Annotated in this window: 52 protein-coding genes, 1 pseudogene and 1 riboswitch (1 of these 54 running past the window's edge); of the genes and pseudogenes, 47 read left to right on the top strand and 6 right to left on the bottom strand. The window is 32.8% G+C overall.

Annotated elements, in window-relative coordinates; all coding sequences use genetic code 11:
* The 3 genes from T537_RS0106425 to T537_RS0106415 form a co-directional block, all read left to right on the top strand.
* Window positions 1-414: the final stretch of a glutamate synthase subunit beta gene (locus T537_RS0106425; protein WP_031556753.1), read on the top strand. It extends 1,071 nt beyond the left edge of the window; the window shows 414 of its 1,485 coding nt (coding positions 1,072-1,485); its start codon lies off the left edge, out of view; its stop codon occupies window positions 412-414.
* 92 nt (window positions 415-506) lie between these two features.
* Window positions 507-1,499: an Hpt domain-containing response regulator gene (locus T537_RS0106420; protein WP_197018735.1), complete on the top strand. Its 993-nt coding sequence runs from the start codon at window positions 507-509 to the stop codon at window positions 1,497-1,499.
* Between the two features lie 143 nt (window positions 1,500-1,642).
* A complete protein-coding gene (locus tag T537_RS0106415; RefSeq protein ID WP_031556751.1) occupies window positions 1,643-2,452 on the top strand; it encodes a response regulator in 810 nt (269 codons plus the stop codon).
* Between the two features lie 132 nt (window positions 2,453-2,584).
* On the opposite strand, the gene T537_RS0106410 is transcribed toward T537_RS0106415, so the two are convergent.
* The 4 genes from T537_RS0106410 to T537_RS0106395 all read right to left on the bottom strand — a co-directional run bounded on the left by T537_RS0106410 (window position 2,585) and on the right by T537_RS0106395 (window position 6,627).
* Window positions 2,585-2,848 (bottom strand): HPr family phosphocarrier protein, encoded by a 264-nt coding sequence (locus T537_RS0106410; protein WP_027437745.1) that lies wholly within the window; start codon window positions 2,846-2,848, stop codon window positions 2,585-2,587.
* A 103-nt stretch (window positions 2,849-2,951) separates the two neighbouring features.
* Entirely contained in the window at window positions 2,952-4,856 is a 1,905-nt protein-coding gene (locus T537_RS0106405) for a PTS fructose transporter subunit IIABC (RefSeq protein ID WP_031556750.1), read from the bottom strand.
* Between the two features lie 50 nt (window positions 4,857-4,906).
* Window positions 4,907-5,833 carry a 1-phosphofructokinase gene (gene pfkB / locus T537_RS0106400; protein WP_031556749.1) on the bottom strand — a complete coding sequence of 309 codons (927 nt, stop codon included), beginning with the start codon at window positions 5,831-5,833 and terminating at the stop codon, window positions 4,907-4,909.
* Between the two features lie 23 nt (window positions 5,834-5,856).
* Window positions 5,857-6,627, bottom strand: coding sequence for a DeoR/GlpR family DNA-binding transcription regulator (locus T537_RS0106395; protein ID WP_027437748.1), 771 nt, complete (start codon window positions 6,625-6,627; stop codon window positions 5,857-5,859).
* Between the two features lie 321 nt (window positions 6,628-6,948).
* Here T537_RS0106395 and T537_RS0106390 point away from each other — a divergent pair, with 321 nt between their 5' ends.
* From T537_RS0106390 to T537_RS0106245, 29 genes are all read left to right on the top strand, one after another.
* Complete coding sequence (locus T537_RS0106390; RefSeq protein ID WP_027437749.1) at window positions 6,949-7,809, top strand: AIM24 family protein; 861 nt, start codon at window positions 6,949-6,951, stop codon at window positions 7,807-7,809.
* A 231-nt stretch (window positions 7,810-8,040) separates the two neighbouring features.
* Window positions 8,041-9,453 carry a uracil-xanthine permease family protein gene (locus T537_RS0106385; RefSeq protein ID WP_027437750.1) on the top strand — a complete coding sequence of 471 codons (1,413 nt, stop codon included), beginning with the start codon at window positions 8,041-8,043 and terminating at the stop codon, window positions 9,451-9,453.
* Between the two features lie 11 nt (window positions 9,454-9,464).
* Window positions 9,465-10,109 (top strand): uracil phosphoribosyltransferase, encoded by a 645-nt coding sequence (gene upp / locus T537_RS0106380; protein ID WP_027437751.1) that lies wholly within the window; start codon window positions 9,465-9,467, stop codon window positions 10,107-10,109.
* Window positions 10,109-10,930 carry a formate/nitrite transporter family protein gene (locus T537_RS0106375; protein ID WP_031556748.1) on the top strand — a complete coding sequence of 274 codons (822 nt, stop codon included), beginning with the start codon at window positions 10,109-10,111 and terminating at the stop codon, window positions 10,928-10,930. Before upp ends, T537_RS0106375 begins: the two co-directional genes overlap by 1 nt.
* A 250-nt stretch (window positions 10,931-11,180) precedes the next feature.
* Window positions 11,181-12,260: an ABC transporter ATP-binding protein gene (locus tag T537_RS0106370; protein ID WP_051554943.1), complete on the top strand. Its 1,080-nt coding sequence runs from the start codon at window positions 11,181-11,183 to the stop codon at window positions 12,258-12,260.
* On the top strand, window positions 12,260-13,690 hold the full coding sequence (locus T537_RS0106365; protein ID WP_027437753.1) for an ABC transporter permease: 1,431 nt from the start codon (window positions 12,260-12,262) through the stop codon (window positions 13,688-13,690). The genes T537_RS0106370 and T537_RS0106365 overlap by 1 nt, the downstream gene beginning before the upstream one ends.
* Window positions 13,683-15,074 (top strand): ABC transporter permease, encoded by a 1,392-nt coding sequence (locus T537_RS0106360; protein ID WP_031556746.1) that lies wholly within the window; start codon window positions 13,683-13,685, stop codon window positions 15,072-15,074. The genes T537_RS0106365 and T537_RS0106360 overlap by 8 nt, the downstream gene beginning before the upstream one ends.
* 68 nt (window positions 15,075-15,142) lie before the next feature.
* Window positions 15,143-16,312: an FprA family A-type flavoprotein gene (locus T537_RS0106355; RefSeq protein WP_027437755.1), complete on the top strand. Its 1,170-nt coding sequence runs from the start codon at window positions 15,143-15,145 to the stop codon at window positions 16,310-16,312.
* 210 nt (window positions 16,313-16,522) lie between these two features.
* The gene (locus T537_RS0106350) at window positions 16,523-17,065 is read left to right on the top strand and encodes a glutathione peroxidase (protein ID WP_027437756.1); all 543 of its coding nucleotides are present in this window, start codon (window positions 16,523-16,525) and stop codon (window positions 17,063-17,065) included.
* A gap of 63 nt (window positions 17,066-17,128) precedes the next feature.
* Complete coding sequence (locus tag T537_RS0106345; protein WP_027437757.1) at window positions 17,129-17,980, top strand: NAD(P)/FAD-dependent oxidoreductase; 852 nt, start codon at window positions 17,129-17,131, stop codon at window positions 17,978-17,980.
* A 170-nt stretch (window positions 17,981-18,150) separates the two neighbouring features.
* Entirely contained in the window at window positions 18,151-19,059 is a 909-nt protein-coding gene (locus T537_RS0106340; RefSeq protein ID WP_031556745.1) for an SPFH domain-containing protein, read from the top strand.
* Between the two features lie 2 nt (window positions 19,060-19,061).
* Window positions 19,062-19,430, top strand: coding sequence for a hypothetical protein (locus T537_RS0106335; protein ID WP_027437759.1), 369 nt, complete (start codon window positions 19,062-19,064; stop codon window positions 19,428-19,430).
* A gap of 93 nt (window positions 19,431-19,523) precedes the next feature.
* Window positions 19,524-19,638: riboswitch (FMN riboswitch) on the top strand.
* A 162-nt stretch (window positions 19,639-19,800) separates the two neighbouring features.
* Window positions 19,801-20,937, top strand: coding sequence for a bifunctional diaminohydroxyphosphoribosylaminopyrimidine deaminase/5-amino-6-(5-phosphoribosylamino)uracil reductase RibD (ribD, locus tag T537_RS0106325; protein WP_031556744.1), 1,137 nt, complete (start codon window positions 19,801-19,803; stop codon window positions 20,935-20,937).
* 70 nt (window positions 20,938-21,007) lie between these two features.
* Window positions 21,008-21,655 (top strand): riboflavin synthase, encoded by a 648-nt coding sequence (locus T537_RS0106320; RefSeq protein WP_031556743.1) that lies wholly within the window; start codon window positions 21,008-21,010, stop codon window positions 21,653-21,655.
* 66 nt (window positions 21,656-21,721) lie between these two features.
* The gene (locus tag T537_RS0106315) at window positions 21,722-22,927 is read left to right on the top strand and encodes a bifunctional 3,4-dihydroxy-2-butanone-4-phosphate synthase/GTP cyclohydrolase II (RefSeq protein WP_031556742.1); all 1,206 of its coding nucleotides are present in this window, start codon (window positions 21,722-21,724) and stop codon (window positions 22,925-22,927) included.
* Window positions 22,928-22,959: 32 nt separating this feature from the next.
* Window positions 22,960-23,442 (top strand): 6,7-dimethyl-8-ribityllumazine synthase, encoded by a 483-nt coding sequence (gene ribE / locus T537_RS0106310; RefSeq protein WP_031556741.1) that lies wholly within the window; start codon window positions 22,960-22,962, stop codon window positions 23,440-23,442.
* A 220-nt stretch (window positions 23,443-23,662) separates the two neighbouring features.
* The gene (locus T537_RS0106305) at window positions 23,663-25,048 is read left to right on the top strand and encodes a hypothetical protein (protein ID WP_031556740.1); all 1,386 of its coding nucleotides are present in this window, start codon (window positions 23,663-23,665) and stop codon (window positions 25,046-25,048) included.
* Between the two features lie 353 nt (window positions 25,049-25,401).
* The gene (locus tag T537_RS12400; RefSeq protein ID WP_051637177.1) at window positions 25,402-26,769 is read left to right on the top strand and encodes a sugar transferase; all 1,368 of its coding nucleotides are present in this window, start codon (window positions 25,402-25,404) and stop codon (window positions 26,767-26,769) included.
* A 20-nt stretch (window positions 26,770-26,789) separates the two neighbouring features.
* Entirely contained in the window at window positions 26,790-27,977 is a 1,188-nt protein-coding gene (locus tag T537_RS0106295) for a glycosyltransferase family 4 protein (RefSeq protein WP_031556738.1), read from the top strand.
* A 12-nt stretch (window positions 27,978-27,989) separates the two neighbouring features.
* On the top strand, window positions 27,990-28,979 hold the full coding sequence (locus tag T537_RS0106290) for a glycosyltransferase family 2 protein (RefSeq protein ID WP_031556737.1): 990 nt from the start codon (window positions 27,990-27,992) through the stop codon (window positions 28,977-28,979).
* 15 nt (window positions 28,980-28,994) lie between these two features.
* Window positions 28,995-30,077, top strand: coding sequence for a glycosyltransferase family 1 protein (locus T537_RS0106285; RefSeq protein ID WP_031556736.1), 1,083 nt, complete (start codon window positions 28,995-28,997; stop codon window positions 30,075-30,077).
* A gap of 37 nt (window positions 30,078-30,114) precedes the next feature.
* Window positions 30,115-31,215, top strand: a complete 1,101-nt coding sequence (locus T537_RS0106280) for an EpsG family protein (protein ID WP_031556735.1) — start codon at window positions 30,115-30,117, stop codon at window positions 31,213-31,215.
* Between the two features lie 24 nt (window positions 31,216-31,239).
* Window positions 31,240-32,634 (top strand): oligosaccharide flippase family protein, encoded by a 1,395-nt coding sequence (locus T537_RS0106275; protein WP_031556734.1) that lies wholly within the window; start codon window positions 31,240-31,242, stop codon window positions 32,632-32,634.
* Window positions 32,635-32,638: 4 nt separating this feature from the next.
* Window positions 32,639-33,484: a LicD family protein gene (locus T537_RS0106270; protein WP_031556733.1), complete on the top strand. Its 846-nt coding sequence runs from the start codon at window positions 32,639-32,641 to the stop codon at window positions 33,482-33,484.
* A 55-nt stretch (window positions 33,485-33,539) separates the two neighbouring features.
* A complete protein-coding gene (tagD, locus tag T537_RS0106265) occupies window positions 33,540-33,956 on the top strand; it encodes a glycerol-3-phosphate cytidylyltransferase (RefSeq protein WP_031556732.1) in 417 nt (138 codons plus the stop codon).
* 104 nt (window positions 33,957-34,060) lie between these two features.
* Entirely contained in the window at window positions 34,061-37,078 is a 3,018-nt protein-coding gene (locus T537_RS0106260) for an AAA domain-containing protein (protein WP_031556731.1), read from the top strand.
* A gap of 87 nt (window positions 37,079-37,165) precedes the next feature.
* Window positions 37,166-37,495, top strand: coding sequence for a hypothetical protein (locus T537_RS0106255; RefSeq protein ID WP_031556730.1), 330 nt, complete (start codon window positions 37,166-37,168; stop codon window positions 37,493-37,495).
* Between the two features lie 76 nt (window positions 37,496-37,571).
* A complete protein-coding gene (locus T537_RS0106250) occupies window positions 37,572-38,057 on the top strand; it encodes a DUF6548 family protein (protein WP_027438524.1) in 486 nt (161 codons plus the stop codon).
* A gap of 285 nt (window positions 38,058-38,342) precedes the next feature.
* Window positions 38,343-39,656 (top strand): ATP-binding protein, encoded by a 1,314-nt coding sequence (locus T537_RS0106245; RefSeq protein ID WP_031556729.1) that lies wholly within the window; start codon window positions 38,343-38,345, stop codon window positions 39,654-39,656.
* Between the two features lie 96 nt (window positions 39,657-39,752).
* On the opposite strand, the gene T537_RS0106240 is transcribed toward T537_RS0106245, so the two are convergent.
* A complete protein-coding gene (locus T537_RS0106240; protein WP_027438525.1) occupies window positions 39,753-40,289 on the bottom strand; it encodes a PadR family transcriptional regulator in 537 nt (178 codons plus the stop codon).
* A gap of 132 nt (window positions 40,290-40,421) precedes the next feature.
* Between T537_RS0106240 and T537_RS0106235 the strand changes: the two genes are divergently transcribed.
* The 10 genes and pseudogenes from T537_RS0106235 to trpB all read left to right on the top strand — a co-directional run bounded on the left by T537_RS0106235 (window position 40,422) and on the right by trpB (window position 49,584).
* Window positions 40,422-40,967, top strand: a complete 546-nt coding sequence (locus T537_RS0106235; protein ID WP_027431241.1) for a phenolic acid decarboxylase — start codon at window positions 40,422-40,424, stop codon at window positions 40,965-40,967.
* 582 nt (window positions 40,968-41,549) lie between these two features.
* A pseudogene (gene ltrA, locus T537_RS12015) lies at window positions 41,550-42,834 on the top strand (group II intron reverse transcriptase/maturase).
* A 309-nt stretch (window positions 42,835-43,143) separates the two neighbouring features.
* Window positions 43,144-43,353 carry a hypothetical protein gene (locus tag T537_RS0106220; RefSeq protein WP_031556728.1) on the top strand — a complete coding sequence of 70 codons (210 nt, stop codon included), beginning with the start codon at window positions 43,144-43,146 and terminating at the stop codon, window positions 43,351-43,353.
* A gap of 39 nt (window positions 43,354-43,392) precedes the next feature.
* Window positions 43,393-43,941, top strand: a complete 549-nt coding sequence (locus T537_RS0106215; RefSeq protein WP_031556727.1) for a site-2 protease family protein — start codon at window positions 43,393-43,395, stop codon at window positions 43,939-43,941.
* A gap of 203 nt (window positions 43,942-44,144) precedes the next feature.
* Window positions 44,145-44,552, top strand: a complete 408-nt coding sequence (locus T537_RS0106210) for a hypothetical protein (protein WP_031556726.1) — start codon at window positions 44,145-44,147, stop codon at window positions 44,550-44,552.
* Window positions 44,553-44,629: 77 nt separating this feature from the next.
* Window positions 44,630-45,595, top strand: a complete 966-nt coding sequence (locus T537_RS0106205; protein ID WP_031556725.1) for a D-2-hydroxyacid dehydrogenase — start codon at window positions 44,630-44,632, stop codon at window positions 45,593-45,595.
* A 1-nt stretch (window position 45,596) separates the two neighbouring features.
* Window positions 45,597-45,809 (top strand): hypothetical protein, encoded by a 213-nt coding sequence (locus T537_RS0106200; protein ID WP_027438529.1) that lies wholly within the window; start codon window positions 45,597-45,599, stop codon window positions 45,807-45,809.
* Window positions 45,810-45,824: 15 nt separating this feature from the next.
* Window positions 45,825-47,126, top strand: a complete 1,302-nt coding sequence (locus T537_RS0106195) for a hypothetical protein (protein ID WP_031556724.1) — start codon at window positions 45,825-45,827, stop codon at window positions 47,124-47,126.
* Between the two features lie 212 nt (window positions 47,127-47,338).
* A complete protein-coding gene (locus T537_RS0106190; protein ID WP_031556723.1) occupies window positions 47,339-48,187 on the top strand; it encodes a zinc ribbon domain-containing protein in 849 nt (282 codons plus the stop codon).
* Window positions 48,188-48,354: 167 nt separating this feature from the next.
* The gene (gene trpB, locus T537_RS0106185; protein WP_330372594.1) at window positions 48,355-49,584 is read left to right on the top strand and encodes a tryptophan synthase subunit beta; all 1,230 of its coding nucleotides are present in this window, start codon (window positions 48,355-48,357) and stop codon (window positions 49,582-49,584) included.
* A 95-nt stretch (window positions 49,585-49,679) separates the two neighbouring features.
* Here the strand turns inward: trpB and T537_RS0106180 are convergent, their stop codons facing one another.
* Window positions 49,680-50,693 (bottom strand): sugar kinase, encoded by a 1,014-nt coding sequence (locus T537_RS0106180; RefSeq protein ID WP_027438532.1) that lies wholly within the window; start codon window positions 50,691-50,693, stop codon window positions 49,680-49,682.
* A gap of 168 nt (window positions 50,694-50,861) precedes the next feature.
* Here T537_RS0106180 and T537_RS0106175 point away from each other — a divergent pair, with 168 nt between their 5' ends.
* From T537_RS0106175 to T537_RS0106155, 5 genes are read left to right on the top strand one after another with little or no spacing between them, the layout of a single operon-like run.
* Entirely contained in the window at window positions 50,862-51,581 is a 720-nt protein-coding gene (locus T537_RS0106175) for a YkgJ family cysteine cluster protein (protein WP_031556721.1), read from the top strand.
* An 18-nt stretch (window positions 51,582-51,599) separates the two neighbouring features.
* Window positions 51,600-52,433, top strand: a complete 834-nt coding sequence (locus tag T537_RS0106170; protein WP_031556720.1) for a prolipoprotein diacylglyceryl transferase — start codon at window positions 51,600-51,602, stop codon at window positions 52,431-52,433.
* A complete protein-coding gene (locus T537_RS0106165) occupies window positions 52,405-53,562 on the top strand; it encodes a C39 family peptidase (protein WP_031556719.1) in 1,158 nt (385 codons plus the stop codon). Before T537_RS0106170 ends, T537_RS0106165 begins: the two co-directional genes overlap by 29 nt.
* A gap of 16 nt (window positions 53,563-53,578) precedes the next feature.
* On the top strand, window positions 53,579-55,750 hold the full coding sequence (locus T537_RS0106160; protein ID WP_031556718.1) for an ABC transporter ATP-binding protein: 2,172 nt from the start codon (window positions 53,579-53,581) through the stop codon (window positions 55,748-55,750).
* Window positions 55,737-57,563: an ABC transporter ATP-binding protein gene (locus T537_RS0106155; RefSeq protein WP_031556717.1), complete on the top strand. Its 1,827-nt coding sequence runs from the start codon at window positions 55,737-55,739 to the stop codon at window positions 57,561-57,563. Before T537_RS0106160 ends, T537_RS0106155 begins: the two co-directional genes overlap by 14 nt.
* Window positions 57,564-57,671: the final 108 nt, after the last annotated feature.

Below are 57,671 nucleotides of genomic sequence, written 5' to 3'. Positions count from 1 at the left end.
TTTGGTAAGGATCCAAGAGTTTATCAGGTAACAGTTAAGGAATTTATTAAGGATAAGAAGGGCAGCTTAAAAGAAGTTGTTCTTATTAGCCTTGAAGCTAAAAAAGAGCCAAAGACTGGAAGAATATCAATGCTTCCAATAGAGGGAACAGAGAAGAAAATTCCAGCTGATATTGTTCTTATTGCAGCGGGTTTTCTTGGAACAGAATCATATATTGTTGATGATGCTAAGGTTGAAGTTGATGCAAGAACTAATGTAAAAACTGCTATTGACGGTCATAAAACAAGCGTAGATGGGGTATTTACTGCAGGAGATATGCATCTTGGTCAGTCTTTAGTAGTTCGTGCTATAGCTGAAGGAAGGGCATGTGCAAAAGAAGTTGATGAATATTTAATGGGATATTCAAATCTATAATGGTTTATAAGCATTGTAAACAGCCTTTTTTGTTGCTATAATTTACATAGTTGTAAAAAGAACGTGATTATAAAGTAGAGGGGATGATTTATTTGACAGATACTAACCAAACTAAGGCAAGAATTCTTGCAGTAGATGATACAGAAATAAATCTTATTGCATTAAAAGGTCTTTTAAAAAATTCAGATATTATTATAGACGCTGTAACTAGCGGGGATGAGGCATTAAATCTTATTACAAAAGTTAGATATGATTGTATGTTAATTGATCATAAAATGCCTAATATGAGTGGAATAGAGTTTTTGCATAATATGAATGACAATATAAATAATAAAAATAAGGGTGTTCCAGCAATTGTATTATCAGCTAATGATGCAGCTGATGCTAAGGATATGTATTTAAGGGAAGGATTTACAGATTTTATTAATAAGCCCGTGGATGGAGTAAAGCTAGAAGAATTGCTATTAAAGTATATACCTTCTTACAAGCTAAAGAGTCTAGAAGTAAAGAAAATTGATTATGATATGGCATTAACTAATTGCGGCGATGAGGATATGTTAAAGGAAATAATGGAAAACTTCTTGATTTCTATAGATGCTAGATATGAGGCCTTGAAACAATACTATGAGGAAGAAGACATTAAAAATTATGTTATTCTAGTTCATTCAATTAAGAGTTCTGCAAGACTTATAGGTGCCATGGATATATCTAATAGAGCAGCTTACCTAGAAGAGATGGGTAATAAGGGTGAAAAAGAAACAATAAAGAATTTGACGCCAGATTTTTTAAATGATTTATTAGAGCTAAAGGTGAGGATAAGCAGTATCTTAGGAGAAGATAAGGATAGTGACAATGCTAAAAAGAAAATAGATGTGGAGAGTCTAAAAGAGGCTTTTAGAAGTTTACATGAATTAGTGGAAGCTTTTGATTTTGACGGTGTAGATTCAATCATGGACATGCTAGAAAAATATGCTATTCCGTCTGAATATGAAGATATTTATAATAGTCTAATTCCACTAGTAGCGGCTGTTGATATTGATGGAATTAATAAGCTATTAGATAGTGTAAAGGATAAATTAAATTAATGTATTATTAATAATATACGCTTGTCTATCAAAGCTTTAATAACAAGACTAAATGTAAATTTTTCCTTGCAAATATGGCTATTTTTAGTAAAATTAATATTAGGAGAGAGTTAGGGAATTTAATAAAAGTGAGGTTATAATTTATGGATAAAAGGGTCCTGTTATTGGGAGATAACAATTCTTTTATGGTTGGTGCAATTGAGAAGGAACTTGTAAACGCACACTTTAATGTGGTTAGAGCAGAAACTTCACAGGAATCAATCGAGCAAATACGGGAATTGCCAGAATTATTTATAATGTTTCTAGAACGTGAATATGATAAAGATGATGAAAATGACGAGACGAACCTTCGTTTTTTAAATAGCCTTATTAAGGATGACATGAATAGATTGTTATATTTAATTGGTAATAGTAAAGAGGTGGAAAGTCTTAAATTTGCCATTAATGAGGATAATATATCAGGAGTCTTTAAAAGACCTATAAATATTAAGAATCTTACTATTGTTCTTGAAGAAGTTATGGATAAACGTAATAAACTTGAAGAGAAGAAAAGAATTCTTGTATGTGATGATGACGGTACAATGCTTAGGACTATGAAAGGCTGGCTAGAAGAGAAATATCAGGTGTTTATGGTTAATTCGGGGATGAACGCCATAACATTTCTTGCTACAAATAAGGTGGATTTAATATTACTTGATTATGAAATGCCAGTAATATCAGGTGCTAAGGTTTATGAAATGATTAAGAGTGAAAAAGATACGGCTAATATTCCAGTTATGTTTTTAACTTCAAAATCAGATAAAGAGAGTGTAATGGAGGTTTTATCCTTAAAACCTAAGCCAGAGGCTTATTTACTTAAGTCACAGTCAAAGGAAACTGTAATAGAAAATATCGATAAATTCTTTGCTAAGCACGATAAAGAGATAGCCGATAAAATTAATAAAGCATTATAAAAAACCCAAAGAATATACTTTTTAAAGTAATATTCTTTGGGTTTTTATAAAGGAAATTAAATGAAAAAAGAATATAAATATTTGTGTAAATTATTATTAAATAGCTAAGTACTGAATTAGCTATTTTTTTGTTTAGTCACCAAGGCCAGCGTTGATAATTTCAACAGCTGCAGCCATTGCTTCTTCTTCATCTGGTCCGCTTACTTCAAGAGTAAATTCTGAACCATACTTTAAACAAGCGCTCATAAGAGCCATAACGCTCTTAGCGTTGTATGTGTTGTTGTTGAAGTGAATTGTAACAGTACTTGCAAATGGAGTCATCTTCTGACTTAAAACACTTGCTGGTCTCATATGCATGCCTTGTTCATTCACAATCTTAAGTGTCTGTGATACCATAATCAAATCCTCCTAGTATAAACTAATATGTAAAGTTGCATTGACTTGCATTGTCTAAAATTATTATAACAAATAACTTTAAAATTGTTAAGAAATTTGACTATTAATTAGCTTTTTTCTTAAGTAAACCAAGTAATAAGCAACCTACTACTGAACCGATAGCAAGGGCTAATAAATACATTGCCCAATGTCCAACTACAGGGAATACGAAGATTCCACCGTGTGGAGCCATAAGTGTACACTTAAATGCCATAGAAAGAGCACCTGCTGTTGCAGAACCAATAATACATGATGGAATTACACGGATTGGATCAGCTGCTGCGTAAGGAATTGCACCTTCTGTAATGAAGCAAAGACCCATTACGTAGTTAACAGGACCGTTCTTTCTTTCTGTTTCTGTAAATTTATTTCTGAAGAATGTAGTAGCAAGAGCAATTGCGAGTGGAGGAACCATACCACCAATCATAACTGCAGCCATTACATCATAGTTACCGTTTGAAATTGCTGCTAAACCAAATGCGTAAGATGCTTTATTGAATGGACCACCCATATCAATAGCCATCATACCAGCTACGATAATACCAACTAAAATACTACTTGCACCATTTAGTGAACTTAAACCATCTGAGATACCATTGTTAATAATAGCTACAATAGGGTTAAATGCACACATAACAACAGCCATTAATAATGTACCAATTAATGGATAAATAAGTACTGGTTTAATACCATCAATTGCTTTTGGTAAATGGTCACATAATTTTTCTAAGCAAAGAACAATATAACCACCAACAAAACCTGCAAGTAAAGCACCAAGGAAACCAGCGATAGCTGTCTGATCACCACCAGGAGCAGCAAATGTAGAACCAACTGAAGCCATATAACCACCGACAAAACCAACTACAAGGCCTGGTCTATCAGCAATACTCATTGCAATATAACCTGCAAGAATTGGGAGCATGAATGAAAATGCGAAACCACCCACATTCTTAAACCATGCAGCAACAGGTGTGTTAACACCAAAGTTTTTTGGATCAATTGAGTAATCATCAAGTAAGAAGGCAATGGCAATTAAAATACCGCCACCAACTACGAATGGTAACATGTGTGATACACCATTCATAAGATGTCTATAAGCAGAATTGCCTGATTTTGTTTCACTAGATGAGCTTCCACCCTTATGAGAGTATACGCTTGCATTACCGGCAATAGCTTTCTTTAGTAATTCTTCTGGTTTATGGATTCCATCTGATACAGGAACCTTTATAACTTTCTTACCATCGAAACGAGCCATTTCTACGTTACGATCTGCAGCTACAATAATGCATTCTGCATTTGCGATTTCTTCATCTGTAAGTACATTCTTAGCACCACCAGAGCCGTCTGTTTCGACTTTAAGAGAGATGCCAAGTTCTTTAGCTTTAAGTTCGAGAGCTTCTGCAGCCATGTATGTATGAGCGATACCAGTTGGACAAGCTGTTACAGCAAGAACCTGATATCCAGCGCTAGCGTTATTATTAGCTGGCTTATCTGAAACTTCATCAGGATATTTTTCTGTTTCTTTCTTATCGATTGCCTGTAAGAATTCTTCTGTAGTCTTAGCTTCTACTAAAATTTTATCAAATTCAGGATCCATAAGCATTGTCATTAGTCGTGATAATACTTCTAAGTGAGTATCAGCTGCTGAGTCTGGAGCAGCAATCATAAATAAAAGGTTAGATGGTTGTCCATCAAGTGCTTCATAGTCTACGCCGCTTGGAGCAGTAATAGCTACTAAACCAACTTTCTTAACTGCACTCGACTTACCATGAGGAATAGCAATTCCCTGGCCTACTGCTGTAGTACCTTTTGCTTCACGAGTTTTGATAGCTTGTGTAAAAGCTTCGGAATCATTAAGATTTCCAACTGAGTTGTGCAATGCAATTAATTGTGCAATTGCATCGTCCTTATCCTTAAGGTTAGCGCCTAAGCGGATGCCTTTAGGATCAAGTAAATCTGTTACTCTCATAATATAAAAACCTCCAATCTTATATGCTAAATTATTTGTTTAAGATGTACTTAACAAATAAAATCGCCATTATTAATTTTCTCTCTCTGGATATCAATTGTTTTTTTGTCTGCTAAGCCAGGTAAAACTGCTGTTGCAGAACCTGCAGCTGAGCCTAGGGCTAAAGCTTCGTAATAGTCTTTAGTTTGAAGATATCCAGCTAAGAAACCAGCTACCATAGAATCCCCCGATCCTACAGTGTTAACTGCTTTTCCAGAAGGAGCACCCATCTTTATTGGTTCACCTGTTTCTGGGATTAGTAAAGCGCCACGCTTTCCTAATGATACTAATACATTTTTTGCTCCACGTTCTTGAAGGATACGTGCATACTTTATAATTTCATCATCTGTTGTTATTTCTACGTTAAAGAGTTCACCAAGTTCTGCCTGATTTGGCTTAATTAAAAATGGTTTATATGGAAGCACCTTCATAAGTAAATCTTTAGTTGCATCAACAACCTTGATTACATCTTTACCTTCTAATGTCTTAAGAATTCTTTCGTAAATATCGTCTGGTAAAGTCTTAGGAATACTTCCTGCAAGAATGATACAATCACCATCTTTAATCTTGTTAATCTTCTCAAATAAAGCGTCAATAGAAGCTTCATCAATATCAGGTCCCTGAGCATTGATTTCTGTTTCTTTACTTGCCTTAAGCTTTACATTGATTCTTGAAATACCCTTAGGTAATTTAATGAAATCAGTAATTACACCCATCTTAGCTACACCAGCATCAATAGCATCCCCTGTAAAACCAGCAATGAATCCTAAAGAAACATTAGATACGCCAAGCTCATTAAGTACAACTGAAACGTTAATTCCCTTACCACCATAGTAAAGTTCTTCTGATTGACTACGATTAGTTTCACCAATATCTAGAGGTGAATCCATACGCATTACATAATCAAGTGCAGGATTAAAAGTAATAGTGTATACCACTTGTTGTCCTCCTTTCTAAAAGCTTAATTAGAATTATTCTTTTTATTAAGTTCTTTTATAACTGTAAGGTTCTTAAAATATTTAAAAGTCTCTGGAACATAATCAGTAATAATACTTGTTCCGTTGAGATTTGAAAAACTAATTGTTGAGATAAGACCGAATTTTGTGTGGTCAACTAAAACATAGCTTGTATAAGAACGTTCTATGGCTTTAGTTTTAATTAAGGCCTCATCCACATCTGGAGTTGTAAATCCAGCTTCTTTTGTGATTCCATTAGCACCTAGAAAAGACTTAGTAAAGTTATATTTATAGATGCTATCTATACATTCAGGACCAACAATTGCCTCTGTTTCTTGTCTAATGCGTCCTCCAACGATATAAACTTTATATCCTTTAGATGCAAGCTTTGCTGCATGGACGATACCATTAGTAACAAAAGTTGCTTTAGTTCCTTTAAGATAATCAATAAGCTTAAGAGTTGTTGTACCAGAATCAATAAAAACAAGATCTTCATCGTGAATTAGGGATGCTGCGTATTTAGCAATTGTATCCTTTTCTTCTATGTTAATCTTAGCTCTTTCTGGAACGTTAAATTCCTTAACTCTTGTTGGTTCTTGAATAGCTGTTGCGCCACCAAACACTTTAATGATAAGACCCTTTCTATCAAGGGCGTTTAAATCTCTACGAACAGTAGCTTCAGACACACCAAGTTGTTCTACTAGCTGTGCAACTGTAACGGTATTATTCTCATTAACAGTTTTTACAATTAAATCGTGTCTTTCCTTGGTAAGCATGTTGGCTCCTTTCTCATATATATATATACATGAATAAAATCTAGAATTTAATAGTATATTATACTTATAAAATAACACTTTGACACATCAGTGTCAATCAAAAACAATCAAAAACAAACAAAAAATGATTGAAAATGATTAAAAAGTAAGCACAGAAATAAAAAATACATTTTTAACATATTAAAAATTCCGTATTTTGAGCGTTTCTGCACGAATTGAGCCTTAAAGAGACAAATTTTAACTTTTTTTGATCTATGTCTTATGATACTATTATCTCAATGAAGCGATTTAAGCTTTAAATAAAATATGCGGGAGGCAAAAATGATACAAGTTAATAATCTTTTTAACAACAATAACATTAAATTAATTGCTCAACATGGACATTATCAGATAATTGAACATCAGGAAGATAAGTCTGTTACACCTTATACAGCTGCAACAGCTTATTTTATGCAGAAGATGAACGTTAAGAGAAGACAGCTTTTATGTACTCTTAATGGTGAAGCAGTTAAGATTCAGGCTGGTGCTATGCAGTGGCACACTGGTGGAATTCAGATGAATACTAATGTTGGCGGCCTTGGCGGATTAATGGGTAAGGTAGTTAAGGCATCTGTAACTGGTGAATCAGCTGTTAAGCCAATTTATCAGGGCGCTGGTTATTTAATGTTAGAACCAACTTATAATCACCTTCTTATTGAAGATGTTGCAAGTTGGGGTCCACAGGGTATGGTATTAGATGATGGTTTATTCCTTGCTTGTGATGCTAATATCCAAGAGTCAATTAATAGACGTACTAATTTAAGTTCTGCAGCTCTTGGTGGTGAAGGTTTATTTAACCTTTGCTTAACAGGACAGGGTGCAGCTGTTCTTGAAAGTAATTTCCCAAGAGAAGAATTACTTGAAGTAGTAATGGAAAATGACGAAATCAGAATTGATGGTAACATGGCAATTGCTTGGTCAGGTTCTTTACAGTTTTCAGTTGAGAAATCTACAAAGTCTTTAATTGGTTCAGGCTTAAGTGGTGAAGGTTTTGTTAATGTATATAGAGGAACAGGTAAGGTTCTTATGGCACCTACAATGGGTGGAACAACAATGGTTAACAATAATGGACCAGAGCAGACAAGTAATACATCATCACATGGTTTATTACAGTCAGTTGCAAGTAGTGTTTTAGGTGGCTAATATAGTCCTACTATTTAGGAAGGACTTTTAAATAGTCAGACAATTCTTTACAAAAAAAGTTTTTTAAATTCTAGTTTGAAAAAGCTATGATTTTACTTTATAATGTCCTAGGCGATTTTTTAGTGGACTTGATTTTTAAATAGGAAATTTTTCTTATATAATCAAGCAAAACCTGCATTTTACAGGCTTTCTAATATCGCCCGGGACATTTTTACATTATTGGAGGTCACTATGAGTGAGAAAAATATCGGAGCAATTCGTGATGCAAGAAAGCTAGGTATTCCTAAGATGTTAATTCTTGGTTTACAGCATATGTTTGCAATGTTTGGCTCAACAATTCTTGTTCCTGTTCTTGTAGCGGGTTATTTTAGCGCTGCTTGTGGAGAAGAGTTAACAAGAGGTTTAACTGTTTCTGTTACTTTATTCTGTGCAGGTGTTGGTACATTAATGTTCCATGTATGCTCTAAAATGAAAGTTCCTGCATTCCTTGGTTCATCATTTGCTTTCCTTGGTGGTTTTAGCACAGTTGCTAATTTAAATAATGGTATGTATGCTACTATGTCAGCTAATGACAAGGCAGCATATGCTTGTGGTGGTATTGTAGTCGCTGGTGCTCTATATCTTGTACTTGCTTTAATTATAAAGTTAGTTGGTGTTAATAGAGTTATGAAATTCTTACCACCTGTTGTTACTGGTCCAATTATTATTTGTATTGGTTTATCCCTTGCTGGATCTGCTATTACAAGTGCATCAACAAACTGGTTATTAGCAATTATAGCTTTAGGTGTTATAATTATATTTAACATCTGGGGTAAAGGAATGTTCAAGATTATTCCTATTCTTATGGGTGTAGTGATTTCTTATGTAGCTGCATTAATTCTTAACGCATTTGGAGTTACAAACCCTGACGGTAGTGCTATTCTTAACTTCTCTTCAGTAGCATCTGCTAAGTGGGTAGGTTTACCAGCATTCCAGTTATGCAAGTTTGATATTACAGCAATATTAGTTATGGCACCAATCGCTATTGCTTCTATGATGGAGCATGTAGGTGATATGTCAGCTATTTCTGCAACAGTAGAAGAAAACTTTATCGAGGATCCAGGTCTTCATAGAACATTATTGGGTGATGGTCTTGCAACAGCATTCGCTGGTTTAGTAGGTGGTCCTGCTAATACAACATATGGTGAGAATACTGGTGTTCTTGAACTTTCAAGAGTACATGATCCAAGAGTTATTAGAATTGCAGCTGTATTTGCTATAATTCTTTCATTTATTCCAAAGTTCTCTTCAATTATTGCTACAATGCCAACAGCAATTATTGGTGGTGTTTCATTCATGCTTTATGGTATGATTTCAGCTATCGGTGTACGTAATGTTGTAGAGAATAAGGTTGACTTAACTAAATCTAGAAACCTAATTATTGCAGGTGTAATTTTCGTTTGTGGTTTAGGTTTTTCTAGCGGTTTATCATTTAATATTGCAGGTGCTGAGATTACACTTACAGGTCTTGCAATTGCGGCTATAGTTGGTATTTTACTTAATGCAATTTTACCAGGTAATGACTATAACTTTGGTACTAACCCAGAAGGAGACCAGAGTCGTGGTGTTTATGTAATGAACAAAGATAATAAAAAAGAAAATTAAGGAGAATTAATATGAATTTCGAAAACGAAGAAAATGTAGTAGTTTTTAAACATCCTCTTATCCAACATAAAATTTCTTTACTTAGAGATAAGGCAACAGGTACTAACGAATTTAGAAAGTTAGTAGAAGAAATCGCTATGCTTGAAGGTTATGAAGCATTATCAGATCTTCCAGTAGAACTTGTTGAAATTGATACACCAATCGAGACATGTATGACACCAATGATCGCAGGTAGAAAGCTTGCTATCGTTCCTATCTTACGTGCTGGTCTTGGTATGGTTCCAGGTGTATTAAGCCTTGTTCCATCAGCTAAGGTTGGTCATATTGGTATGTACAGAGATGAAGAAACTCATGAGCCAGTTCCATATTACTGCAAGCTTCCTCATCCAATCGAAGAAAGAACAATCGTTGTAACAGATCCAATGCTTGCAACAGGTGGTTCAGCTATCGATGCTATCGATCAGATTAAGAAGAGCGGTGGTAAGACAATTAAGTTTATGTGTATCATTGCTGCTCCAGAAGGTCTTGAAAGATTACATAAGGCTCATCCAGATGTACAGATCTATGTTGGTGCTCTTGATAGAGAATTAAATAAAGATGCTTATATTTGTCCAGGTTTAGGTGATGCTGGAGATAGAATTTTCGGTACAAAATAATGAATAATTTAGTAGAGATAATTCAAAGTAATATTAACGGAGCAGTTAAGAAAAGCACTATGAAACTTGAAAGATTAGTGCTTATGGGAATTCTTGCTGGTATGTTTATTGCACTTGGTGGTGCTACAAGTAATACAGCAGTACATGCTATTTCCAATGTAGGACTCGCAAGAACATTAGCAGGTGTTATCTTCCCTGTAGGATTACTTATGATTGTCTTAGTAGGTGGCGAATTATTTACAGGTAACTGCCTTATGATAATGGCTTATCATGATAAAAAAATCAGATTTATCAACATGCTAAGAAATCTTGTAATCGTATTCTGTTCTAATTTAATAGGTTCATTGATAATTACATTATTAGTATATTACAGTGGCAATTTAGATTATACATCAGGGGCTCTTGGTGCATATTCTATTAAAGTTGCATTGGGTAAAGCTACAATAACACCAGTTAAGGCAATCACATCAGGTATATTATGCAATATACTTGTATGTATGGCTATTCTTATGGGAGCTTCTTCTAAAGAAGTTGCTGGTAAGATTCTTGCAATTTTCTTCCCGATTTTTGCATTTGTAATTGGTGGATTTGAACACGTTGTTGCTAACATGTATTATATTCCAATCGGTTTATTAGCTAAGGATAATTCTAACTATGCAGATGCAGCTAGTAAATTATACGGAATTACAGCAGAACAACTTTCAAATTTAAATGTAGTTTCCATGTTACACAATTTCTTATTTGTAGCTATTGGAAATATACTAGGTGGTATGTTATTTGTAGGACTTGTTTATTATACAATCTATAAAAAAACTAATTAACGGACATCTTAGAGCAGCTTGAATTTAGTTTGGTTTGGAAAGAATATAAACAATTTTTTTCAAATAAAAACAAATAAATAAACGTAAAAATTAGGCATAATATGCACGAAATTGGCAATTATTTACTGGTTGCTTATGAATCGTGCATATTATGCCTTTTTTATTCATCAAAAATTTATAGAATATATTTGACAAAAATATATCTATAAATTACAATATTTTTAAAATAAAAATAAAACGAGGAGGTCATATGGGACTAGTAGTAAAGAATTTGACAAAAAGATATGGGAATAAGACAGTTGTAGACAATATTAGTTTCCAAATTGATAAGCCGGGAGTATATGCTCTTTTGGGAAGTAATGGAGCAGGTAAAACTACCTCTATTAGAATGATTCTTGGTATGTTAGAGAAAGATGGTGGCGAAGTAACATGGAATGATAAGCCACTTAATTTTGATACATGTAATATTGGTTATTTAGCTGAGGAGAGAGGTCTTTATCCAAAGTACTCTTTAATAGATCAGATTAAGTATTTTGGTAATTTAAGAGGTGTTACAGGTAAAGAACTTGATAAGAGAATTAGATATTGGGCTAGAAAGCTTAAAGTAGAAGAATATATTTATCCTCATTTTGAAGGTAATTCATCAACAAAATTCCAGGTTAATACAGGTTCAAAAGGCTTATTTGCTTCAAGAGGAAGAGCACCAAAAAGAATTAAGCCAAAGAGTGCAGATCAGTTATCAAAGGGTAATCAGCAAAAGATTCAGTTCTTAATTGCTATGTTATCTGATCCTGAACTTCTTGTATTAGATGAACCATTCTCAGGCTTAGATCCTGTAAATACAGATATTTTAAAGAATGTTATTAGAGAACAGGTTGAAGCTGGCAAATATATTATTATGTCTAGCCATCAGATGGAAGTAGTAGAAGAGTTCTGTACTGATTTAACTATTCTTTCACATGCAAAGCCAGTTGTTTCAGGCAATCTTAATGAGATTAAGAAATCATACGGTAGAGTTAATTTAAATCTTAAGACAGAGCAGGATATTACAGAACTTATCAATAAGACAGGGGTTCGTTTAATTAATAAAAAAGACAATGATTATACTTGTAAAGTTGAAGGTGATGCACAGGCAAATTCGCTTTTAAAGGAATTAGTAAATAATAACATTACTGTTGTTAAGTTTGATCTTAGTGAATTATCACTTCATGAGATTTTTGTAAAGGAAGTTGGAGAATCTGATATCCAATATTCTAAGAACTTATCTGACTCTGATGGAGAGTATGACGATTATAGCGAAGTAGGCAATACAGAGGCAGGTGATAGATAATGGCAAAGTCGACTAAGGAAAATATTTACAATCTAAAGGGCTTTAAATCAGTATTAGGATTTACACTTGGTCAGATGTTTAAAAGTAAGGCATATCTTATAAGCTGGATTTTTATGATTGTATTTATGTGTGCAATTGGACCAATTCAGATGCTTTCTACATCTAAGAATATGGCTGCAGGCTCTTCATTTGCTTCAGGTGAAATAAAGACTGAGCAGCTTGATAAAATTAATGGTTTAGTGCTTTTTAATGGTACACCAATCGAAATGTCTTATGATGATGTAGTTAAGAGTTTAGATTCAAGACTAGAAAATATTTATTTATCAGTAGTAGATAATGCGAATGATTTTGACATGGCAGTTAGTGATTTTGAAAATTCAGTAAGTCTATCTGATAGCTTTGGAGATGAGGTTACACCAGCAGATACCCTTGTTAAGGTGTATATTGGAATCGATATGGAGACTAATAGTTTTACAATAAATGGTGTAGTTTCAGATAATTCACTTATTAGTGATGCTTCCTTAGAAGAAATAACTAATGATATTGAAACATGCTTTAATGAGGCAAGATATACAAGTACAGGTATTTCTAAGGAAGATTTAGAGTCTGTAATGTCAGGTTTTAATACAAAGGATGCAGTTACTGATACAGAATATCATGATGCCTTAAAGGATAAGTATTCAGAAGAGGAGATTTATGAACTATCTTATCAGTTTGTAATGATTATGATAATTGTGGTATCTCTTTCAATTTCATACATTATTACAGTGGTTATGGAGGAAAAATCTTCAAAACTTGCAGAAACAATTCTTGTAAGTGTAAGACCACTTGCACTAATTATGGGTAAGATTGTATCAGTTATGATTTATGTATTCTCAATTGTTATATTTGGATGCTTAGGTTCACTAGTAACTAATAAGATATGTGCTAAGTATTTAGATGCAAAGGGACCTGTAAGTAATATTATGAATTTTTCAGCAATATTTGATCATGGAGCAATTGCTGTAGTGGTTGTACTTATATCATTAATTTTCTCATATTTGATATATGCTATATTTGCTGGAATTCTTGGCTCTGCTTGTGCTAAGCAGGAAGATATTCAAACAAGTACTCAGGTTGTTTCTTTTGTTAATATTATTGTGGGTTTTGTAGCTATGTTTGGACCAACATTCTTTAATGAAACAGTTGTAAGAGTATTAAGCTTTATTCCACCATTTTCTTGCTATTTAGCACCTGTTACTTACATGGTTGGACAGATTTCTTTATTAGAGGTAATAGTGTCGCTTATAATTCAGATGATTGCGGTAGCACTTTTATTTATGCTTTGTGCTAAGGTTTATAGAGTGCTTATTCTTAGAGATAATAAAAAGGCTAAAATTAAGGACATTATTGAAATAGCACGAAGCAAAGAGGAGGTATCAAATGTTTAAGAATTTTGGAAAAGTATTAAAGTTTACCTTCAAAAATATGGCAGATACAATGACATTTAAGATTATGACAATAGTTGTTGCTCTGGTTTTATTAATTGTGCCAAGTATTGTTTTTATGATAATGGGTGCCAATGAGAAAAAAGACGAGAAAGAAACACTTGAAAGCTGCGGAATTGAGAGTTTTTACGTAGTTAATAAAATCAGTGATTCATATGTGGATTTTAATGCACTTAATTATTTAAATGTAGATGGATATAATAATATTAAATATATTAATGAAGAAAATGTAGATGTGGCTTTAAGACATGCCTCAGAAAATGTGGCACAGGGAATGAAGACAGCTGTTTTAGTGTTCTCTAAAGAAGATAATGGCTTTGTTTCAGAAATAATTACACCAGATGATTTAGATGCACCAGATGTAAATAATTTCAACACATTTTTAACACAGTACGAAAGTCCAATAGCTATTATGGCTTCGGGACTTAGTATAGAACAAATAGGTGTTGTGGCAACTAATAGCCAGGTAAAAACTTATAATGAAACAGGCTTTAATTCAGGTGTTACAAAGGATGATGAGTTAAGCAATGGAAAAAAGGACGTAATGGATTCATATATTAGGGATAAAATTATAGAAGTTCTAAAGTTTATAATTCCATTTATAAATCTTTTAGTTTTCTACTTTATGGTTTTACTTTATTGCCAGAGCGTTTCACAGTCTCTTGTACTTGAAAAACAGAATAAGCTTATGGATACAATTCTTGTGTCAATAAAACCAGAAGCTCTTGCAGCAGGAAAATTATTAGGACTTAATCTTGCAGCTATTGCACAGATAGTAATATGGACAATAAGTGGCTTTGTAGGTTTTGGAGCAGCTATGCTTATTACAGAACACTTCTATCCAGATAATAACTTAATAGCAATTTACTTTATAAAGCATATGATGGAATATGATTTATTTAAGCCATTAAATGTTCTAGCTGGAATTGTTATATTGGTACTTGGATTTATGTTATATTCAGCTCTTGCAGCTATTGGTGGATCAATTTCAACCACAAGAGAAGAAGCAGCTAATTCAAATTACATTTTTATATTCGTTTTATTAGCATCTTATTTTGGTGTATTATATGGCGGAGTTTTAAGTGGTGGCGACTGTGCACTTTGGACAGCAGCAATTCCATTTACAGCAGCTTTAGTCGTACCTGGATATGCAATTTTAGGTGGAATATCAAGCACATACTTGATAATTTCTTTAGTAACAACAGTAGTAGTTACAGTAGCTCTAGTATTTGCGTCAGGACGATTATATACAACTACATCACTTTATAAGGGAAATAAAATAACTCTAGCTAAAATGTTAAAAACAATCTTTACAGGTGAGCTATAATTTAAGTATAATTATAATAGTGACGAAATTGTACGTGACAATTTAATAAAGGAAAGTAGAGGTAGAACATGAAGGGTAATTTTGTTACAGATAGTATAAAGTATGTTGGAGTTGACGATAAGGATTTATATCTTTTTGAAAGTCAGTATGAGATTCCTGATGGCGTATCTTACAACTCATATGTGATTCTTGATGATAAGATTGCAGTAATGGATGGCGTTGATGAAAGAGGTCAGGATGAATGGCTAGATAATGTTAAAAAGGTATTAAATGACAGAAAGCCAGATTATTTTGTGATTCAGCATTTTGAACCTGATCATTCGGGAAGTGTAGAGGCTTTCCTTAAGGAATATCCAGATGTGGAAATCGTTGGTAATGCTAAGACTTTTTCTCTTGGAGCTAATTATGCAGACCTTTTAGAACATAAGCAGTTAGTTGTTAAGGAAGGGGATGAGCTAAAGCTTGGCTCACATACTTTAAAATTTATTATGGCTCCAATGGTACATTGGCCAGAAGTAATGGTAACTTATGAGGAAAGCGAAGGTGTGCTCTTTAGTGCTGATGGCTTTGGCAAATTCGGTGCATTGTCTATTGAAGATGATGATTGGGCTTGCGAAGCTAGAAGATACTATTTCAATATTGTTGGCAAGTACGGTGCACCAGTACAGACTCTTCTAAAAAAAGCAGCTAATTTAAATATCAAGATAATTGCACCGTTGCATGGACCTGTTTTATCAGAGAATATAGAATACTATATTAATCTTTATGATATTTGGAGTAGTTATAAGCCAGAAGAAAAGGGCGTTTTGGTAGCATATGCTTCAATTCATGGTAATACCGAAGTCGTTGCTAAATATGTAGCTAAAAAGTTACAGGAAAAAGGCGAAAAAATCGCATTTGCTGACCTTACAAGAGATAATATGTCAGAGGCTGTTGAGGATGCATTTAAGTACGATAGAATGGTAATTGCAGCTTCAAGTTATGATGGCGGTGTATTTTTACCAATGGAATATTTCTTAATGGATTTATCATATAAGACATATCAGAATAGAAAAGTAGCTATTATTGAGAATGGATCATGGGGTCCAACAGCTGGACGAAAGATGAAATCTTATATTGAAGGATATAAGAATGTAGAAACAATTGGGGACATGGTTACAATTATGGCAAAGGCTAAAGAGGCAGACTATGCTAAATTAGATGCCTTAATTGATGCTGTAATTGAGGCAGGTAAGTAAAATAATAATTAAACCATCACTAGGAAATACAAGAGATTCTTAGTGATGGTTTTTTATTTTAAAAATAAATGTTGACAAAAAAATATTAATTGTGTACAATCTAATTGCAATCAATCAAAGAGATGAAAAATATAGTTGTAGTGGGGCTTTAAATTGACGACTACTAGTCTTATTACAAGTATATATTTTCTGTGAAAATGGAGGTAAGATATGAGTTTTTATGATTATTCAGTAACAACACCAGCAGGTGAAGAAGTTTCAATGGCTAATTTTAAAGGTAAAGTTTGCCTTGTAGTTAATACAGCAACAGGATGTGGCTTTACACCACAGTATAAGGATTTAGAGGCAATTTATGAAGAATTTCATGATAAGGGCCTAGAAATTATTGATGTTCCTTGTAATCAGTTCGCTGGACAGACACCAGGTACAGATGAGGAAATTCATGAGTTCTGTACTTTAAAGTATAAGACACAGTTCCCACAGTACAAGAAGAGTGATGTTAATGGTGAAGGAGCTCTTCCTCTATTTAAGTACTTAAAGAGCCAGAAGGGCTTTGAAGGTTTTGGTAAGGGACCTAAGGCTCTTGCAATGAGCGCTATGTTAAAGAAGATAGATAAGGATTATAAGAACAATCCAGAAATTAAATGGAATTTTACAAAGTTTGTTGTAAATAGAGATGGTGAAGTAGTGGCAAGATTTGAGCCAACTGCTAAGATGAGTGATGTGGCAGAGTGCGTTAAGAGCTTAATTTAAATTGTGTAAGTAGCAATTTTTATGTACAATTATTTACAACAGCTAGGATAGGAGGAATAAATCATGAGATATGATGTTGCAATTATAGGAACAGGACCTGGTGGAGTTTCTGCAGCTTTAACACTTAAGAATAGAGGAAAGAATTTTATAATTATTGGTAGTAAACAAAGCGCAAAGGTTAGTAAAGCTCATGCCATTCTTAATTATCCAGGTTTACCAAATGTATCAGGTCAGGAACTCGCTAATGCCTTTAGTAAGCATCTAGAACTTGCTGGAATTGAAATTACAGAAGATAGAGTAAGTACTATTTATGATATGGGTGACTTTTTTGGTATTCAGGGCGGTAATGAGATGTATGAAGCATCTGCAGTTATTTTAGCTACTGGAGTGGTTACAGGTAAGGCAATTCCTGGAGAAGATGCATTACTTGGTAGTGGAGTAAGTTATTGTGCAACATGCGATGCACCATTATATAAGGGTAAAGATGTGGCAGTTATTGGTTATAGTAAGAAGGAAGAAGAGGAAGCAGCATTCCTTTCTGAAGTTTGTGCTAATGTAACATATGTACCAATGTATAAAGAAGCTACTGATTTACCAGATAAAGTTAAGGTGGTAAATGTAAAGCCATCAGAGATTCTAAAAGTAGATGATAAGAGAGTTGTAAAGTCTGATGGAGAAGATATTGTAGTTGATTGTGTATTTGTCTTACGTGATGCAATTTCACCAGGACAGTTAGTACCTGGTCTTGAGACTGATGGAGCTCATGTTGTGGTTAATAGAGATATGTCAACTAATATAGCTGGATGCTTTGCATGTGGCGATATTACAGGACTTCCATACCAGTATGTTAAATCAGCTGGTGAGGGAAATGTAGCAGCTCTGTCAGCTGTAACATATTTAGCTGCAAAAAAGTAAACTATAAGTGATAAAGTGATTTAATTGAAGAATTTGCCAGTTTTGCAATAATGCAAAGCTGGCATTTTTTTGTGCTAATCGTATAAAAAAAGTTATTTTAAAAATTGATAGATAATGATATTATAATAACATAAATAAGCAAAAGCTTTAAAAAAACGGAGGTAATAAATATGACAGCAATAGTTGTTATTTTGGCAATTCTAGTTTTACTATTATTAATGTCAATTAGAATTGTGCCACAGGCAAATGCCTATGTAATTGAAAGATTAGGAAGATATAAGACAACATGGGCTGCAGGTATTCATTTATTAATACCAATCATTGATAGAATTTCAAGAAAGGTTACAATTAAGGAACAGGTTGCAGATTTTGCACCACAGCCAGTTATTACTAAGGATAATGTTACAATGCAGATTGACTCAATCGTGTATTTTAAGATTTTTAATCCACAGTTATATACATATGGAGTTGAAAGTCCAATCATTGCTATTGAGAATTTAACTGCAACAACACTTCGTAACATCATTGGTGATATGACACTTGATGAAACTCTTACATCAAGAGATCAGATTAACTCTAAGATGCTTGAAACAATTGATGCAGCAACAGATCCTTGGGGAATTAAGATTAATAGAGTAGAATTAAAGAACATTAATCCACCAGCTGCTATTCGTGAATCAATGGAGAAGCAGATGAAAGCTGAAAGAGAGAAGAGAGCTGCAATTCTTACTGCAGAAGGTGAGAAGCAGTCTATGATCTTAGAGGCTCAAGGTCGTAAGGAATCAGCAGTACTTAATGCTGAGGCTGAAAAGCAGGCAACAATTCTTGCTGCTGAAGCTCAGAAGGAAAAGGAAATTAAGGAAGCTGAAGGTAAGGCTGAAGCTATCAGAGCAATCCAGGATGCTAACGCATATGGTATTGAAAAATTAAAGCAGGCTGGAGCTGATATGACAGTTCTTAGATTAAAGAGCTTAGAAACTCTTGAAAAGGTTGCAGATGGACAGGCTACAAAGATTATTGTTCCTTCAGAAATTCAGAATCTTGCAGGTTTAGTAGAATCAGTTAAGGAGATTAAGTAAATATGGAAGGTGTCCTTGGTGTTGTTTGGTTAATAATAATATTTCTTGGTATTTTTTCTAATAAAAATAAGAAAAATAGCAAAAATAACAATCAAAGAAATATTAATCAAAGAAACTATAACCAAAGAAATAGGGCAAAAACTACCACTGAAAAAAATTTACAACAACTAAGAAACTCATATACTGTATCTAGCGATGGTCATACAGTTCCAAGAGGACAGGATTTAACATGTGAAAGAAAGTATGGACATAAGCACAGATTAGAATATTCTATGGGTAATAATCGCTATGTTGTACATGAAGAACCAACACAAGGTTATATTGTACTTAATGGCAAGAAGTATTCTAGGGATCAGTTAAGAGGTGTTTAGAAGATAGTGATAGATTTTGTCATTAAGAAAAGCGAATAATATCAAAAATATATTGACATAGATTATATGTGAATGTATAGTGTACTTAATTGAATAATTCTTCGGGGCGTGGTGAAATTCCACACCGGCGGTAAAGCCCGCGAGCAGTAATGCATGACTTGGTGAGATTCCAAGGCCGACAGTAAAGTCTGGATGGTAGAAGATTTGTTATATTTAGTAGCAACAGACGCTCTGGATTTATTTCCAGAGCGTTTTTTTATTCTAAAAAATATTGGTGGATTATTAGAAAGTGCTAAATATAATAGCATTAAAAAGCCTTGAAGAATATTCTTCAAGGCTTTTTTTTAAGGAGATGTGGTAAGTGGAAAGAATGAATAGGGAAAGATTATATAAGGACGAGGATTTTATGCTAGAGGCCATAAAACTTGCTAAAAAGGGACTAGGATTTACTAATCCTAATCCTATGGTTGGAGCGGTTATTGTAAAAAATGGACATATCATAGGAAGAGGTTATCACAAGGCATGTGGAGGATTACATGCTGAAAGGGAAGCAATTAAGGATTGCAAAATTAAAGGCAATGAGAAGGATTTAAAGGGAGCAACTATTTATGTGACTCTTGAACCTTGCTGTCATTATGGAAAGCAACCACCATGTACAATGGCAATTATAGAAGTTGGTATTACAAGAGTTGTAGTTGGAGCTCTTGATCCTAATCCTAAAGTTTGTGGTAAGGGAATTAAGATTTTAGAAGAGGCTGGGATTAAAGTAGATGGTCCTATTCTAAATGAGGCGTGTTTGGAAATAAACGACATTTTTTTTCATTATATGCGATATAAAAAACCACTTGTGACATTAAAGTGGGCACAGACTCTTGATGGAAAAATAGCTTGCTATACAGGCGAATCAAAGTGGATTACAGGAGATGAGGCAAGACAAAAAGTTCATATGGATAGACATAAGAATATGGCAATTTTAGTAGGAATTGGAACACTTTTAAAGGATGATCCAATGCTAAATTGTAGAAATGAGACATTAGAAAAAGTAAGACATCCTTTAAGAATTGTTCTAGATAGTAATTTAAGGACCCCATTTGATTCTAATTTCGTTAAGACGGCGACTAGTTATAAAAGCCTTATTATGACAGTGTCTAAAGATAAGGATAGGATAGAAAGTTATAAGAAATTTGGAGTAGATGTTGTTAGCTTAGAAGCAGATTATGAGGGAAGGGTAAATTTAGTGGATGCCATTAATTATTTAGGAGAGAAAGGAATTGATAGTTTAATTATAGAAGGTGGTGGAGAGATTAATTATAAGGCTCTTGAGTCAAGGATTGTAGACAAAATTCAAGTCTACATTGCACCTAAGATCTTTGGTGGAAAGGATGCCATAACAGCTGTGTCAGGACTAGGAATTGCTAGTCCCAAAGATGCCTTTAAAGTGGGTAATTTAAAGGTTTCTAGGCTTGGAGAGGACCTACTTTTAGAGGGGGATATGGAGTATTCTTAAGAATGATTTTTTAAACATTAAGAAAATGTAGACAATTTTAGAGTAAATTTTAAAGAAAGGAAGTGGTAAATTGTTTACAGGGATAATTGAAGAAATTGGACATGTTAAGATGATAAAAGGCGGAAAAAACTGTGCAAGTATAAAGATAAAAGCTAAAAAAGTTCTTGAAAAAACAAGACTAGGAGACTCAATTAGCGTAAATGGTGTCTGCCTTACGGTAACACATTTAGATAAAGATACATTTAGCGTAGATGTTATGCATGAGACCATGATGCACTCTTCTTTTTGTAATTTAAAAGCAGGAGATATGCTAAATCTTGAAAGAGCCATGGCTCTAGGAGATAGGTTTGGTGGACATATAGTCTCTGGACACATTGATGGTATAGGAAAAATAAAGAGTATACAAAAGGATCTAACAGCGTACAGATATAGGATTTTGACAAGTGAGAGGATTGCAGGTCAGATAGTATTAAAAGGGTCAATTACTATAGATGGAATAAGCTTAACAGTTACGGATGTAGATAAGGATAGCTTTGAGGTAAGCATAATACCTCATACTATGAATAACACAATTCTTTTTATGAAAAAAATAGGCGACCTAGTAAATCTAGAAAATGACATTATAGGAAAGTATATAGCTAAATTTTTAATGGGAAATACAAAGGATACAAATAAAGGATTAACTATGGATAGCTTGCTAAGAAACGGATTTGTTTGAGCCCTACATTAAGAAATAATAAGAAATTATAAGAAAATATGAGAAATTAGGAAGGAGAATTTTTAGATGGAGTCTGAGTATAGTAGTGTGCCAGCTGCACTAGAAGCCTTAAAAAGAGGCGAAGTTATTATGGTATCAGATGATGAAAGCAGAGAAAATGAAGGAGATTTTATATGCGCTGCAGAGCATGCTAGCACTGAGAATGTAAATTTTATGGCATCAGTTGGAAAGGGCTTAATATGCATGCCTATGAGTAGGGAATACTGTGAGAAGCTAGAGTTTCCTCAGATGGTTAAGAATAACACAGACAATCATGAAACAGCATTTACTGTTTCAATAGATCATGTGGACACAACTACAGGAATATCTGCTAGGGAAAGAGCTTATACAGCTCGTGCAGTGGTTGATGATAATGCTAAGTCTAGTGATTTTAGAAGACCTGGTCATATGTTTCCACTTCTTGCAAAGCCTAATGGCGTACTTGAAAGAAATGGACATACTGAGGCTACAGTTGATTTATGCAGGCTTGCTGGACTTAAGGAAGTAGGACTTTGTTGTGAAATTATGAGAGATGATGGAAATATGATGAGAACTGACGAGTTAAGAAAGCTTGCAAAAAAATATGACCTTAAATATATAACAATAAAGGCATTACAGGATTACATTAAGGTTCATGAAAAACTCGTGGAATGTGTGGCTATTACAAGAATGCCAACAAAGTATGGTGAATTTATGGCTCATGCATATGTTGATAAGGTAAGTGGAGAACACCATGTAGCCCTTGTTAAGGGAGATATGGGAGATGGCAGAGATTTACTTTGTCGTGTACATTCCGAGTGCTTAACTGGAGATGCTTTTGGTTCTTTAAAGTGTGATTGTGGAGAACAATTTGCTTATGCAATGCGTGCAATAGAAAAAGAGGGCAGAGGAGTTCTACTTTACATGCGACAGGAAGGCAGGGGAATTGGACTTGTAAATAAACTAAAGGCATATGCACTTCAAGATAAGGGGATGGATACCCTTGAAGCAAATTTAGCATTAGGCTTTCCAGGGGATATGCGTGAATACCATATAGGGGCACAGATTTTAAGAGACTTAGGAGCTAAAAGTTTAAGACTTCTTACCAATAATCCGGACAAAGTATATCAGTTAGAAGATTATGATCTAGAAATTAAGGAAAGAGTACCAATTCAAATAATGCCAACAGCATATGATATGGTTTATTTAAGAACAAAAAAGACACGAATGGGTCATATATTAAGTGAAGTGTAATCTATAAAGATAATTAGAAAGGAAGATTTATTATGAGAGTATTAGAAGGAAGATTAATTGATGAGAAAAGAGAAGGAAAAGGGATTAGAGTTGGAATTGTAGCTGCGAGATTTAATGAGTTTATTGTAAGTAAGCTTATTTCGGGTGCTAATGATAGTTTAGTAAGACACAATGTATCAGAGGATGATATAACTCTTGCTTGGGTTCCGGGAGCTTTTGAAATTCCAATTGCTTGTAAAAAAATGGCAGAATCCGGGGAATATGATGTAGTTATAGCCCTTGGAGCTGTGATTAGAGGTGCTACAAGCCATTATGATTATGTATGTGCAGAAGTATCAAAAGGTGTTGCAAGTGTTTCACTAGATACAGGTGTTCCTGTTATGTTTGGCATATTAACAACAGATACAATCGAACAGGCAGTTGAAAGAGCGGGAACTAAGGCCGGTAATAAAGGATTTGAATGCGGTGAGGGCGCAATTGAAATGGTTAATTTAATGAGAAAAATTGGCAAGTAATAGGTATTTAATTAAAAGATTGTTGGTTTTGGGAAACTAGAATAGTTTCCTAGTTTCTGACAAATGTAGTAAATAATAGCCTTACAAAACTGTAAGAAATAAGATTATTCGTTTTTATTGCTGGATATTTTATTTTTTGCTAGTATAGTTTGGTCGCAATTGACATCTTGGGTAGACATAATTGGTAATATGCGGGATATAAATTGGAGGTATAAAGAATATGAGAAAAACTACTTTATCAAAGATTGCCAGTTTTGGTTTAGCAGCTATTATGACAGGTGCTATTGTTTTTGGCAATTTCTCTACAACAAGTAAAGCAGCAAGTAAGAGCCTTGGAGCTCCTTACAATACTATTAATCTAAATGTTTTGGATAATGCTACAGGTAAGAACTTAGCAAGTTCAAGCATGAAATTGAGAAATAGCGATGGCAAAGCTATAGCTTCTTGGAATGCCGGTAATGAAGCATCAGCTCATTATTCAGATCATGATTTTACAATGGCAGATGCACTAGATACTAAGACTGTACCAGCAGGTCAATTTGGATTATATTCAACAGTAAATCCTGCTTTTGGTAATGATTCAGCAGTTAAATTTGTATTTGATGGAGATAAAGAGCAGAAGATTGCTATTGATAATTATTATAACAATTTTGGCACAGTAACACCTATTGCAAGTGATTTTTCATTTAGGTTAGATGGCAGTGGTAATGTTGCACATTACTATAAAGTATCAGCTACTCCAACACAATATATTAAGGTACATATTAGATTAAATGAATATTGGCCAAAAGATTTCGATGAGAATGGTAAATCAAAAGGTATTGGTGATAATAGAGTTTCATATGGTGTAGAAGAAAGATTTGGAAGTGATTCTTCAGAATCATATCTTGCAATAATGTCTGATCAGGTTATTAACTATGTAGCACCTGATGCTAATGGATATGTTGATGTTTATGTAAATCCAGAAACAGATCATATGGATTATGAAACAAGTTTTAATTATGGTTCTTCAAGTGGTGGTGGACATGTAGGTCATCCAGAAAGTACAGTATCTAACGAAGTTTCTGATCCACAGGATAATAATAGTACATCAGGTACATTAAGTGTTAAGAATTTACCTGCAGGTACATATACAGTTGAAGCTAGTAGATCTAGAAGTAATGAAACAGATTCAGCAACATTTACAGTAACAGAATCTCAGAATGTACAGAACTTTACAGTTTCATTATTTACAGCTCCAACTCCAGTAGTTACTGAACCAGAGACTACAACAGAAGTTCCAACTCCAGTAGTTACTGAACCAGAAACTACAACAGAAGCTTCAACAGAAACTCCTATTGAAGAATCAACAGAGGAAGTAACAGAAGCTTCTACTGAAGAATCAACAGAGACAAGTGAAGTTGCAGCTGATACAGATTATGTAGTAGAAACAACTACTGCTGTAGTTGAAAGCACAGGTGAGGTTGCAGCTGATGTGGATTCAGTACAGACTGGTGATGAGTCAAATGCTAAGCTATATGTTATTATCTTAGTAGTTGCAGCTGTTTGCCTAGTAGCTGTAGGTGCATATACAGTTATAAGAAATAAGAAAGATTCTGATAAATAGAATATACAAGATATACCTTAAAGCTTATAGCTTTATGCATACAATTAATTAGGGTGTGGCAATTAGAATGATAAATGAAGCCTTCGCGTTAGAGATAGTCTAGCGCGAAGGTTTTTTGTTTACTGTAGTATTGTTTTTTTAATAATTTATTTGTATAATAAGAATAGCAATAATTTAACTAGTTAGTGAAAATACGTGATTGGACAACTTGATATACTTAACTTGATAATGGTGTAATTAGGTATCAGGGGAGGATACATAAAACCCCTGTAAGAGTGGGCTCTTACAGGTTTTATTTTTGTAGGATACTTATTACCATAGTAACTTTTAATTTGTTTAATGAGGTTAGGACTATGGAAAATAAGTTAATAACAAAGCTTGCAACAGCAATACTTACAGTTATAAATGTTGGGCTTTTTGCATATGTTTGGATAGAATATTACAACAAGTTTGCCTTCCAAAAGTTTAGAAATTATGGAATGGTAGCTTTTGTTATTATGTTTTACATTTGCTATAGATACTTGGCAAAACTATATAGAGCTTATGATTTTGCGTCAAACACAATATGGGAAACCACCCTTTCTCAGTTTATAAGCCTATCTTTGTCAGATTTATTAGCTTATGTTTTGGCTTGTATAATTGCTAATTATTATGTTAGTTTTGTGCCAGGATTAATTATTTACATTTTGCAGTTAACATCTAGCTTAGCAATAGTTTTTATTACTAAGAAAATGTTAATAGCCCTAATCGTACCACTTGAAACTTTGGTGATTTACGGGGCAAATATTTCTGAAGACGAGGTTGTGGATTTTACAAGTAAGCTTTTACGAAAGTATTCGCACATGTTTAATATTAGTAAAATCGTTAATGAAAATGATTCTATAATCAAAAATAGAATGAAGGACGTTAAGAGAGTTATATTTGTAGGTATTACAAGAAATAAGAGAAATGAATTTATCAAGTTTTGTGTGGAAACTAATCAGTCCTTTTATTTTGTGCCGGATATTGAAGATTTACTTCTAAGAAATTGTGAAATTAAGCACTTTATTGATACACCTATCATGCATTATGACTCATTTGATGATAGAAAGGCTTTTTATGTTGTAAAGAGAGCCTTTGATATTCTGGCGTCTTTCATGTTATTAGTTATTTTAAGCCCAGTTATGCTTGTAACTGCTATTGCAATTAAGCTAGATGACGGTGGCCCAGTTTTCTTTAAACAAGAGCGAGAGACAATAAATGGAAGAGTTTTTAAGGTGCTTAAGTTTAGAAGTATGAGGGTGAATGCTGAAGAAAATGGCTTTATGCCGGCAGTTAAAGATGATGATAGAATTACTAGAGTAGGAAAGAAAATTAGAAAAAACAGGATTGATGAGTTACCTCAGCTTTTTAATGTATTAATCGGACAAATGAGTTTGGTTGGACCAAGACCTGAAAGAATTGCTCATGTGTCAGTTTATGAAAAAAAATTACCTGAATTCAAGTACAGAAAAAGAGTTAAAAGCGGCATTACAGGTTATGCACAGGTTTACGGAAAATATAACACAAATCCTGAGGATAAGCTTAAATTAGATTTAATTTATATTAAAGATATGAGTTTTATATTGGATATTAAATTGCTTTTACTTACAGTAAAAACAGTTTTTATTCCTGAAGCAAGTGAAGGATTTGAAAAAAGAAAAAGTGACTTAATTAGAGAAGCTGAAAGAAAGATAGGATGATAAATAATTGGGGGAATTTGATGAAGAGGGTTATGATAATATCACTAGGTTATTTATGGTTTCCGGGGGAACCAGGACCTTCAAGAATATTTGATCTTGCAAAAATGCTTGTAAAAGCTGGTGTTGAGTTAGAATGTGTTACCTCAGATTTTCAACATTTTACGAAAAGCAAAAGAAATAAAGAGGTAATTTTAAAGCAAGATCATCCGTTTAAAATAACATTTATAAAGTCTCCAAAATATCATCATAATATTTCTATTAGAAGAATATTAAGCAATATAGTATCAAGCTATAGAGTAAGCAAGTATTTAGAAAATAGATTAGATAATGTAGATGTTGTTTATCTTACAATTCCGTCCAATAGAATAGCAAAACTTGTTTCAAATCAATGTAGAAAAAAAGGCGTAACTTTTATTGTCGATGTAGAAGATTTATGGCCTGAGGCGATGTATAGGTATGTAAAAAATAATAAAATAAGAAAATTATTTTTGAAAAAAATAGAAAAAGATGCAGATGAAGCATATAACAATGCAAGTGCAGTTGTAGGAACTTCAGAGGATTATACAAGTAGAGCATTTAAAAAGAGAAAAAGAAATATTCCAAATGAAACTGTTTATGTTGGCTGCGATTTAGATGCATTTGATAGAGGCGTTTTAGAAAATGAAAAATATATTCAAAAAAATGATAATGAGTATTGGATAACATATACAGGTTCAATTAGTAATAGTTATGACATAAAAACATTAATTGATGCGGTTAATGACTTATCGGATAAAAATATACATGCACAGATACTTGGAACTGGTGGCATGATAGATGAATTAAAAGCGTACAGTAAAAATATGCAAAATATCCATTTCTGGGGATATGTTGATTATGATAGAATGGCGGCTGTTTTGAATAAATCAGACATAGTAATTAATAGTTTTGTTAAAGGTGCACCACAAAGTATAGTGAATAAAATAGGTGATTATCTTGCATCAGGTAAACCGATAATTAATACATTAGAAAATCCTGTGTTCTGTAATATTGTTAATAAATATGATATTGGAGTCAATATTGAAGCAGAAAATGTTGAAGCTTTAAAGAATGCTATTATTGACGAATTAGGAGATGAATTAAGAGGTATAAATGCAAGAAAATTAGCAGAACAACAATTTGATAGAAAAACTAGTTATAAGAGAATTATTGATTTAATAGTTGATTGAGTAGGTGATTAAATGCTTAGCATAATTGTTCCAGTTTATAATGAAAAAAAGTATATAAGACAGTGCCTTGATTCAATATTAAATCAAACTTATATGGATTTTGAATTGATTTTAATAGATGATGGCTCTAAAGATAATAGCTCTTATATATGTGATGAATATGCATTAAAGGATAATAGAGTTAAAGTTATTCATAAGAATAATGAGGGATTGAGTGCAGCAAGAAACTTAGGTCTGAAAATTTCAAAAGGAGAATTTATAAGCTTTATAGATTCTGATGATTGGATTGCTAAGGATATGTTTCAAATATTGATGAATAATATCGTCAAATATAAAGCAGATATTTCTTGTGGTCAAATTGTAAGAAAAAATAGCGATGTAATAAATGACGATAATAAGGCCTTTAAGGATATAAAAATATATAATCGTAATGAATATGCAAAATTATTTTTTAAAGTAAATAGTCGAAAGACAATTCATTATGCGGTTAATAAAGTGTATAAAAGAGATGTTGTTAGGAATATGAAATTTCCTAATGGATTAATTAATGAAGATGTAGAAGGATTTTTCTATGCTTTAAAAAATGCAAAAAAGATAGTTACTGATAGTAGTGCTATTTACTATTATAGAAATAATGGTGAAAGCATTTCGAGTGAAATGTTTTCAAAAAAACAAATGGATTTAATTACTGTGTGGAATCATGTTAATGATGCGTGTAGTAATGAATCATATACATGGCAATCTTATGCTCGAATAAATTGTGCTAGAGCATATATGGGTTTGCTGGTAAGATTAGCTATTAGTCATAAAGAGAATAAATATAAAAAGGAAAAAGACTATTTATTAAGATGCTTAAAAAGAAATGAGAAAAAATTGTTATTCTCAGATATATTACCAGTTGAGAGAAAAATGATTGTTTGGGCTTTGTGTCGCAATTACTTAATTACAAGTTATCTAATAAGAGGATTATATAAGCTTAAAAGAAACTTAAATATAGCTTAAATAGGTGGATTAATTATGAAAAAAGTTCTTATTGTAGTTTCTGGATCAATGATACTTGCAGGAACAGAAAATATGCTTATGAATTATTATAGAAAAATTGATAAGGAAAAGATTCATATTGATTTTTTGTGTCATGGTTATAAAGAAGCTTACTATGATGAAGAAATTAAATCAAATGGAAGTTACATATATAGAGTGCCATCTAAAAAGCAAAATTTAGTTTTGAATATTAAAAAGACATATGAAATTATGAAAAATGGTAACTATGATGTAATTCATGTAAATATGGATGCAATGAGTTTTTTTCCATTGTTAGTAGGAAGAGTTGCTGGAGTAAAGAAGAGAATTTGTCATTGTCATAGCACTAACCATTTGTTTGAATCAAGATATAAATTTTTAGAAAAGGAAATATTAAGACTTTTATTACCGATGGTTACTACAAAGTATTTGGCATGTTCTAGGAAAAGTGCTTATTGGTTATATGGTAAGAGACATTATAGTTTGGTAGTCAATGCAATAGATTTTAAAAAATTTGCTTATAAGAATGATATTGAAGAGAAAATAAGAAGAAAGTTTTCATGGGATAATAAGACAATAATAGGACATGTTGGAAATTTTAATTATCCCAAAAATCAAGAATTTTTGATTGAACTTTTTTCAGAATATTATAAGCGAAATAAAAATTCAATACTTGTTTTAATTGGAGATGGCAAGGATTTAAAAAGAATAGAAGAAATGATAGAAGAAAAGAAAATTGAAAAAAATGTATTTTTAATGGGAAGTCGAAGTGATGTAAATGAAATTATACAGTGCTTCAATGTATTTGTTTTACCTTCTTTTTTTGAAGGGTTGCCTTTATCAGTTATTGAAGCTCAAGCTGCAGGAATACCTTGTTTGATTTCAGGGGCTGTAACTAAGGAAGTGAAAATTACAGATTTATGTTATTTTTGTTCCTTAAAGAAACCTATTGCTGTTTGGGTAGAGTTATTAGATTCATTGATTAAATTGAAAAAAAGAGACATGAAAAATGAGATTGATAAAGCTGGTTATAATATTGATAAAGCATATAAGAAACTTGAAAGAATATATTTAGAATAAAGGATAGCTTTATAAGCATTAATAAGTGGGGGAAAAGATGTTATTAGAATTATCATTTATTTATATTGCTGAATTTATATTGTTTTACATTGTGGGGTGGGTAAAATCTATAAAAATCAAAAAAAAATACGTCTTTTTTAGCTTTGTGGCATTGGGTTTAGCTTATGGTATTATTGCTTACCATATTGTTCCTCCATATGAATGGGACTTGTATAGACATTATGTTGTTTTAGATATAACTAGAAAAGAAGGCATTAAGTATTTATTAAAGTATAGTATTTATAAAAATCAATACGGAAGTGTTTTGTTGTTTTATTTGATTTCGTTATTACCTAATAATGCTTTTTTGCAATTTATTGCCATATTTATAGAGTATTTTATTTTAGGATATATTGTTACAGATTATTTAGGGGATGAAATTAAGAGCAGAGATATTTTTGTAATAATTTTACTTCATTTTGCAATGAATAATATTGCTTTAACGGTTTCTGGGGTAAGGCAAACTCTTGCTTTTGCAATAATATCTTTGGGAATCTATTTAGATATAAGTAAGAATAAAATAATATCAATTCCAATTTACATTTTTGGAGTTTTAGTTCATCCTGGCAGTAGTGGCGTTATTATTCTAAGATTATTTTATGAATTATATAAACGTTATAATAAAGCAATTATTATACTGCCTTTTTGGAGTGTTATTGTAACTTTATTATCTGGTTATATGAGTGAATCAAATATTTATTTAATAAATTATTATGGACGTATGATTAATGTATATACATTAGGAGGTTTATCTGGTTACGCAGATAGTAGACCGATATATGCCTTGTTTATATTTTTCCTGATTATAGTAGTGTACGTTTTATCTGAGATATATAATAAAAAGATTGTATTAGATAATTCAACTAAGTTTTTTTTATGTAGCCTAATGTTTGTAATTGGTGCAATTAATTCAGAACAATTTTTGATAAGATATAGTATTTTTCTTTCATTTAATGTTTATCCAATTGTTAGGTTTAATGATAAGAATTATAAAGAAAATGTAGTAGATATATGGGATTTAGTGTGGATTTTCTTTTTTGTAGGCTTGATTGCTTATCAATTAGTTCATGTTACTTCTCATAATGCGAAATTAGTTTAGAAACTAAGAGAGAGTAGGGAGAAAATGTCAAAGAATAATAAATTTAAAATGTTATTTAGTGACCTTATTATATTTGCTATTGGCAGTATCGGTTCAAAAGCAATTATGTTCTTACTTGTTCCATTATATACACATTACTTGTTACCAGAAGAATACGGAGTATCTGATTTAATTTTTACAATTTCTCAGTTAGCTATTCCGTTTTTTTCTATAGTTATATTTGATGCTGTTTTAAGGTTTGGGTTATATAGGAAAGATAGACCACAGGATGTACTTTTAGTGGGAATGATAGTATGGGTTATAGGATCATTTGTATGTCTATTTTGTTTAAACCTATTTTCGCTATATAAAACTATAAGTGAATGGAAATGGCACATAATTATTTATATTTCAGCAAGTATTTTATTGGATATAGAGTTGAATTATTTAAGGGTTGTTAATAAGAAAAAAATGTACGCATTTATGTGTATATTACAAACATTTTTAATGGCAAGCTTAAATATTTTATTTGTGGCGCATTTGAAACTTGGAATAGAAGGATATGTTTTGTCATATGTGATTTCTTGCGTTATCATAGCTGTTTTAATTTTTGTTGTTGCTAATTTATATAAAGAATTAAAAAATGCAGTTTTTGATTTAAGCCTAGCTAAAGATATGGTAAAGTATTCGGCACCATTAATTTTAAATAATATTTCTTGGTGGGTAATACAATCGTCGGATAAATTTATATTAGAAATTTTGGTTGGAAAAGCAGCATTAGGGGTTTATGTTGTCGCATCTAAAATTCCGTCATTACTATCAGTTTTTATTACTATTTTTCAACAGGCTTGGGGAATATCCTCCATAACAGAAATGGATTCTAGTAATGATAAGAATTTTTATATGCAGGTTTTTAAAATGTATTCGTTTTTGGTTTTTTTAGTGGCTATTTTTTTATGTATATTTATAAGACCATTTATGTATATTTATATAAGTTCAAAAGCATATGAAAAGAGCAGTCAGTTTGCTCCTTTGCTTATAACGGGCGCAGTTTTTTATGCGCTTTCTGGTTATTGTGGAAGCATGTATGGAGCATTAAAATTATCTGTTAATAATATGGTTACAACTTTAATTGCAGCAATTACAAATTTATTGATTAGCTGTATAGCTATTATTTATATTGGTGTTTGGGGTGCTGTAATAGGAACAGTTATTTCATATATGATTTTAGCTTTTATTAGAATGATAAATGTTGATAAATTATTAAACTTATCATTTGATTGGAGAAAAATAGCGACAAATTCTGTATTGGTTTTATTGGAAGCAATTGTGGTGTCCTTCCTAAAATATAAGTTTATATTTATCATATCTGTTTTTGTAATTATTTTGTTTGTAATTATTAATCTTGAAGAGATAAAAACTATGTTAAAACGAGGATAATTAGATGTATGATTTAAAAAAATTACAAAAGAAAGAGTTAGAAATTTTGATTGAAGTGCATAAGGTTTGTGAAAAATTGGGGATTGAATATATGATTATGTATGGAACTTTATTAGGTGCAGTTAGACATAAAGGTTTTATTCCCTGGGATGATGATATAGATATATGCATGACTAGAGAAAACTATGATCGCTTTTTAAAGGAGGGAGTAAGGTATCTTCCTGAAAATCTTAAAGCTCAGCACGTTTTATTTGAAAAAAATGCTCCGAATATTTTTATAAAAATCAGAGACGTTAATACTGTTTTTTTACAGGAAGAACATGTTGGCTTAGATATTAACCATGGTATTTTTATAGACATTTTCCCTTTAGAGAGAATAAAAATGGGTCGAATTTCTTCAAAAATAGAATACTATAGAAGAGTTGTATTTAATGTTATCAATTCTTGTTTTGATTGGCCTTATGTTAAACGAATAAAAAAACCTATAAGTGTTGTTATAGGTTACTTTATTCATTTTGTGATTAATAAATCTATATGTTTATTAAGTTCTAGAAGTGATTTTATAAGTAAAGAAGATGCTAGAAGAAAAAAACTAGATCTTCGAGGCGATGATTATTGTATAATGGGAACTTTTAATAAAGCTTTCTGTAAGCATTCTTTATTTAGAGAAAGAGCATTATATGATTTTGAAGGATATAAATTTTACGGACCTAAAGATTATGATAAAGTTTTGACATATTTATTTGGAGATTATATGCAACTACCTCCTAAGGAAAAGAGAGTTACACATAAACCGTTATTTGTTGATATTGAACATGGTTATGCTGGGGATGAAATCACTTTATTATAATGGTAAAAATGAGAGAACTACTTTGTAGTGGTTGCTTAAGAAAGGACTGAAAGCTATGAAAAGAGTTATAACTTACGGAACTTTTGACTTGTTACATTACGGACATATTAATTTACTTAGAAGAGCTAAGGAGATGGGGGATTATTTAATTGTGGCCTTATCAACAGATTATTTTAATGAGATAGATAAGGGAAAGAAGACATATTTTTCATATGAGCAAAGAAAGCAGCTTCTTGAAGCAGTTAGATATGTTGATCTGGTAATTCCTGAGGAAAATTGGGAACAAAAGATAAATGACATGCATGAGTATCACATCGACACTTTTGTTATGGGAGATGACTGGAAAGGAAAATTTGATTTCTTAAGGGATGAAGGAGTGGATGTGGTTTATTTGCCTAGAACTCCAGAGATTAGTACGACTAAGATAAAGACAGATATTTATGGTAAAAAGGGATTAATAATAGGGCTTTAGATGAATTTAAGTAGATATTAAGTTTTACTCGGTCACAACCGACTCGGTTGTGACCGAGTAAAACTATCACATGTTGAGAATGAGCTTAAGTATAGGAGTTACTTATGGATAAGATTAAGATTTTAGCACCTAAAATTACGGAAACAAGTAGAGCAAGAATTATAACATTTGAATTTCTAACGAGTTTAAATACTATTATTTGTGTAGATGAGTGTTTTTTAGAAACAGCAAATCATGAACGATTCGAGTTCGTTTCTAAATATGAGTCATATGATACAAAAGATAGGAAAAAGCTTGAGCTTATACATAATATTAGTGACAAAATAAGTTTTATGAATTCGTATATTTACTTGAGTTTTACAGATATAGTATATAAGACTGAATATAGTTATATGTATAAATACGACATAAGTCGTATATGGAAAATGAAAAAGTCGGAAACTAAAGATGTTGACGAAAATCGACTAAAGAAATTAAAAGATAATATAAGAGTTGAGGATACTGAAGAGAAATTTTTTAATTTAAAATCAGACGATATTATTATAAATAGATATATAGGTGCACTAAAAGAAGAAAGTTATTTTCTATCAAAGAATGGTGGAAAAAAATATGAATTGTTTTCAGGGAAAATGGTACATAAGTTACCTGATTATTACGCATATTATTTTGAGACACAGGATGAAATATATTTACCTGAATCAACAAAAGGTGAATTAATACTAAGTGGTCAAAAGAAAGTTTCGTGTAATGTTATTTCATGCGAGGATACTCAAATAATGCTTTCTTTAACAAGTTATGTTGGTGATGACATAAATGTGGCAGAACTCTTGGTAAAACCATGGGAGATTCCAAGAAAACTAGCATATAAGCTTAGTGAATATAAATTTAAGGATAATACAATATGTGCCAGTTTATTGCATGAAGGTTTGCTTTTAGTGGATAGTAATAGATTATTATCGGATTTAAAATTTGGATTAGATGAAGCGGTAAAATCTTCATTGAATAATCAAGTTACTTTAATATGGGGACCTCCAGGAACTGGAAAAACGCATACAATGGCTTCAATAATAGCTGAGGCATATCATTCTAAGAAAAAAATCTTAGTAGTATCTCATAGTAATATTTCTGTTGATGGAGTTATTAATAAATTATATGAGAGAAAAAATGAGTTAGGTTTACATGATGCCTTCAAGAATGGACAGATTTTAAGATATGGATATCCAAGAAATAAGGATCTTTTAAGTAGAAGAGAGGCACTATCGTATACTTATACATTTGACTCAGAGACGGAACTTAAGGCTACTTTTGAATCTTATACTAAAGAAGTGGATGGTTTAAATAAAAAGAAACAAGTAAATTCAGTTGAATATAAGGAAGCTGAAAAAAAGCTCAAAGAAATAAAGGCAATTATTAAAGATAAAGAAAAGCAAAATGTACTAAATGCAAGTGTTGTAGCTACTACAATAACGAAGGTTTTTATGGATTCTTTATTTGATGATCGCTTTTATGATTATGTTTTGTTTGATGAGGTTAGTATGGCTAATATGCCTCAGATAATTTATGCTGCAATGAAAACTTATAAGCATTTAGTGCTAGTAGGAGATTTTCGTCAGTTATCGCCCATAGTTCAATCAGATAGAAAAAAAGAACTAGGAACAGATGTATTTAGATATTTAGGGATTGTTGATACTGCTAATAGAATAAATTATCATCCATGGCTTGTTATGCTAAATGAGCAAAGAAGAATGTATCCTAAAATTGCAAAGTTTTCAAATAAAGAAATATATAGCGGATTATTAAAATCACCTGATAAAAATCAGAATGAAAATATAGTTAACATTGCACCTTTTAAAGGTAGTTCCATGGTTTTTGTTGACATAAAGGGAATAAATGCACCTATTGCTAAGGATAAAAACCATTCTCATTTCAACATTGTTTCAGCAATGGTTTCGGTTCGAATTGCTATGAGTGTTAAATCTCCAAAAGTAAGTATAGGTATTATTGCGCCATATGTTGCACAGGTAAGATTAATTAGATCTCTTATTAATCTTATGGAACTAAAAGATAATGTAACATGTGCAACAATACATCAATTTCAAGGTTCAGAACGTGACATAATAATATTAGATATAGTGGAAAATTTTCCTGCTAATAAATTAGGTATTTTACTTGATGAGGGTGATAACCGCAATGTTACTAGACTTATTAATGTTGCAATAACAAGAGCTAGAGGAAAATTTATAGCTGTTGGAGATAGTAGATTTTGGAAAAACCAAACAAACCATATATTTGAAAAACTTAGAAAGCATATTTTACAAGAGGGGATTATAGTTGATTATAAGATATTTAATATTTTTAAAAATGAGAATGTAATTATTAATTTTAGAGATTATGAAAATCAATTTTTTGATGATGTTGAAAATGCTAAGAAAAAAATTGTAATTAGTATACCTGCACCCTTTAATGAATTAGGCGAAAGCAAAAAAATTCAGAGATTATTAGATAAAACTAGAAGTAATTGTGTGGAAATAATTGTAAAAACCAGATGTTTTAATGAATTAAGTGATGACTGGAAAGAAATCACAAGGGAAACGGAAAATGCTATTTTTCCTCTAATAGTAATAGATGATGAAATTGTTTGGTATGGTGTTCCTAAATTAAAATCAAAGTTTTCTTTAAAAAATGGGTATTCATTTGAAAATAGAGAAAATTTTATATTTAGAGTAAGAAATTCAAGATTTGCTTCTCTTGTAATTAAATTTACTGATTTGGAAACTAATGATAGTGGTAGTAAATTATCTGAGAAATATCAAAAATATGGCGAGAAAAATATTAGTAGAGACTTTAAAGCATATATAATGGATAACATAAAATGTAAGAAATGCGGTGCATATATGGGCATGGCAAGAGGTAAGAGAGCTCCATATTTAAAATGTTCAAATCTGAAATGTGGGAACAATGAATGGTTAACAGTAGATTTGGTTGATAATTATATATTTGAATATAATATTAAATGTCCAGAATGTGGCGGAGCTTTAAAAGCTAAATTAGGAAGTTATGGTGTTTATGTTCAATGTAATAATTATGAGGAGAGGCATTTTATAAAAGTTGAGAATTTGTAATTAATAGTTAAATTTTTTGCTCGGTGGCGACCGACTCGGTTGTGACCGAGTAAAAATTGAATTTTTCATAAAGGAGATGAATTAATTATGAGTAGAGGATTTGCAAGGTTTGTAGAAATGAGTATTTTTATTCTTGGCTGGATAATTCTTGTTTTAGGAATTGTCAGTACATTTCAGATGATAGGTTCTCTAAAAGATATAGAGGATGCTATTGTAATAACGGAGAGACTTGAAGCTGCATTACAATTATTAGTAATATATATAGTTACTTCTGTTGGTACTTGGGTTACGTCTACGATTCTTTATTATTTAAGGAAAAGGAATGAAATGGAAGAAGAAAAAAAGGAACTTGAGTTTGATATTATGTTATCTTTGAAAAATATAGCTAAGAGTTTTACCAAAGAAGATAGTAAGTGAATTATATAGTGAGAACATTTTGTATAAGCTTTTGTATATGATATAATGCTTTTATTAAACTTAAAGGCAGGGCAAAATGAATAAACTTGAAATGGAATTTTTTGAAGAATATAAAAGACTTGATGTGCTTTTAAAGGATGAGTTTGGCGGAAATGCTGGTATAACAAATTATATTGAAGCAATGGAAAGAATTCATAATGGCGAGAGATATGTTGCATCCTGGAGGGATGATTATAAGCGATTAAAGCATTTACGTTGGGTTAGAAATAAGCTAGCTCATGAAACTAATGAAGATGTGGATTTAACTAAGGATGATGTAAAGTGGATTAAGCAGTTTTATGCTAATGCAATGAAGGCAAAAGATCCGTATGCATTGTACTGCAAGGCTATAAAACCGGCATTTAAGGCAAACAAGGGGCTAAGAAAAAAGCAAGCTAATAAGCAACAAAGTAGAAAGAATAATAGTACAGGCTTATTTAAGAAAGAGTTTGCTTTCTTAGCTATAGTTGTGTTTATTATAATATTAATGTTACTTATAGAAATGTTAGTTTTTGCAATTTAAAAAAATTATATGTGTATAATAAGGGGCTTTATAGCCCCTTTTTTGAATGCAGTGTAAGCAAACTAACACTTCAAAAGCGTACTTTTCTTGACTGGTACAAGACTGGTACATCAAGGCAAAAGTTCCTAGGAAAAAGTGTAATATCAAGGCAAAAGTTCCTAGGAAAAAGTGTAAGATTAAGGCAAAAGTTCGTAGGAAAAAATGTGAAATCAACTTGAAAGTTCCTAGGAAAAAGTGTAATATTAAATTAAAGAATAGCTATAAATACTGATAAAGGAGGCAATTATGGAAAGAACGATTTATCAGAAGCTGATAAACTGGAAAAATAACAAAAACAGAAAGCCTTTAATTTTAAATGGAGCAAGACAGGTTGGTAAGACTTATATTGTTAAAGAATTTGCTAAGAGAGAATATAAGAATTTAGTATATATTAATTGTGATAACAATAATGATGTTAAAGAGCTTTTTAAAGATTTTGATATGGATAGAGTGATTAGAACACTAGAGGCGATTTCTAATGAATCAATCACTCCTGGAGAGACACTTATTTTTCTTGACGAAATTCAAGAGTTAGATAGGGGAATTACCTCGCTTAAGTATTTTAATGAGGAAGCAAGAGATTATCACATTATTGTTGCAGGTTCGCTTCTTGGTATACATTTGCATGAGGGAACAGAATACCCAGTTGGTAAGGTGGATGAATTAAGACTATATCCCATGTCTTTTGAAGAATTTGTTATGGCTACGGGAGAAGAAAAACTACTAGATTTCTTAAGGACATCAGAATTTGACGAGTTAAGTCCATTATCTGAAAAGTATAAAGAATTGTTACGTCAATATTATTATGTAGGTGGAATGCCAGAAGTTGTACAAACTTATGTAGATAGTCAAGATTTAAAGATGGTTAGAAGATTACAGAAGCAGATTTTAAGCGATTATCAGAATGATTTTTCAAAACATGCGCCAACAAGTGAAATAGCTAAGATTAACATGGTTTGGAATTCAATTCCATCACAGCTAGCTAAGGAGAACAAAAAGTTTTTATACGGAAGTTTAAAGAAAGGGGCTAGAGCTAAGGAATTTGAGAATGCTATTCAATGGCTGGTAAATACAGGTCTAGTTTACAAGGTTAATCGAATAAATAAGGTGTGTAAGCCAATTAAATTTTATGAGGATACAGCAGCTTTCAAGTTATTTGTTAGTGATTTAGGCTTGTTAGGGGCAATGTCTGATACTTTGGCTAAGGATGTGCTTGTTAATAATAAGGCTTTTGTTGAATATAAGGGGGCATTTACAGAGCAATACGTTTGTCAGCAATATGTAAGTGCAACTAGTGAATGCCCTATGTATTATACCAATGAGAAATCAACACTAGAGTTAGATTTTGTTATTCAGCTTGATGAGGTTTATCCATTAGAGGTTAAGGCTGAAGAGAATAGAAGATCTAAGAGCTTAACTACTATCATGAAGGAGAATGAGGAACTTAAAGGGATAAAGATGACTATGTCTGCTTATAAAAAGCAAGAAACAATAACTAACATCCCTTTATATGCTGCAGAAGAGTGGTTTAAGAGAAAAGAAAAAGCTATATTTGAATAGCGTTAATATATAAAAACTAAGGCTGTCTAAGAATTAACCTTCTTAGACAGCCATTTTATTAGATTTAAAATAAGATTTGACAGAGAGTATTCTGCTCTATTTTTCTAGAATTTCCTCTAGCCAATTGACATATTCTTGTTCCCTTCTAATGGCATGGTCTAGGATTAAGTAGTGGCCAAAGTTTTCATTTTTAGATTCCTTAGTTGGAAATACTAACTTCATTCGTTCGTTTAAATGCTCTAATTTTTTGGAGCGTAGTCTATATTGCTCCTGCAATAAATCCGTAAGACGTGGGTCTTGGCGGCTTTTTATGAAGTAGAGCTTTAATACAAATTCGTCTTTATTTACAGATAGAATGTCTGTGTAGGATTTAAGCCAATCTTCAAGGTGTTCTTTTCCCTTATTAGTTATCTCATAATATGTTTTTTCTATCTTGTTACCATAAAAACCTGTAGTAGACTTGATTTCTCCTGCATTTTCTAAGCGCTTTAATTCAAGATAAATCTGGCTGTGCTTTACAGACCAGAATTCTCCAATTTCTGTTTCAAAATCCTTCTTTAAATCATAGCCTGTTTTTTTATCTATATTTATTAAGCCTAAAAGAATCATAGGTAGTAAGTTTTTCTGTGCCATAAAAATCTCCTTGTTGACAATTTTGTAATTTAAGTATAACATAATTAGCGGAATATTAACATGTCATTAATTACATGTTAATATTTACATGAAAAACTTCGAAACGCATCTAAGTTAAGAAAGGAGATAATTATGAAAAAGGAATTTAAAGAATTATCAGATTTCATAGGTACACATTTTATTTACACATATGATAATGGTTGGGAATATGAGTGGTATTGTAAGAACGACCATACATGTTGCTATAGAATCCATGGTGGAATGGTTGCTGGCAGATGGGTTACAGATCAGGAAATTAACCTTTTTAAAATAGCTGACGGAATATATAAGGTTACTTGGACTGAGCCTACAGGTACAGATGTTGCCCTTGATTTTATGCCTAATGAAGGTAAGATTAACGGCGTTATCTTCTTCCCTAAGTGGGTTAAAGAGCATCCTGAAATCACAGTTTGCTACCAGAATAAGCACATCGATAAAATGCATGAAGCACGTGAGAAGTATGAGACATATCCTAAGTATGTAGTTCCTGAATTTGCTACAATCACATACATGGCAGATGCAGGAATTGATAATGATGATGTCATTAATGAGACACCATACGAAGGTATGACAGATGACATTAGAGCAGGTAAGTTCTATGATGAGAACTACAAGCATGTCTCAAGAAAAGCTGAATAATTTAATCAGTCATAATTCTTAACAAAATATAACAAAACGCAATATAATATCAAACAAAGTCCTTTGCAGTTCCTATTTAGTAGGAACTGCTTTTTTGTTTACACGCCTGGCGCGCTCTAACGGGTGAAAGTCCCGAACACGCCCAGATAGTGGGAAGTGTATAGCCGAACAGCAAGGGTGTCCGCCGCGAGACGGAATCTGAAGGAAGCTGCAAGCAAATCTCTGGTCCGACGGACAGAAATCACATATAAGGCTAGGCTATGAGAGATAAGTTGGCCAAAAGCAATGAAGTCTAATAACTATCACTTTGTAGTAGCAGAGTAGATGTGGCGGATATATGGAGAGAAAGAGCGTGCATCTTAAGCGTGGAGGTCTCACAGAGGTTTCATTAGCCTAGTAACAACGAACTGTGAGAAGTCAGCCGAACCCATAGTAGTGAAGAAGTTTCTGTAATGGAAATGGAGCGAAGGGGTGAACAATCAATAAGTTTGAGTATGTCTCGTGTTGCAGAAATGACAACATCTGCCGTAACCAATCGGGGAAAGGGTGGTCAAATCAAGCGAGGCGGAAAGGAAAGAACGCATGGACACAAGTAGTCTAATGGAGCAGATACTATCTAGCGATAATCTCAACAGAGCATATCTGCAAGTCGTACGAAACAAAGGTGCAGAGGGAGTGGACGGAATGAAGTACACAGAACTCAAAGAACATCTTGAAAAGAACGGCGACATTATCAGAGAACAGTTGAGGACAAGAAAGTATAGACCTCAGCCAGTACGAAGAGTGGAGATACCAAAGCCTGATGGCGGTGTCAGAAACCTAGGAGTACCAACAGTAACAGACAGATTCATACAACAAGCCATAGCACAGGTCTTAACACCAATCTATGAGGAACAAATTTCATGACCACAGTTATGGATTCAGACCTAATAGATGTGCACAGCAAGCAATCCTAACAGCGCTCGACATGATGAATGATGGTAATGACTGGATTGTAGATATTGACTTGGAAAAGTTCTTTGACACAGTAAATCACGATAAACTTATGACCATCATAGGTAGAACTATTAAAGATGGAGATGTTATTTCTATCGTTAGGAAATACCTAGTCAGCGGAATCATGATTGATGATGAGTACGAGGACTCTATTGTGGGAACACCACAAGGAGGAAATCTCTCGCCATTATTGGCGAATATCATGTTGAATGAACTTGATAAGGAGATGGAAAAGCGTGGACTCAACTTTGTAAGATATGCAGATGATTGCATCATCATGGTTGGTAGTGAAATGTCTGCTAATAGAGTCATGAGGAATATCTCTCGATTCATTGAGGAGAAACTAGGTCTCAAGGTCAACATGACCAAGAGCAAAGTGGACAAACCACAAGGACTTAAATATCTTGGATTTGGATTCTACTTTGACTCAAGAGCGCATCAGTTTAAAGCAAAACCACATGCGAAATCAGTAGCAAAGTTCAAGAAGAGAATGAAAGAACTTACATGTCGTAGTTGGGGCGTTAGCAACAGCTATAAAGTAGAGAAACTTAATCAACTCATCAGAGGATGGATTAACTACTTCAAGATAGGAAGTATGAAAACACTCTGTAAAGAACTTGATAGTAATATCAGATATAGACTTCGTATGTGTATTTGGAAGCATTGGAAAACTCCACAGAACAGAGCAAAGAACCTATTGAAGCTTGGGGTAACTAGGAAGCGGGCATATGCTGCTGCTTATGCCGGAAGCAGAATCGCCAGAGTTTGCAGAGGGACGGCTGTCTCATATGCAATAAGCAATGAGAGATTAGCCGCATTCGGACTAATCTCAATGTTAGATTACTACACCGAAAGGTGTGTTACTTGTTAAATTGATTGAACCGCCGTGTACCGAACGGTACGCACGGTGGTGTGAGAGGTCGGAATTTCTCGCTCATGAGAAATTCCTCCTACTCGATTGTTTATATATTTGGGGCTGGCTATTAGTTATGTTGTTATTTTTCTTTTGGACAAGGTGAAAAAAATATGTATAATAGATTTAAAGAATTAAATTATGATGAATTTATGGAATAAGTAGTTCTTTTAAGAGGAGGCTTTTGATGAGTAGATTAGGGTTCTAATCTATATCCGTCATATTTGTGATTTGTCCGTTGTATTTTATTAATAGGAGGATAAGATTATGACTAAAAAGCAATTAAAACAAAAATATATTCGTAGCAAAGTTACAACAATAGCAATATTGATTTTTGTTTTCTTGGGATTGTGTATAATTGGAAGAATTTTTGATAATTATATTATTATTGGTGGAGCTGTAATATATGCTTTTATTTCTTATATTATTTTTTATAATAAGATGATGACCTATGTTGAAAAAGATGAAACGAAATGATTGATATAAATGTAAGTAGAATATTGAAGGAGAAATTGCATGAAGAAGTTTTGCCAATATATTTTAGTTCTGGTGATATCCATTTTATTTGGAATAGGAATTGGCACATTTATGACTGAGTTTGAGATAGATAAGCTATTTAAACATAGAATCGACTATGCTACTATAATCGGATTGTTTGCATTAGCAATGTTATTTTCTGTTACGCTTCATGAATTATCTCACGCATTTTATTTTTGGATAAACAAGGTTCCACTTAGGTTTGTGGCTATATTTTTATTTGGCTTTTATAAGGATGATAAGAAATGGAAATTTATATTTTATCCAAATAAAATAACACTTAGAGGTGGAATAGCAATACCAGATCTTCCAGCAGTAAACAATGAGAGTCAATTTAAAAAAATTCGAAAAGTATATAGTAGAGCATTACTGTTTGCACCAATAATATCCTTTGTAGAGGCAATCGTAGCAATGGTTGCATACGCTACATTGTTATTTTCTGAGCTAATTACAAAGTATACAAATGCAAGTGTATTTTTAGTGTTTTGTATTTTTGCTGGATTTACAATGTTTTTTCATCGTTTTTAAAAGCAGAAAATATTTATGGTGATTTTCCTGCGTACAAACTGTATAAGGAAAATGATAAGAAGACTATTCTTCAGCTTGGGCAGTATTTGATATTTGCGAATAACTGGAAACAGAAAATAATGGAGAGTGATTGGCTTGTTGGTGAAATATAAAAATATGCAAGAAGAGCTAATGCTGAACCTGGAGATTCAACTAATCTTGGAATGCTTGACTGGGTTATTCAGATGGAGTATCTAGGAGTTTTTGAGTTGGATGATGAAATAAATGAAACTCTTAAATTAATGTTTGAGGAGAATAAAATACTATCAGAATATCCACAGAGTGAAGAGCGAGATATATTTTATTTCCATATGATATACAAGCTATTAAAGGATGGACAGGTTGAAAAGTGTGTATTACAGGAAATGATGAATCAGGCGTCAAAGAAATTGTTGAAAGCTATGCCATCGAATGAGTATTACACTAGGTTGACAAAACACTTGCTGTATGATTGTGACTATACTGAATGGTTAAACAAAAATATGAATCCAAGCAGTTCGTTTACTTTATTGGGATTGTTTGAACCAATTAAAGAGATAGAGCGTAGAATTATTCAACAGAATGGTTGTTAAATAGTGCAAATCTTCACCTTTACCATGAAATCTGCCTATGTCATAATATTGATAAAGTGATTAGGGAGGCAAGATTTATGAAAATCGCAGTGGTGAACCCATCTTTTGATGAAAAAATACGAGCACAGATTGAAGCTGTTGCTAAAGAAATAAATTATGAAATAAATTTTTATAAAAATGAGACAGAGGCCAGTGGTCATCTTTCCAATGCGGATATAGTTTTTGGATATATTCCAAGTATTGTGTCAGAATGCAAGCAAATGTCTTGGCTTGCGCTACCCTTTGCAGGGGTTGAAGTCTTTTTAAAGCCTGGAGTTTTAAGGGATGACGTGATTTTAACTAATTCTTCAGGTGCATATGGTCTTATTATTTCAGAACATATAGTTATGGTGCTTCTTATGCTTTTAAGAAAAGAAGCAGGCTTTGTAAAGGGTCAACTTGAGCATGTTTGGGAGACTCCAGTTTGGCAAAGAACAATTAAGGATAGTAGAATTGTAATTCTTGGAACAGGGGATATTGGTGGAAATACAGCTAAAAGACTTAAAGCCTTTGAGCCAAGTAAAATTATTGGTATTAATAGATCAGGTAAAATAAATACAAAATTTGCTAGTTACTTTGATGAGATTGAAACTATAGAAAGATTAGATTCTGTCTTAGAAGCAGGGGATATTGTAATTATGTGTATGCCAGCTACTAAGGAGACTAATAATCTAGTAGGACAAAAAGAATTAGAAAAAATCGGACATGATGGAATAGTTATTAATGTTGGCAGAGGTCAGGCAGTTGATGAAAAAGCATTAGTTGAAATGCTTGAAAAAGGCGAGATTTACGGTGCTGCTCTTGATGTTTTTTCACAGGAACCAATAGAGAAAAATTCTAAATTATGGGATATGGCTAATTTAATAATTACACCGCATATTGCGGGAAAATTAACAAATGAGTATACTATAGAAGTATGTGTTAATATATTTCTGGATAATTTAAGAAGATGGTCTAGAAATGAGGAATTAACACATGTTGTGGACAGAATAAAGGAGTATTAAGATGTTTACAAGACCAGATGAGACATATAATAATATAAGAAAAAGATCCCTAGAACAGTGGCTATCAGAAATGGAACAGCATAGTGACGTAGCTGTTAGGGGTGGCGTAAAATTAACAAGAGAGTACGTAGAACATTTAGAAAATGAGATACTAAGATTAAAACAGGAATGCAAATTAAAGGATGAGTATCTAAAGAAAATGTCAAAAAGATAGGATTAAGAGGAGAAAATGGTAGTATTATTAATTTTACTTATTGTTACAGTTATTGTTTTTGTAGGGGGATTTGTTAGAGAACAACTACTTTCTAGAAAAACTGAAAAAAGATATGGAACTAGAACTGACAATAGCATAAATGAGAAGAAATTTAAAAATAAAAAGTTTGTAAGCCCAATTCTTACATGTGATTATTGTGGATCATTGGTGAATACAGCTAAAGAGAGCAAATGCCCTAATTGTGGCGCAAGTTATGAGTTTGATGAAGAATGGATTCATCGATATGAGAATGAATTCAATTATGTAGATGATACAGCTAACAAAGGGGTACATAAGTTTGATACATATGGAAGTGCTAATAATCAAAAAACTAATGGTTCAATTCCTAAGAGATTAGCTATAATAACATTTGTTGTATTGGGAATATTTGCTCTTATGGGATTATTTGATAAATATGTTCCTAGAATGGATAATAAATTCAATGAAGATAGCAAATTAAACGAAGCATCTTACGAGAATTATGAATTGGTTGATTATCAAATTGAAGGTGACGGTGTATTAATAGATAGTGATGATATTAAGCTTACTATAAAAAACATCTATAAGGATAGTAGATCATATTCAAACAGTAATTTATTTAAAGTTGAATTTGAAGTGGTTAATAATTCTGATAAGGATGTTAAAGTTGTTGCAAAATCCACATGCATTAACGATTATAGCGATGATTCCTTTTTTATTTATTTCAATGAGAATGTTAGAAAAAATAAGACGGTTACATTCTATGAAAGAGTATATGATGTAAGTAAAAGTGAAATTAAAAATATGATTTTTAGTAGCATTTATGTAGATGATATGGATAGCGAGTCGATTTATGATTCTGATGAAGCTATTGAGATAAGCACTACATCAACTATTAATACAGACTATGATTTTACAGGTAAGGCATTGATTTATTCTAATGAATATGTGGATATTTATAGTACTTACAACAAGGCTGAAGATAATAATAAATATATAAATTATGATGATGATGGATTTAAGTTCTTAATTCATAATAAAACGGATTACGACTTTGAAGTTAATGATAATGATTTAAAAATAAATAATAAAACACTATCATCAACATATGGACTTTATGACGAGTTTTTACCAAGGAATACTGTTTTTGAAACTGGTGGAGTATATTCTTATGATGAGGAATTTACGGACATTAAGAATAAAGACATTTATTTCTCATTTAAATTTGACTGCTTAAATGATCCAAGTAAGAGTTTCCAGACAGAATATTTGAATTTGCATGAGTTATATTGGCAGTAAGGCACTCCCTATGGAAATTTGACACTTTTTAAGAACTATCCAAATGAAACACTGAGCTCACATGATTTCATGTGAGCTTTTTAATATATAGGTCTAAAAAGAAAATCTTCTATGATTGTGTATATCGGAACATTTTAGCTGGAAGAAGCTGTTTAATATTACACATTCTAATGGTATAATAATATTACAATAAATGTACCTAGGAGGTTAATATGGCAATTATATTATGTCCTAATTGTGGAAAAGAAATTTCAGATAAAGCGTCAAAATGTGTACATTGTGGTTTTGAGTTAAATAATCATGTAGTTTTATGTAAAGAATGCGGAAAATACATAAGTAACACAGAAAAAGAATGTCCATATTGTGGATGTCCTGTAGAATTTTTAGATGATACAAAGAAACCGGATGCACAAAAGGTTGAATTAACTAAGGTAAGCGTTAAATTTCATTTAAATAAAAAATTACTTTTTTCTGTTATAGGTACGGTTGTTGTAATTGCAGTTGTTCTGATTTGCTTAAAGATAAATGATAATATTGTAAAGCAAAAAAGAGAACAAGAATCAATAGAAGAAGCATCAAGGGTAAGTGAAGAATATAGAATAAATGCAAGAAATATAATGTATGACATGATTAGCGTTGCTGCAGATGCTGAATCTTGCGGATCATTAGTTGGAAAAGTATGGAATAATAGTATTTGGAGTACGAGTGATACGGAAACTGATCAATATACAAAGAATAGTTATGGACAGTTTTATGATGATTTTAATAATGCATTAGTTGATTTATATACAACGAAAAGTTTTGAAACGAAGATAGATAATTTAAGTAAGAAACAGTCTGAAATTACGACGGATATGAAACTGTTAGCAAATCCACCGGAGGAATGGAAAGATGCATATAATCAAATAGAAGATTTCTATGATGATTGGTATTCTTTTGTATCTATGGTTGTAAATCCATCAGGTTCATATACAAGTTTTGTTTCTAAATATAACGAATTAGATTCGGGGTTACTTGATAAATACAATAAGATTATAAATAAATATGACCTAGGATTTTAGCCAAATGCATAGGAAATATATTAATTATTTACGGAATTCACATTGTTTTTATTGCTTTAAAGTGATAAACTTTTATAATATAACATCCCTAAGAAATAATAATTGTAGTAAATGTAAAAAATTTAGGGATTTGTGACGACTATTGTTGTCACAGAATGGAGGAAGAGATGAATTTTAATGACGTGAATTTCGATACTTATTTCAAGAACTATCCAAATGAAGAGGGATATTTTGGACCTTATGGTGGTTCTTACATTCCAGATGAACTTCAGGCTGCTATGAATGAAATTACAGAGAGCTATTTTACAATCTGTAAGTCTAGAAAGTTTATTAATGAATTACGTCGTATTCGTAAGGAATTTCAGGGTAGACCTACACCAATTTCTCATCTTGAGAGATTATCAAGTAAGATTGGTAATGTTCAGCTTTATGCTAAGAGAGAGGATCTAAATCATACTGGTGCCCATAAGCTTAATCACTGTATGGGTGAGGCTTTACTTGCAAAATATATGGGAAAATCTAAGATTATCGCTGAAACAGGCGCAGGCCAGCATGGTGTTGCTCTTGCTACAGCTGCAGCTTATTTTGGCTTAAAATGCGATATTTACATGGGTGCTGTTGATATTAAGAAACAGGCTCCTAATGTGGCTAGAATGAAGATTCTTGGTGCTAATGTGATTTCTGTTACAGATGGTCTTCAGACTTTAAAGGAGGCTGTAGATGCTGCATTTGCAGCATATGCAAGAGAATATAAGGACGCAATTTATTGTATCGGTTCTTGCGTTGGCCCACATCCATTCCCAATGATGGTTCGTGATTTTCAGAGTATCGTTGGTATTGAAGCTAGAGAGCAGTTTGTTGAAATGACAGGAGAACTTCCAGATGCAGTAGTAGCCTGTGTTGGTGGTGGTTCTAACTCAATGGGTATGTTCTCAGGATTCTTAAATTATCCTGTGGATATTTATGGTGTTGAACCTCTTGGTCGTGGTCCAAAGCTTGGGGATCACGCAGCTAGCTTAACTTATGGAACTGAGGGCATTATGCATGGCTTTAATTCTATTATGTTAAAGGATGAAAATGGAGAACCTGCTCCAGTTTACTCAATTGCCAGCGGACTTGATTATCCATCTTCAGGTCCAGAGCACGCTTTCCTTCGTGATTTAGGCCGTGTTAAGTATGATGTTGTAGATGATGAAGAGACTATTGATGCATTCTATACACTTTCAAGACTTGAGGGCATTATCCCTGCCATTGAAAGTTCCCATGCAGTTGCATATGCAATAAAGCTTGCTAAGAAGATGGGTAAGGGTTCAATTCTTATTAACCTTTCAGGTCGTGGTGATAAGGATATGGATTATATTATTGAAAAATACGGAATTCGTGATGTAGAATATTAAAGTAACGCCCCTTAAGATTATACTTAAGGGGCGTTTTTACAGTTTATTTTCCAAGCTACGTTTTCCATAGCTTGGTTTTTATGCAACTTTTTTATTTATCTTGAAACTTCATTTCCAGCTTTTGCAAATGCAAGTTTGTTTACTTCTTCAACAGTTACTAAGTTAAAGTCACCAGATACTGTGTGCTTTAAGCAACTTGCTGCATTTGAGAATTCAACTGCTTTCTGAGTATCATATTCATTGATAAAGCTATAGATAATACCAGCACAATAAGCATCACCTGCACCGATATAATCAAGGATATTCATAAAGTATTCTTTACTATAGTAAGCTGTACCATCTTTATAAATCATTGACTGAAGCTTGAATGTTGTAATTGTTTTTTCTTCTCTCCATACAGAAGCTACGCACTTAAAGTTAGGGAACATCTTAGTAAGTTCTTCAGCGATATATGCGTTCTTTTCTTTATCCCCTGCCTTGCTTGGATCCATTGAGAAGATACCGATAGCATCATCCTCGTTAGCAATACAAACATCAACATACTTGCAAACTTCAGACATAACTTTGCAAGCCTCTTCACTAGTCCATAACTTGCTTCTGTAATTTAAATCACAGCTAACTGTAAGACCAAGTTCCTTAGCCTTTTTACAAGCTGTAATAGTAATCTTAGCCATTTCTTCTGAAATTGCAGGTGTGATTCCTGAAAAATGGAACCAAGTTGCACCATCAAAAATTTTATCCCAATTAAAATCGCTTTCTTTTGCAAGAGCGAATGCGGAACCAGCACGGTTATATATTACGTTTGTTGGTCTCTGGGATGTTTTCTTTTCGAGGAAATAGATACCTATTTGATCGCCACCTCTAACGATAGAGTCAATACCGACACCATATTGACGAAGAGAGTTAACGGCACTTTGACCGATTGGGTGATTTGGGAGCTTTGTAACGTAGTCTACATCAACTCCGAAATTAGCTAATGAAACAGCTGTGTTAGCTTCTCCACCGCCATAAACTGCTTCATAAGAGTGAGCTTGTGTAAAACGCTCATTGTTTTCAGGTGAAAGTCTCATCATGAGTTCACCAAAAGTGATAATTTTTTCCTTTTTCATATTTAGTAATCTCCTTAAACAAAGTCTAATAAATTTTTTATTAAACAACGGTACTAATTGTAGCATAGTAAAATCAATAATGCTATAATCAAAAACAAAGCTTTTTGGCTAAAATAGTGCATTTAGCTGGATAAAAAAATAACAAATATGGTAAAATTAGGAGAGAAAATGATACGAGAAACAACCTTAGAAGAAATCTCTGATGGAAAGCTATATGAAAGCAATGATTTAGTTAAAGCAGAGACTAATAATTGCAGTGGATGTAGGGCTTTATGCTGTAAGAATATGGACAAAAGCATTGTACTAGATCCAAGGGATATTTTTGAGCTTACTATTGGCAGGTTTTTTGATGAGAATAAAGAGCAGATAGGAGAGACTATATCTTTTAATGACTTAGTGGATTCTAAAAAGATTGCTTTAAATATTGTTGATGGCGTTATTCTTCCTAATATTACAATGGACAATGAAACAAAGTCCTGTCAGTTTCTAGATGAATTTGACAGATGCAGTGTACATAAGAATAGACCGGGAATTTGTAGAATGTTTCCACTTGGTAGAGCATGGATGGGACCGGATAATTTTAAGTATATTTTGCAGACTAATCAGTGTCATAAAGAGGGATTAACAAAAGTTAAAGTTAAGAAGTGGCTTGGAATTAGTGAACTTGAAGAGTATGAGAAATTTAGCTGCTTGTGGCACAAGTACTTAACAGATGTAAGAACTAATTTAAGTGGATTAGATGATAATAACAGACATATTTTTAATATGTATAACCTAAAGACCTTTTATACTACTTGCTACAAAGCTAAGAATTTAACTGGTTTTTACAGAGAGTTTTCTATGAGACTTAAAAAAGCTTATAAAGAGTTAAACTTAGCTGATATCTAAGTGATTTTGGGAGGAAGAATGAAGACAGATATTTTTACCATTGGAGGAGTAACAATCCATGGCTATGGCCTAATGATTGCTATAGGCTTTATTTTAGCTATTTTTGTGGCGGAATTTAGAGCTAAGAAATATAAATTAAGAGATGAGTCCGTTATTGATATTGCTTTAATTGCAGGAATTGGCGGATTTTTAGGAGCTAAACTTTTATATGTAATTGTAGAATTTAAGACCTTTTTAGAGGCACCCCTTGAGGTTTTAGGTTCTTCAGGTTTTGTGGTTTATGGCGGAATTATATTTGGTGTATTATTTAATATAATTTATTGTAAGATAAAAAAGCTAAACTTTGGGGAATATTTTGACCTTGTTATGCCTGAAATTGCCTTAGCACAGGGATTTGGCAGACTTGGATGTTTTCTTGCAGGATGTTGCTATGGAGAGGTAACAACTAGTAGATTTGGTGTGGTTTTCCCAGAAAGTTCTGGTTTTGCCCCTGCAGGTGTCAGACTTGTCCCAACTCAGTTAATGAGTGCCTGTGGAGATTTTTTAAATATGGCATTATTAATGTTTATTGCATATAAGTTTGGCTATACAGCTTGGAAAAATCTTAAAAATAAAGACAGTAACAAAAAACATTTTCTTGCTGGAGATGTGGGACTTATTTATTTTATTACATATGGAGTAGGTAGATTTATAATTGAATTTTTTAGAGGAGATGTTAGAGGTAGTATTGGAGTCTTATCAACATCTCAGTTTATATCAGTAATTGCAGTAGTTTTAGGAGTGGTTCTTTTAGTTATTAATCATAAATTTGTGGGGGAATTTTATGAAAAAAAGGAAAAAGAAGCGTTATAAACTAAGAAAAAGCGTAAGAAAAGCGGCTTTGATAATTGGCATTCCGTTAGTAGTTGTGATCCTTACTTTATTTGCAGATAGTATTAAGAGGGGATTGGAAAAGAAGGGTATTAAGATTGCTATTTTTGATGTGCCAAGTATAGCGGCTGATAGAGCAACTGTAGAAGAAGACAGCGAAAATTATAGTTTTTTTGATACGACAGCTACAAAGGCACCAACTATGGTTAGTGTTGAACTAGGTAATAATGGTGTCGATGATTTAGAAGAGGGCAGTTTAGTTACTAGTAAGGATGGACAAAGGGCATATGCACTAATTTACTGTTGGATAAGAACAGCAGGTAATGACAGAGCTAGTAAAGCTAGTGAACTTTATTATGGTGATGAAGTTATTATAAAGGAGGTTGGTGAGCGTTACACTAAAGTAGAGACAGACACAAAAGAAGGATATGTAAGAAACGATTATCTTTCAAGCACTAAGCCAACTTGGGTTGGTAACTTATATAATAACCATAAAATTCATACAACATTTGGTGCGGTTGCTTCTGATAAATATGTTATTAAGGGATTTCCTCTTCTATCACAGAAAGTGGATTTGCCATCAGGATGTGAAATTTCATCTCTTGCCATGGTTTTAAATTATCATGGTGTGGACATTAATAAGGATAAGCTTGTGGATTGCCTTGAAACAGGTGATTATGGCGATAATATTTTTACAAAATTTATTGGAAATGTTAGAGAAGACCATAGCTTTGGATGTATGGCAGAGGCCATATGTAATGCGGCAGATGAATATTTGGAACTTTCAGGAAATACTAATTTAAAGGTTGGCAATATTTCAGGAACAGATGTTGATGGATTATTAGCTTTGGTAGCGGCAGGATACCCGGTTATTGTATGGGGAACTGAGGATATGAAATCAGTAGGTGATCATTCACAGATATGGAATTATGAGGGCGTACCAATGGGATTTATAAAAGGTGAACATTGTCTTGTCCTAATTGGTTTTGATAGAGAAAATGACAGGGTGATTATGGCAGATCCTTTAAAGGATAATTACGTAGAATATTCACTGACTGCCTTTAAATTAAGATATAGGGCACAATTTTCTCAAGCAGTGTTAATTTACTAAATATTAAGGAGAAAGTATGAATAGAATTGTAAAGGCATTATTGCCATACTGGAAGTCAATAATAATTATTATTGCACTTTTAGGACTTCAGGCATATTGCGATCTTGGATTACCACAATATACATCTAATATTATTGATGTGGGTATTATTAATGGTGGTGTAAGTCATGTTTTACCTGACGAGATTACAAAGGAAGATTATGATTTTGCATCGTTTTTTATGAATGATGAAGAAAGAGATATCTGGCAGGAAAGTTATGACTTTAATGCAGATTCTAATAACTATTGTCTTAATGTTAAGGACAGTAAAAAACTTGATGAACTAGATGATAAGATGTCTTTTATAGCAGTGATCATTAATTCTGTTAAGGACAAAATGGAAAATAGTGATTCTACTAGCTCTAATGCAGCTAGTCAGGCGCTACAAAGTCCAGAAGCTATGCAGCAAATGGTTACCGGTATTCGAAGCGAATTTCAAAAAACTTACGATACAATGGGTTCTAAATTAGTTAAATCAAGTGCTATTAATTTTTCTAAAAACTCCATGAAAAGAGCTGGTCTTGATATGGAAAAATACCAGACATCATACCTTTTAATTGCAGGTCTTAAGATGATTGGAATGGCTCTTATTATTGCTGTTACAACAATTCTTGTAGGTTTATTTGCTTCAAGGGTAGGTGCTGGAATTGGTAGAGATTTAAGACGCCAGTTATACACTAACGTTATGAGTTTTTCTAATGCTGAGATGGATAAATTCTCAACAGCATCCCTTATTACAAGAACAACTAACGATGTTCAGCAAATTCAGATGGTTTCAGTACTTATGTTAAGAATGATTCTATATGCTCCAATTCTTGGTATTGGTGGCGTTATTAGAGTTTATAACACAGGTGCAGGAATGGGCTGGGTTATTGGACTTGCAATAGTTGTAATTATGGCTTTTGTAGGCTTACTTATGGCAATTGCAATGCCTAAGTTTAAGGCTATGCAAAAACTTGTGGATAGGGTAAATCTTGTTTCAAGAGAAATCTTAACTGGTATTTCAGTAATTAGAGCTTTCGGTAGAGAGACTCACGAAGAGGAAAGATTTGATGAGGCTAATAAAGACCTTACAAAAACAACTCTTTTTACTAATAGAACTATGACTTTTATGATGCCTGTAATGACTGTTTTAATGAATGGTTTATCGGTGCTTATTATCTGGGTTTCAGCTAATAAGATTGACCAGGGTGTTATGCAAGTCGGTACAATGACTGCATTCCTTACATATGCAATACAGATTGTAATGTCATTCCTTATGTTAAGTGCACTTTCAATTATGCTTCCAAGAGCTATTGTTGCAGCTGACAGAATTGATGAGGTATTACTTACAAAATCAAGCATTCAGGAAAGTAAAGAAACTAAGAATATTGAGAAAAAATCGGGCTTGGTTAAGTTTGAACATGTGGATTTTATGTATCCTAATGCTAAGGCTAATGTCTTATCCGATATTGATTTTGAGGCAAGACCTGGTCAGACAACTGCAATTATTGGTAGCACAGGTTGTGGTAAATCAACTCTTGTAAATCTTATTCCTCGTCTATATGACGTAACAAAAGGTAAGATTACAATAGATGGTGTGGATATTAAAGACCTTAAACTTGAGGATTTAAGAAATCTAATTGGTATAGTTCCTCAAAAGGGTGTGCTTTTCTCAGGTGATATTGAATCTAATATTAAATTTGGTAGAGATAATGCAAGCATGGAAGATGTTATTAATGCCGCAAGTATTGCCCAGGCCACTGAATTTATTGATAAGAAAAGTGACGGATATAAAAGTAGCATAGCACAGGGTGGTTCTAACGTATCTGGTGGACAAAAACAGAGACTTTCAATTGCTAGAGCCATTGCTAAAAAGCCACTTATTTATATATTTGATGATAGTTTTTCTGCTCTTGATTTAAAGACAGATGCAAAGGTTAGATCTGAACTTAAGAAAAATGTGGGGGATTCTACAGTTATTATTGTTGCACAAAGAATTAGTACTATCCTTCACGCAGACCAAATTCTTGTTATGGATGACGGTGTAATTGTGGGAAAGGGAACACATGAAGAGCTTTTAAAATCATGTGAAACTTACAGACAAATAGCAAGTTCACAGTTATCCAGTGAAGAACTTGAGGGAGGTGATAAAAATGGCAGAGAATAATAGACCAAGAAGGGGTCCAGGAAGAGGCATGGTACCAGGTGAAAAACCAAAGGATTTAAAGGACTCTATTGGCAAGTTGATGTCTTATATATCACGTTTTAAATTTGCCATTTTTATTGTTATGGTAATGGCTGCCATTTCAACGGTCTTTTCAGTTTTTGGACCTAAGATTTTAGGTAGAGCTACAACAGTTTTATCAGAAGGACTTGTAAATAAGATTTCTGGTGTTGGTGGAATTGATTTTGAAAAAATCGCAAAGATTCTTCTTTTTACATTAGGTCTATATGTATTAAGTGCAGTATTTAGCTTAATTCAGGGCTTTATAATGACTGGAATTACTCAAAAGGTAAGTTATCAGTTAAGAAAAGAGATTTCTTTAAAAATAAATAGAATGCCAATGAAGTATTTCGAGACAAGAACTTACGGTGAAATCTTATCAAGAATTACTAATGATGTAGATACTTTAAGCCAGGGCTTAAACCAGAGTATTACTCAGATTATAACTAGTGTTGCCACATTAATAGGTGTACTTGTTATGATGCTAAGTATTTCTGTTCACATGACTTTAATTGCAATAATTATTTTACCTATTTCCATGGGACTTATTTCTTTTGTAATCAAGAAATCCCAGAAGTTTTTTAAGGTTCAACAGGAATACCTAGGTAAGATAAACGGTACAATTGAGGAAACTTACGGTGGACATTTAGTAGTTAAGGCATTTAACAAGGAAAATGACTTCGTTAGAGACTTTAATGAAACTAATGATGTGCTATATAATTCAGCTTGGAAATCGCAGTTTTTCTCAGGAATGATGATGCCTATAATGCAGTTTGTAGGTAATTTAGGCTATGCTGCAGTGGCACTTCTTGGAGGACTACTTGCAATAAAGGGTAGGATTTCAATTGGTGATATACAGGCCTTTATTCAATATGTTAAAAACTTCACTCAGCCAATACAGCAAATCGCTCAGGTTATAAATCAGGTACAGTCAATGGCTGCAGCCTCTGAAAGAGTATTTGAATTTTTAGATGAGGAAGAGGAAGAGCAGGAAGTTCCAAATCCTGTATCTGCTAAGAATATTAAAGGTTATGTGGATTTCGAACATATTAAATTTGGATACAATAAAGACCAGACAATTATTAAGGACTTTAGTGCTAAGGTAAAACCTGGACAAAAGGTAGCTATAGTTGGTCCAACGGGTGCAGGTAAAACAACTATGGTTAAGCTTCTTATGAGATTTTACGATGTTGATAGTGGTAGCATAAAAATCGATGGTCACGATATTAGAGATTTTAATAGACGTGAATTAAGAGATGCCTTTGGTATGGTATTACAGGATACATGGGCTTATAAGGCAAGTATAATGGAAAATATCAGATATGGACGTCTTGATGCTACAGATGAAGAAGTTATAGCAGCCGCTAAAGCCGCCCATGCACATCATTTTATTGAAACCCTTCCAGGCGGATATGATATGGAATTAAATGAAGATGCAAGTAATGTTTCTCAGGGACAAAAGCAGCTTCTTACAATTGCAAGAGCAATTCTTGCAGATAATCCAATTCTAATCTTAGATGAAGCAACATCATCAGTAGATACAAGAACAGAAATTAGAATTCAAAAGGCAATGGATAATCTCATGAAGGGAAGAACAAGTTTTGTAATTGCCCATAGATTATCAACAATTAAAGATGCAGATATGATTCTAGTTATGAAAGATGGCGATATTATAGAGCAAGGAACCCATGACGAATTATTAGAAAGAAAAGGCTTCTATGCCGACCTGTATAATTCACAGTTTGAACGCAGCTAACAAAAACACGAATGTGTTTTTGTTAATCATAGAATAGCTTGCTATTCTATGATACGATGCGAAAGCATCGGCTGCGTTCGTGAGCAAGAAGCGAAGCGGATTGCGAAT

Origin of the sequence: Lachnospira multipara LB2003 (genome assembly GCF_000702205.1) — a bacterium.
Lineage (GTDB): Bacteria > Bacillota > Clostridia > Lachnospirales > Lachnospiraceae > Lachnospira > Lachnospira multipara_A.
The sequence above is the reverse complement of the archived record's forward strand: the minus strand, read 5'-3'. Positions and strand labels throughout refer to the sequence as shown.

Coding starts and splice junctions, on each gene's coding strand:
- T537_RS0106165 (WP_031556719.1), top strand. CDS start 52,405: ATGAAAAAAAGGAAAAAGAAGCGTTATAAACTAAGAAAAAGCGTAAGA.
- T537_RS0106415 (WP_031556751.1), top strand. CDS start 1,643: ATGGATAAAAGGGTCCTGTTATTGGGAGATAACAATTCTTTTATGGTT.
- T537_RS0106395 (WP_027437748.1), bottom strand. CDS start 6,627: ATGCTTACCAAGGAAAGACACGATTTAATTGTAAAAACTGTTAATGAG.
- T537_RS0106405 (WP_031556750.1), bottom strand. CDS start 4,856: ATGAGAGTAACAGATTTACTTGATCCTAAAGGCATCCGCTTAGGCGCT.
- T537_RS0106210 (WP_031556726.1), top strand. CDS start 44,145: ATGCTTGACTGGGTTATTCAGATGGAGTATCTAGGAGTTTTTGAGTTG.
- T537_RS0106335 (WP_027437759.1), top strand. CDS start 19,062: ATGGAAGGTGTCCTTGGTGTTGTTTGGTTAATAATAATATTTCTTGGT.
- tagD (WP_031556732.1), top strand. CDS start 33,540: ATGAAAAGAGTTATAACTTACGGAACTTTTGACTTGTTACATTACGGA.
- T537_RS0106195 (WP_031556724.1), top strand. CDS start 45,825: ATGGTAGTATTATTAATTTTACTTATTGTTACAGTTATTGTTTTTGTA.
- T537_RS0106160 (WP_031556718.1), top strand. CDS start 53,579: ATGAATAGAATTGTAAAGGCATTATTGCCATACTGGAAGTCAATAATA.
- T537_RS12400 (WP_051637177.1), top strand. CDS start 25,402: ATGGAAAATAAGTTAATAACAAAGCTTGCAACAGCAATACTTACAGTT.
- T537_RS0106190 (WP_031556723.1), top strand. CDS start 47,339: ATGGCAATTATATTATGTCCTAATTGTGGAAAAGAAATTTCAGATAAA.
- T537_RS0106170 (WP_031556720.1), top strand. CDS start 51,600: ATGAAGACAGATATTTTTACCATTGGAGGAGTAACAATCCATGGCTAT.
- trpB (WP_330372594.1), top strand. CDS start 48,355: ATGAATTTTAATGACGTGAATTTCGATACTTATTTCAAGAACTATCCA.
- T537_RS0106390 (WP_027437749.1), top strand. CDS start 6,949: ATGATACAAGTTAATAATCTTTTTAACAACAATAACATTAAATTAATT.
- T537_RS0106250 (WP_027438524.1), top strand. CDS start 37,572: ATGAATAAACTTGAAATGGAATTTTTTGAAGAATATAAAAGACTTGAT.
- T537_RS0106155 (WP_031556717.1), top strand. CDS start 55,737: ATGGCAGAGAATAATAGACCAAGAAGGGGTCCAGGAAGAGGCATGGTA.
- T537_RS0106290 (WP_031556737.1), top strand. CDS start 27,990: ATGCTTAGCATAATTGTTCCAGTTTATAATGAAAAAAAGTATATAAGA.
- T537_RS0106260 (WP_031556731.1), top strand. CDS start 34,061: ATGGATAAGATTAAGATTTTAGCACCTAAAATTACGGAAACAAGTAGA.
- T537_RS0106200 (WP_027438529.1), top strand. CDS start 45,597: ATGTTTACAAGACCAGATGAGACATATAATAATATAAGAAAAAGATCC.
- T537_RS0106270 (WP_031556733.1), top strand. CDS start 32,639: ATGTATGATTTAAAAAAATTACAAAAGAAAGAGTTAGAAATTTTGATT.
- T537_RS0106340 (WP_031556745.1), top strand. CDS start 18,151: ATGACAGCAATAGTTGTTATTTTGGCAATTCTAGTTTTACTATTATTA.
- T537_RS0106385 (WP_027437750.1), top strand. CDS start 8,041: ATGAGTGAGAAAAATATCGGAGCAATTCGTGATGCAAGAAAGCTAGGT.
- T537_RS0106275 (WP_031556734.1), top strand. CDS start 31,240: ATGTCAAAGAATAATAAATTTAAAATGTTATTTAGTGACCTTATTATA.
- T537_RS0106345 (WP_027437757.1), top strand. CDS start 17,129: ATGAGATATGATGTTGCAATTATAGGAACAGGACCTGGTGGAGTTTCT.
- T537_RS0106280 (WP_031556735.1), top strand. CDS start 30,115: ATGTTATTAGAATTATCATTTATTTATATTGCTGAATTTATATTGTTT.
- T537_RS0106220 (WP_031556728.1), top strand. CDS start 43,144: ATGACTAAAAAGCAATTAAAACAAAAATATATTCGTAGCAAAGTTACA.
- T537_RS0106370 (WP_051554943.1), top strand. CDS start 11,181: ATGGGACTAGTAGTAAAGAATTTGACAAAAAGATATGGGAATAAGACA.
- T537_RS0106215 (WP_031556727.1), top strand. CDS start 43,393: ATGAAGAAGTTTTGCCAATATATTTTAGTTCTGGTGATATCCATTTTA.
- T537_RS0106365 (WP_027437753.1), top strand. CDS start 12,260: ATGGCAAAGTCGACTAAGGAAAATATTTACAATCTAAAGGGCTTTAAA.
- ribE (WP_031556741.1), top strand. CDS start 22,960: ATGAGAGTATTAGAAGGAAGATTAATTGATGAGAAAAGAGAAGGAAAA.
- ribD (WP_031556744.1), top strand. CDS start 19,801: ATGAATAGGGAAAGATTATATAAGGACGAGGATTTTATGCTAGAGGCC.
- T537_RS0106245 (WP_031556729.1), top strand. CDS start 38,343: ATGGAAAGAACGATTTATCAGAAGCTGATAAACTGGAAAAATAACAAA.
- T537_RS0106350 (WP_027437756.1), top strand. CDS start 16,523: ATGAGTTTTTATGATTATTCAGTAACAACACCAGCAGGTGAAGAAGTT.
- T537_RS0106295 (WP_031556738.1), top strand. CDS start 26,790: ATGAAGAGGGTTATGATAATATCACTAGGTTATTTATGGTTTCCGGGG.
- T537_RS0106355 (WP_027437755.1), top strand. CDS start 15,143: ATGAAGGGTAATTTTGTTACAGATAGTATAAAGTATGTTGGAGTTGAC.
- T537_RS0106180 (WP_027438532.1), bottom strand. CDS start 50,693: ATGAAAAAGGAAAAAATTATCACTTTTGGTGAACTCATGATGAGACTT.
- T537_RS0106205 (WP_031556725.1), top strand. CDS start 44,630: ATGAAAATCGCAGTGGTGAACCCATCTTTTGATGAAAAAATACGAGCA.
- T537_RS0106410 (WP_027437745.1), bottom strand. CDS start 2,848: ATGGTATCACAGACACTTAAGATTGTGAATGAACAAGGCATGCATATG.
- T537_RS0106360 (WP_031556746.1), top strand. CDS start 13,683: ATGTTTAAGAATTTTGGAAAAGTATTAAAGTTTACCTTCAAAAATATG.
- T537_RS0106175 (WP_031556721.1), top strand. CDS start 50,862: ATGATACGAGAAACAACCTTAGAAGAAATCTCTGATGGAAAGCTATAT.
- T537_RS0106255 (WP_031556730.1), top strand. CDS start 37,166: ATGAGTAGAGGATTTGCAAGGTTTGTAGAAATGAGTATTTTTATTCTT.
- T537_RS0106305 (WP_031556740.1), top strand. CDS start 23,663: ATGAGAAAAACTACTTTATCAAAGATTGCCAGTTTTGGTTTAGCAGCT.
- upp (WP_027437751.1), top strand. CDS start 9,465: ATGAATTTCGAAAACGAAGAAAATGTAGTAGTTTTTAAACATCCTCTT.
- T537_RS0106315 (WP_031556742.1), top strand. CDS start 21,722: ATGGAGTCTGAGTATAGTAGTGTGCCAGCTGCACTAGAAGCCTTAAAA.
- T537_RS0106375 (WP_031556748.1), top strand. CDS start 10,109: ATGAATAATTTAGTAGAGATAATTCAAAGTAATATTAACGGAGCAGTT.
- T537_RS0106235 (WP_027431241.1), top strand. CDS start 40,422: ATGAAAAAGGAATTTAAAGAATTATCAGATTTCATAGGTACACATTTT.
- T537_RS0106285 (WP_031556736.1), top strand. CDS start 28,995: ATGAAAAAAGTTCTTATTGTAGTTTCTGGATCAATGATACTTGCAGGA.
- T537_RS0106240 (WP_027438525.1), bottom strand. CDS start 40,289: ATGGCACAGAAAAACTTACTACCTATGATTCTTTTAGGCTTAATAAAT.